We start from the raw sequence: 55681 nt of genomic DNA on the forward strand, positions 1-55681 counted from the left end.
ACGCCGTGCTGCGCGTGGACGATATCAACAACGCGCCGGTGCATGAACTGGGGCCGAAAATCGAAAACCACCCGCGCTTCCCGGCACGGACCAACGTCGGTTTTCTTCAGGTCATTGACCGCCAGCGTGCGCAGTTGCGCGTCTGGGAGCGCGGGACAGGGGAAACCCAGGCCTGCGGGACCGGTGCCTGCGCAGCAGCAGTGGCCGCGATCAGCCAGGGGTGGATGGATTCACCACTGTTGATTGACCTGCCGGGTGGGCGTCTGTCCATTGAGTGGGCCGGCCCCGGCCAACCGGTGATGATGACCGGACCGGCAGTGCGCGTATACGAAGGACAGGTGCGTCTATGAGTGAGCGAAATCCATGACCGATCAGCCTCAGGTTCCAGCCCAACAGCCCGACGAATCACCTTCTGAAAGCCTTGAGGCGGCGGCCATTGCCGCGTACCTGGAGGCTCATCCGGATTTCTTCGCCGAGCACGAAGAACTGCTCCTGGCATTACGCATCCCCCATCAGCGCGGCGATACCATTTCACTGGTCGAGCGCCAGTTGAAGATGTTGCGCGAACGCAATATCGAGATGCGTCATCGCCTCTCACAACTGATGGACGTCGCTCGCGACAATGACCGGCTGTTTGACAAGACCCGCCGACTGACGCTCGCGCTCATGGACGCCAGCAGCCTGGAAGACGTGGTGATCAGCGTTGAAGACAGCCTGCGACAGGACTTTCAGGTGCCTTTTGTCAGTCTGATTCTATTCAGCGACAGCGCCCTGCCCGTCGGCCGCTGGGTCACCAGTGCCGAAGCGCAGCAGACCATCGGCGGCTTGTTGTCGAACGGCAAAACCGTCAGCGGCAGTCTGCGTGAGCACGAACTGGACTTCCTGTTCGGCGAAGAACAGCGCAAGCAAATTGGCTCCACGGCCGTCGTCGCCCTCAGCCACCAAGGCCTGTACGGCGTCCTGGCCATTGCCAGCCGCGATCCGCAGCATTACAAAAGCTCGGTGGGCACGCTGTTCCTGAGCTACATCGCCGAAGTCATGGGCCGCGTACTTCCGCGCATCCACAACTCTCTACGCTCGGTACGCTAACCATGGAACGACAACTGGACGCCTACTGCGCTCACCTGCGCAGTGAGCGCCAAGTGTCACCCCATACGCTGGAAGCCTACCGCCGCGACCTGAACAAAGTGCTGGCGTACTGCGAGAAACAGCAGATTTCAAGCTGGGCCACGCTGGATATTCAACGCCTGCGTAGCCTGATCGCCCGCCTGCATCAGCAGGGCCAGTCCTCCCGCAGCCTGGCGCGCCTGCTTTCGGCGGTTCGCGGGCTCTACCACTACTTGAACCGCGAAGGCCTCTGCGACCACGATCCAGCCAATGGTCTGGCACCGCCCAAAGGCGAACGTCGGCTACCCAAAACCCTGGATACCGACCGCGCGCTGCAACTGCTCGACGGCGCTGTCGAGGACGACTTCCTGGCTCATCGTGATCAGGCGATTCTGGAGCTGTTCTACTCCTCCGGCCTGCGCCTCTCCGAGCTGACCGGGCTCAATCTAGATCAGCTTGATTTAGCGGATGGCCTGGTTCAAGTCCTTGGTAAAGGCAGCAAAACCCGGGTTCTACCCGTCGGCAAGAAGGCTCGGGAGGCATTGCAGCTGTGGTTGCCACTGCGCGCCCTGACCAACCCGGCAGACGACGCAGTATTCGTCAGCCAACAGGGCCGGCGCCTGGGACCGCGAGCCATCCAGCTGCGCGTTAAAGCCGCTGGCGAGCGCGAACTGGGGCAGAACCTGCATCCGCACATGCTTCGGCACTCCTTCGCCAGCCACCTGCTGGAGTCCTCGCAAGACCTGCGCGCCGTGCAGGAGTTGCTCGGTCACTCGGACATCAAGACCACGCAGATTTACACTCATCTGGATTTCCAGCATTTGGCGTCGGTCTACGACAGCGCCCATCCTCGGGCCAAACGCAACAAAGGCGGTGAGTAATGACGATCAAACTGATCACTTTCGACCTCGACGACACCCTGTGGGACACCGCCCCGGTCATCGTCAGCGCGGAAGCGGTACTGCGCCAGTGGCTGGCCGAGCACGCGCCAGACCTCGGCGGTGTAGCTGTCGAACACCTCTGGGCGATCCGTGAGCGTGTCCTGAGCAACGAACCTGGCCTCAAGCACCGGATCAGCGCCTTGCGGCGCAGAGTGTTGTTCCACGCACTGGAGGAAGCCGGTTACGCCCATCAGCAAGCGTCGGAACTGGCCGATCAGGGCTTTGAAGTGTTTCTGCACGCGCGGCATCAGCTCGAGATATTTCCTGAGGTGCAACCGACCCTTGAAGTCCTCGCCAGGCACTACACGCTTGGGGTCGTCACCAACGGCAACGCTGATGTCCGCCGCCTGGGCCTTGCTGACTACTTCAAGTTTGCCCTTTGTGCCGAAGACATCGGCATTGCCAAACCGGATTCGCGCCTGTTTCACGAAGCCTTGCAACGTGGTGAGGCGACAGCGCAAACCGCCGTGCATATCGGCGATCATCCCGGGGATGACATTGCCGGCGCGCAGCAAGCCGGACTGCGGGCGATCTGGTTCAACCCGGCGGGTAAAGTGTGGGAAGCCGAGAAGGCGCCGGATGCCGAGATTCGCAGTTTGACTGAACTGCCTGCGTTGCTGGCACGGTGGAGCGCCCAACACTGAACCTGAATATCACACACCCCCTGTGGGAGCGAGCTTGCTCGCGATAGCGGAGTGTCAGCCGATATCAATTCCGAATGTTACGCCCTCATCGCGAGCAAGCTCGCTCCCACAGGGTATCGCGCCAAGCCCAAGACCATTTCCTTACGCCCATGAAAAAGCCCGCAGCGACGGCGGGCTTTTTCAGCAAGCAAGTAACCGGCGCGCTTAGATAGGACGGCTGCCGTACTTGTTGTCAGGCTTTTTTGGTGGATCGGCCACCACGTTGGCCTCGACTTCCTGCACTTTGCCGCCTTTGGAGAGAAACTCCTCCATAGCGCGCGCCAGAGCATCACGCTCTTTGTTCTTGGCTTCGACACTCGGCAGCTCATCGACTGAAATAGCAGCCTTGGCCTTGCCTTTAGCGGTCGGAACAGGCACATCGCTGCTGTCGTCGTCAGCAACGTCTTCGGCCGCCGTTTCAAGACCTTCTTCGGTCTCGTCTTCGTCACCTACTTCGAGGTCGTCGTTTTCCAGATCATCGTCGCTCATGTTCTACCTCATGACTTGCGAAAAGCAGATTAGTTATAGCCCAGCTACGCCGACTGTCGACGGCTGCCGGAAAAAAATCAATATCCGCTGGTAACCAGCGGTTTATGCCCCATCGCCGTGCAAGGTGACAAGGACTTTACGAGCACCACCATGATCACGATGCTCGCCCAGATAAACACCTTGCCAGCTACCTAACGCCAGTCGACCTGCCGTCACCGGCAAACTCAACTGACAGCCAAGCAAGCTGGCCTTGAAGTGCGCCGGGAGATCATCCGCGCCTTCGTCCTCATGTTCATAGCCGGCCATGCCTTGTGGGATCAGCCGATTGAAAAAACGTTCGAAGTCGCGACGTACCGCCGGGTCGGCGTTCTCGTTGATGGTCAACGACGCCGAGGTATGCTGCAGCCACAAATGCACCAGACCGACCCGACATGCCTTCAATTCAGGCAGGCCGGCGAGTAACTCGTCCGTTACCAGATGAAAGCCCCGGGGCCTTGCCCGCAGGGTAATCAGAGTCTGTTGCCACATACAGTTCTCCGCACATTCGGCGCGCATTCTAGCGCGCTCAGGGAAAAAACAAAGGGTCTAATATTCCTTCAATGCTGTAAGTCATTGGCCCAAAAAAAACAGCTTCGATGAATACGCCTGGGAGCGAAGGAAAAAACCTTTCAGCTGTTCCCTTATCGACAAAAGCCAGACAAAAAAATGCCCGACGGGGTCGGGCATTTTTTTCTCGCGTTTCTTTCTCGAGAACTTACACGTTGTAGGCGCGCTCATTGTGTTGCGCCAGATCGAGGCCGACCGACTCTTCCTCTTCGGTGATACGCAGCCCCATGACGGCGTCCAGCACCTTGAGAATGATGAAGGTCGCGATCGCGGTGTAGATCACCGTGAAGCCAACACCTTTGCACTGAATCCACACCTGCGCCGCTATATCAGTCACGGTGCCGAAACCGCCCAGCGACGGAGCCGCGAACGCACCGGTGAGGATCGCGCCAAGGATACCGCCGATACCGTGCACGCCGAAGGCGTCCAGGGAGTCGTCATAACCCAGTTTGCGTTTCAGGGTGGTCGCGCAGAAGAAGCACACCACACCCGCCGCCAGACCGATAATCAGCGAACCCATCGGGCCGACCGTACCGGCCGCCGGGGTAATCGCCACCAGACCGGCAACCACACCCGAAGCGATACCCAGTGCGCTAGGTTTGCCGTGGGTCAGCCACTCGGCGAACATCCAGCCCAGGGCCGCAGCAGCGGTAGCGATTTGAGTCACCAGCATCGCCATGCCGGCAGTGCCGTTGGCCGCAGCGGCGGAACCGGCGTTAAAGCCGAACCAGCCGACCCACAGCATGGCGGCGCCCATCAGGGTGTAACCAAGGTTGTGCGGCGCCATCGGCGTGGTCGGGAAGCCTTTACGCTTGCCCAGCACCAGACAGGCCACCAGCCCGGCGACACCGGCGTTGATATGCACCACGGTGCCGCCAGCAAAGTCGAGCACGCCCCAGTCACCCAGCAGCGAACCCGGACCACTCCAGACCATGTGCGCAATCGGTGCGTAAATCAGGGTGAACCACAAACCCATGAAGATCAGCATCGCGGAGAACTTCATCCGCTCGGCAAAGGCACCGACAATCAGCGCCGGGGTGATGATCGCGAAGGTCATCTGATAAGTGACGAACACCGCCTCAGGAAACAGCGCCGTAGGACCGGTAATACTGGCGGGCGTGATGCCGGCCAGGAAGGCCTTGGCGAAGCTGCCGACAAACGAGTTGAAGTTGACGACGTTTACTTCCATGCCAGTCGTGTCAAACGCCATGCTGTAGCCATAAAGGAACCACAGGATGGTGACCAGACCGGTAATGGCAAAGCACTGCATCATCACCGAAAGAATGTTTTTGGAGCGAACCATGCCGCCGTAGAACAGCGCGAGGCCGGGAATAGTCATGAACAGCACGAGTGCAGTGGAGGTCAACATCCAGGCGGTATCGCCGGAGTTGAGGACTGGAGCCGCCACCGGATCTGCCGCCATGGCCAGGCTGGGCATTACGAGGGACAACAGGGCTCCTAGCCCTGCGAAATTACGCAGAGTCATATTGTTTTCTCCTGGGGCGTTGGGTTTGGTGGCTTAGATTGCGTCGGTGTCGGTTTCGCCGGTACGGATGCGAATAGCCTGTTCCAGATTGACCACAAAGATCTTGCCGTCACCAATCTTGCCGGTGTTGGCCGCCTTGGTTATCGCCTCGATAACCCGATCAAGATCCTTGTCGTCAATGGCGACATCAATCTTCACCTTGGGCAGAAAATCGACCACGTACTCCGCGCCGCGATACAGCTCGGTGTGACCCTTCTGCCGACCGAAGCCTTTGACCTCAGTAACGGTAATGCCCTGCACGCCGATCTCGGACAACGACTCGCGCACATCGTCCAGTTTGAACGGCTTGATGATGGCAGTGACTAGCTTCATGAAAACTCTCTCCCGAATTGGTGGACTTGCCCCAGGAAAACAAACCCGGCTCAAGTCTAAGCGCAGTGCCTGGCTTTGTAACGCATCGTCGGCCTGACACAGCCATCCCGACGCCAGCTAACCGCTCCTGACGAAACACTTCCCCGTTCCGCCCGGCGCACTGCATTCGTCACAGCGACTGCATCAGTGCATGGGTTACCAACGACTAAGCAGAAAGCTTGCCATCTCGTGAAAACCCATTGATTTCAATCCCTTGGCCGCTGCAGCAGGCGTCTGTTTACAACCAGCGCAACAGATACGCACAACAACAGTGCGCGATCGCCCGCCAACATGCGCGAAAAGCGTGCATCCCTGCCTGCACCATTGACTATAGACACTGCGTGATACACTGCCGACCATCAGTTTTCAGGACACCTCCCATGCTCGCGCCCAAAGATCTCCTCGACGCCCTGAGCGGCCACGCTTCCCGCCTGTTCAGCGGTGACACCCCGCTGCCACGCAACGAAATCGAAAGCCAGTTCAAAGCCCTGCTGCAAAGCGGCTTCAGCAAGCTTGATCTAGTGAGCAGAGAAGAGTTCGACAGCCAGATGGTGGTACTGGCGCGCACGCGCGCTCGGTTGGAAAGCCTGGAAGCGAAGGTGGCCGAACTTGAAGCGAAGCTAAGTCCGCCTGCTGAGTAACGCTCATCCCTGTGGGAGCGAGGCTTGCCCGCGATAAGGTCGGAACGACCTTCCGGCAATCTTGAAGCCCGCCCTACATCCAGGCTGATTCCTACAAAAACCACCACCGATTTCCGATTGCGCCGCTAGACCCGGGTCTCTACGCTCACCCCCAGCTGAACATTCAGCACTGGGTTTGGCGACCCGGAAGCTTAAGGCGCACGACGCCCACCATACGATAGCGGGCGTTTTTCATGTACGTCGACTCATGTCATGGCGGCTGTGCGTGGGAGACTTTCGGGTCTGCCGGGTTCCTTTTGCTCCGGTTCGCCAACCCGCGTACAGCTGCCACCCAATCGTTTGGCGACGATTGCTGGCAGCCCCTTAAGCAGAAGGAGCTGTATCAATGAATAAAAATGAAGCTTATCTAGTCCCCCACGTCTTCACCCGCCACAGACTCCACCTCCACGCACTCCTGCTGGAAAACCAGGCATGGTTCAGCGCCCGCGATCTTGGGCGTTTGCTCCGGCTTTTTCTGGATGAGCGCGCGTTGCGCAAACTTGATTCCGATCAGCGCCAGACCTTGCGGCTGCTTTGCCATGGCAAGGTTGAGCACACGCTACTGATCAGCGAGTCCGGGGTCTATGCGTTACTGGTCTATCACTACTGCCCGGAGTACCGGGGTTTGCGGGAGTGGCTGACTCACGATGTGGTCCCTGCGTTGAGGGATGCCCAGCAAGCGACTTCAAGCGAACGCCCGATTCTGAGCCTGCTGGATTGGCCGCAGATGTCCCTGAGCCTGTTGCACTGGAATAACCAGCCATGGATCCGGTTGCAGGATGTTCCACACATGCTGCCGGAGGGTGAGCGGCCGCGGAGTGTGAGCAATGCACCTTGGTGGAAACGCGCTTCACGGTTGCTTCAATCGTTTTAAGTCCTGTAAAGAACGAACCCCACGCTTTGGCATGGGGTTCGATCAACAGGTCTGTCAGGCGCAGTGTGGAAGACGCTCAACCTGATCCCGGATCGCAGCGCCACGCTCGATTTCAGCTTTGCGCAGGTCGTAAGTCGATTGCAGGTTCAGCCAGAACTCGGGGGTGGTGTCCAGGCAAATGGCAAGCCTGAGCGCGACATCGGCACTCACGCCGCGGCGCTGAAGCACGATGTCATTCACCGTTGGGGTGGATACATTCAGCGCCCTGGCCAAAGCCGCTGCCGTAAGACCCAGAGGCTCAAGGTATTCCTCTTTAAGGATTTCGCCGGGGTGAACCGGGCGCATACCGTTCTTAGTCATTTCTCACCTCAGTGATAATCGACGATTTCGACATTTTCAGGTCCGCTAGGACCCCAGATAAAGCAAATTCGCCATTGAGCGTTGATGCGGATGCTGTGTTGCCCTTTGCGATTTCCCTCCAACGCTTCCAGGCGATTGCCCGGAGGAGACCGAAGGTCCATCAACACGGCAGCAGCATCAAGCATCGCCAGTTTCCGTTCCGCGACACTGAGAATGGCTGACCACAGACGGGTCCTACCGTTGCGAAACAAGTACTCGGTCTCAGAACATTTAAAGCTTACGATCATGATTAAAGCTTAACGTTATTCGTTAACGTGAAGTGTATAGTCAAGATACATAAATGCAACCTGCTCGCTCGTTCACCTCAACTATCCTTCCAAAACCGCAGGACGCGGCTTTCGCACCATCAAGGAATGATCTATGTCTCTGGCCATCGTCCACAGCCGCGCCCAGATCGGCGTGGACGCACCCGCTGTCACCGTTGAGGTCCATCTGGCCAACGGCTTGCCATCCCTGACGCTGGTGGGCCTGCCGGAAACGGCCGTCAAGGAAAGCAAAGACCGGGTGCGCAGTGCGATTCTCAATTCAGGCCTCGATTTTCCGGCGCGGCGCATCACATTGAATCTCGCTCCCGCCGATCTGCCAAAGGACGGCGGGCGCTTTGATCTGGCGATTGCCTTGGGGATTCTCGCGGCCAGCATGCAGGTTCCGACATTGACGCTGGACGATGTGGAGTGTCTTGGGGAGTTGGCGTTGTCCGGTGCCGTACGGGCGGTACGCGGGGTATTGCCGGCCGCACTGGCCGCCCGCAAGGCCGGACGCACCCTGGTGGTGCCGCGCGCCAATGCCGAAGAGGCCTGCCTGGCTTCCGGGTTGAAGGTAATCGCGGTCGATCATCTGCTGGAGATAGTCGCGCACTTCAACGGCCACACACCTGTCGAACCTTTTGTTTCCAACGGTTTGCTACTGGCGAACAAGCCTTATCCCGACTTGAATGAAGTGCAGGGTCAGCTCGCGGCCAAGCGAGCCTTGCTGATCGCCGCAGCGGGCGCTCATAACCTGCTGTTCAGTGGCCCACCAGGCACCGGAAAAACGCTGCTGGCCAGTCGCTTGCCCGGATTGCTTCCACCATTGGACGAGCATGAAGCGCTGGAAGTCGCAGCGATTCAGTCAGTCGCCAGCCATGTGCCGCTGAGCCACTGGCCACAACGGCCGTTTCGCCAACCCCATCATTCGGCATCCGGCCCGGCGCTGGTGGGTGGTGGCTCAAAACCGCAACCGGGGGAAATCACCCTCGCCCACAACGGTGTACTGTTTCTCGATGAACTGCCGGAGTTTGATCGCAAGGTTCTGGAGGTTTTAAGAGAGCCCCTGGAGTCCGGTGAAATCGTCATTGCCCGAGCCCGAGACCGGGTACGTTTCCCGGCACGCTTCCAATTGGTGGCAGCCATGAATCCCTGCCCGTGCGGTTATCTCGGCGAGCCCAGCGGACGTTGTCGCTGCACGCCGGAACAGATTCAGCGCTATCGCAACAAGCTCTCCGGCCCTCTGCTGGATCGCATCGACCTGCACCTGACCGTCGCTCGCGAAGCCACGGCGCTCAACCCTGCGAAACCATCCGGCGATGACACCGCCAGTGCCGCTTTACTGGTCGCCAATGCCCGCGAACGGCAGCAACGGCGTCAGGGTTGTGCCAATGCCTTCCTCGACCTGCCGGGGCTGCGCCAGCATTGCCAGTTATCCACAGTCGATGAGAATTGGCTTGAGACGGCATGCGAGCGGTTGACGTTGTCGCTGCGGGCGGCCCATCGACTGCTCAAGGTAGCGCGCACGTTGGCGGACCTTGAGCAGGTCGACTTGATCAGCCGGGAACATCTGGCTGAGGCGTTGCAGTATCGACCGACGGGTCAGTAAGCCGCGTTTGTAATCATTTTTTTAAGAAAACCCTCATTTCCAATCGTTTTTCTCAACGAATAATCGATTTTTCAGGTTTCCCCTCCCTCACCCCTTGCTCAGATCCACCAACGGCGTCTGCCGCACTTCGGTCTGTCGCCCGTTCTGAATCTCGTTGACTCGCTTCAGTGCCTTATCCACAGCCGGCTTATCCGCCAACAAGCTGTAATTGATCTGGAACTGACGCTGCTGCTTGGCACCGATAGTTGGCACCAGGTTCAGTGGCCGCTGATAGCGACGGTTGTAGGAGAAACTGGTGCCTGGTTCCAGGCCGGTAACGTAACCCTGGCCTTGTGTGTCGGTGTTTTTCCAGAGGGAGAACACAGGCAATTGCTCGGTGTTGAAACCGACCGCCACGCCCAGACTGCCCGCTTTGTTGTGCAGAACGGTGAGCGTGTCGCCCTTGGCGTCGGCGTATGGCACCACGTTGTAGACGGTTTCGTCGTAATCCTTGGTCGGACCTCGATAGGTTTGCCAGTCAGACAAATCCGCTTTGGCCTTGTCGTTGAACGGTGAGACTTGTTTCACCGGCGCGGCGAAACGGGCGCCTTGCTCCAGGAATGGCGTGCTGAAGTTGCTGTGATAAAGCGCCTGATATTCCTTCGGATAGTCGCCGTTGTTGGTCAGCGTGTCGTTGAGCGCAAAGCGCACGCTGCCGGGGTCGGTGACCAGTTCGGTCGCCACCGAAAAGTCGACTTTCTTGAAGGCCTGCTCTTTCAGCTCACCGCGCAGGCTGATGGCATAGGGCGGCTTTTCGTCGATATGCAGGGTGACCTTGTTCGCCGGGATATTGGCGGCGCGGCCATGCAGGGTCAGCAGCTCACCGTTGTCCATGCCCGGATGGCCGACCCATTCGTAGCCACAACGGGTGACCAGTTCGTTGAACCCCTCCAGCCAGCCCAGTCCGCCGCGGCCGTTGAGCTCGATAAACGACGGATTGACCACCTCCTTGACCGGCGAATCCCAGCCCATCCGTACATCGCCCACCGAGGCCTGCAGGACGTTCATCCCGCGAGTCGGCACTACGGACAGTTTCATCACGCCATTATCGATGTCGACAATGCTGACGCCCTCCTGACGACCACCATGCAGCGTGCGCATCGTCACGGAGAATGGCTTGGCGGTTTTCACTCCCAACTTTTCGCTGGTGATCTGAAAGTTTTGCGCGGCTTTGTCGGTATCGAGCAACACATAATCCCAAGCCATGGCTTGAGATGCAGCAGTCAGTGCGCTGAGGGCAACGATCAATTTGAGCGGGGTCATGGGAAAGCCTTTCTTGGAGTTGTGCAATTTTTATAGCGCTGATGAAACGATTCAGCAAGTATAAAAACGCACAGTTGAACGCCAATTGAGCTTTTGGCAGCGGATCGGTCACCTCGGTCATTTCGTGGGATTCGAGTTGCTTGTTCTGATGTCTTCGCGAGCAAGCTCGCTCCAGGGGGAAATCAGGGCGTCATCGTTTCAGCTCAGGCGCTCGACGTCAGGTAACTCCATCGCCTGGACTTCGCTCTGGAGAAAATCGCTGAGCCTGCGCAAACGCTCACCTCCTGGACGGGTTTTCGGCCAGACCAGGTAATAATTCTCACCGCTGGCGACGGCTGTCGGCCACGGCAGACTCAACCGCCCCTGCGCGACATCCTCAGCCACCATGAGCAGGTCGCCCATGGAAACACCGTAGCCACGGGCAGCGGCGATCATGCCCAGCTCCAGTGTGTCGAAGACCTGGCCGCCCTTGAGTGACACTTGTTCGGAGAGACCCATGCGCTCCAGCCAATTGCGCCAATCGCGACGGTCCGGCGTCGGATGCAGCAACTCTGCGCTAGCCAGGCGCGCGGCGTCCCAGGGTTGATCACTCAATAGACTCGGCGCGCCTACCGGGATCAGCAGCTCGGGGAACAGGTAGCTGGCCTCCCAATCCGGGGGAAAGTGCCCGTTGCTGAGCAGTACCGCACAATCGAAGGGTTCCTGGTTGAAGTCCACCGAGTCGACATCCATCCAGGCGCTGGTCAGTTGCACCTCGTTACCCGGTTGCAAATGCCGGAAACGGCTGAGGCGCGCCAGCAGCCAACGCATGGTCAAGGTCGACGGCGCCTTCATTCGCAGGATGTCATCTTCAGCGCGCAGGGTATTGCAGGCACGCTCCAGTGCCGAGAAGCCTTCACGTATCCCTGGCAGCAGCAGACGCGCAGCTTCGGTCAGCTGCAAGTTTCGACCGCTGCGCTGAAACAGACGGCAGGCGAAATGCTCTTCCAGCGTGCGAATGTGTCGGCTGACAGCGCTCTGGGTAATCGACAGCTCTTCGGCCGCACGAGTAAACGAGCTATGCCGCGACGCCGCTTCAAAAGCGCGCAAAGCGTAAAGAGGAGGAAGACGACGGGACATTGGGAGCGTTCCTATAGCGCAATGGCAAAACCCTACCAGAAACCTCGACGCATGAGTTTTAATCATGCGAGCAATCGTTTTTATCCCTTTGTGCACACGCCCGAGAGCGCCGAGAATCAACCCTTCCCTGCCCTTGTGAACAATCGAGACTGATGATAATGCAGCATCCAGCACGTATCGAACTCCGGGCCATCCTGCGGCTGGCCGGGCCGCTGATCGCCTCGCAGTTGGCACACATGCTGATGGTGCTCACTGACACTTTGATGATGGCCAGACTGAGCCCCGAAGCCCTCGCTGGTGGCGGTTTGGGCGCCGCCAGCTATACGTTCGTGTCGATCTTCTGCATCGGTGTGATTGCCGCGGTTGGCACCCTGGTTGCCATTCGCCAGGGCGCAGGCGACATCAAAGGCGCTACCCGCCTGACCCAGGCCGGGCTCTGGCTGGCCTGGCTGATGGCACTGGTGGCCGGTCTGCTGCTGTGGAACCTCAAGCCCGTTCTGCTGATGTTCGGCCAGACCGAAACCAACGTCCACGCCGCCGGCCGGTTCCTGCTGATCCTGCCATTCGCCCTGCCCGGCTACCTGAGTTTCATGGCCTTGCGCGGGTTTACCAGCGCCATCGGCCGCGCGACTCCGGTGATGGTCATCAGCCTGGGCGGTACCGTGGCCAACTTCCTGCTCAACTATGCGTTGATCACCGGCATGTTCGGCCTGCCGAAGCTCGGTCTGACCGGGATCGGCCTGGTCACGGCAATCGTCGCCAATTGCATGGCTCTGGCGCTGGCCTGGCATATCCGTCGGCATCCGGCCTACGACGCTTATCCGCTGCGTCAGGGGCTGTCGCGGCCAAACCGCCAGTACCTGCGCGAACTGTGGCGTCTGGGGCTGCCAATCGGTGGCACCTATGCGGTGGAAGTCGGCCTTTTTGCGTTCGCCGCGCTGTGCATGGGCACCATGGGCAGCACGCAACTGGGCGCACATCAGATCGCGCTGCAAATCGTCTCGGTAGCGTTCATGATTCCAGCGGGTATTTCCTATGCGATTACCATGCGCATCGGTCAGCACTATGGCGCAGGGCAATTGCTGGACGCCCGCTTGGCCGGTCGGGTCGGGATCGCCTTCGGTGGGGCCGCGATGCTCGGTTTCGCGATGGTGTTCTGGCTAGTGCCGAACCAGCTGGTCGGGCTGTTCCTCGATCAAAACGACCCGGCCTTTCGCGATGTGATCAACCTGGCTGTGAGCTTGCTGGCGGTGGCTGCCTGGTTCGAGCTGTTCGACGGCACGCAAACCATCGCCATGGGCGCGATTCGCGGGCTCAAGGACGCCAAGACCACCTTTGTGGTGGGCCTGGGCTGCTATTGGCTGATCGGCGCACCCGCTGCGTGGTTAATGGCCTTTACCCTCGGTTGGGGGCCGACCGGCGTATGGTGGGGTCTGGCGTTGGGGCTGGCCTGCGCGGCAGTGAGCCTGACGCTGGCGTTCGAAGGGAAGATGAAGCGGATGATCAAAGGCAAGCCCTCATCGCAGAGGGCTCTGGAGCAAGGCATCGGCGACCTGTCGGCTTAGCAGAAATCCTGCACGGTTTGCTGGCAGACGCCGAACGTCAAGTACTCGACCAATTCAACCAAGGGTAACGGCTTGCTGATCAGGTAACCCTGAACCTGATCGCAGCCGAAGCCGCGCAGTAACGCAAGCTGCTCCGGCGTTTCGACGCCTTCGGCCACCACTTCCAGGTTGAGGTTGTGCGCCAGATTGATCATCGCGTGGACCAGCTTGCGGTTCTCTTCGCGCAGTTCCATGCCGCCGACAAAGCTCTTGTCGATCTTCAGCAGCGCAATCGGCAGGCTGTTGAGGTGAACGAACGAAGAGAAGCCGGTGCCGAAGTCATCCAGTGAGAAACGCACACCCAAACGACCCAGCGCATCCATGGTCTGCTTGACCAGGTCACTTCGGCGCATCACTGCGGTTTCCGTCAGTTCGAACTCCAGCCATTGCGCCTCGACGCCACGCTCGGCAATCAGGCGACTCAACGTCGAGAGCAGCTGACTGTCCTGGAACTGCCGGAACGACAGGTTGACCGCCATGTGCAACGGCGGCAGGCCGCGTTCGCGCAGAGCCTGCATATCCCGCAGGGCGCGGGAAATCACCCAATAACCGAGCGGCACGATCAAACCGCTTTGCTCGGCCAGCGGAACGAATTCGCTCGGCGGCAACAGGCCACGCTCGCCATGTCGCCAGCGCACCAACGCCTCGAGACCGACAATCTGCCCGTCTTCCAGGTTCAGCCGTGGCTGGTAATGCAGTTCCAGTTCGTCGCGACGCAAGGCACGGCGCAGTTCGCTTTCGAGATCGGCGAGGCTGCGGGCGTTACGATTGATGCGCTCATTGAAAATATGAAAAGTGCAGCCTTGGGTGCTTTTGGCCTGTTGCATGGCGATATGCGCGTGCCACATCAGCGGGTCGGCACCGGCCCGTGTGCGGGCATGGGCAATACCCAGACTGCAGCCGATCAGCAGGCTTTCACCATCGACCCAATAGGGCTCGGACATGGCTTCGATAATGCGTTCAGCCATCCACTCGGCACGCTGCGGCGCCCGGCGGGTGTCGACCAACAAGGCAAATTCATCACTGCCCAGACGCGCCAGTTGATCGCCGGCTTCAAGCTGGCTTTTGAGCCGCGAGACCACCTGCAGGATCAGCCGGTCACCGGCCTGGTGACCGAGGGCATCATTGGCGTGACGAAAGTTGTCGAGGTCCAGATGACCCAGCGCAAGGCCACGCCCTTCATTCTCGGCAAGACGGGCTGCCAGCAAGGTCTGAAACCCCTGGCGATTGGCGATGCCGGTCAGCGGGTCCTGTTCAGCCAGGCGTTGCAAGGTGTTTTCCAGCACACCTCGCTCACGAACATGGCGCAGACAACGGCGCAACGTAGCAATATCCAGAGCATCGCGGACCAACCAGTCGCTGACACCGTCCGGTGCGACTACCGGTTCGTGCTCCAACAGCAATACCGTTGGCAAACTGCAGCGACCCGGAGCGGGTTGCAGGGCTGGAGTCGTCAATAACACCGCAGTGCGGTCGTCATCGAACAAACTACTGACCGACTCCCAGCTCGGCGCACTGATCAGCACAGCCGAGCTCCCCATCGGAGCCAGACACTCGCGCAACAACGCTGCCCACGCTGGCTCTTGGGCCAGAAGCAGCAAACGCAAGGGTTCGACAGGCGTAGACAAGCTAGCTCCCTAGACTCTGCAAAAGATGTTGGCGGCGGGCATTATGACGTGCCGATAAACACTGACCAATGCTATTGATTATCAAAAACCGGCTTGTACCGCTCAAACACGAACATTAGACGCAAATTCATTGCGCATCCTGCGGGAAAGTAACAAAACCGGCAAATTTAGATCGAGTGCTACGTCACAAGTCGCAGAGGAGCGGCAGAATCTTTCCAGCCTGTTAAAATGCCCGCCCATTTCGCAAGCGACCTCCTTTTCCGTCATGTCCCGACTCAATCCCCGGCAGCAAGAAGCCGTGAACTATGTCGGCGGCCCTCTTTTGGTGCTCGCCGGCGCAGGCTCCGGCAAGACCAGCGTGATCACCCGCAAAATCGCCCATCTGATCCAGAGCTGCGGCATCCGTGCGCAGTACATCGTCGCCATGACCTTTACCAACAAGGCCGCGCGGGAGATGAAGGAGCGAGTCGGCAGCCTGCTGCGCGGCGGCGAAGGCCGCGGGTTGACGGTGTGTACGTTCCACAATCTGGGTCTGAACATCATCCGCAAAGAGCATGCACGTCTGGGCTATAAGCCAGGGTTCTCGATTTTCGACGAGACCGACGTCAAAGCCCTGATGACTGACATCATGCAGAAGGAATACTCGGGCGACGACGGCGTCGACGAGATCAAGAACATGATCGGCTCGTGGAAAAACGACCTGATTCTGCCGCCCGAAGCCCTGGAAAATGCCCGCAACCCCAAGGAGCAGACCGCCGCCATCGTCTACACCCACTATCAGCGCACGCTCAAGGCATTCAACGCGGTGGACTTTGACGACCTGATCCTGCTGCCGGTAAAACTGTTCCAGGAGCACGCCGACATCCTGGAAAAATGGCAAAACAAGGTCCGCTACCTGCTAGTGGACGAATACCAGGACACCAACGCCAGCCAGTATTTGCTGGTGAAGCTGCTGATCGGCAAGCGTAACCAGTTCACCGTGGTGGGTGATGATGACCAGTCGATCTACGCCTGGCGCGGCGCACGCCCGGAAAACCTGATGTTGCTCAAGGACGACTATCCGTCCTTGAAAGTGGTAATGCTCGAGCAGAACTACCGCTCCACCAGCCGTATCCTGCGCTGCGCCAACGTGCTGATTTCGAACAATCCCCACGCGTTTGAAAAACAACTGTGGAGCGACATGGGGCACGGCGACGAAATCCGCGTGATCCGCTGCCGCAACGAAGACGCCGAAGCCGAGCGCGTGGCCGTGGAACTCCTCACCCTGCACCTGCGCACCGACCGCCCCTACAGCGACTTCGCCATTCTTTATCGCGGTAATTACCAGGCCAAGCTCATTGAGCTCAAGCTTCAGCATCACCAGATTCCGTATCGCCTCTCCGGCGGCAACAGCTTTTTCGGACGTCAGGAAGTCAAAGACCTGATGGCTTACTTCCGCCTGCTGGTGAACCCGGACGACGACAACGCCTTCCTGCGGGTGATCAACGTCCCACGCCGGGAAATCGGTTCGACCACCCTGGAAAAGCTCGGCAACTACGCCACTGGGCGCAAGATCTCGATGTACGCCGCTACCGAAGAAATTGGCCTTGGCGAGCACCTGGACAGCCGCTTCACCGATCGCCTGACGCGCTTCAAGCGCTTCATGGATCGCGTACGTGAGCAATGTGCGGGAGAGGACCCGATTTCCGCACTGCGCAGCATGGTCATGGACATCGATTACGAGAACTGGCTGCGCACCAACAGTTCCAGCGACAAAGCCGCGGACTACCGCATGGGCAACGTCTGGTTCCTGATCGAGGCGCTGAAGAACACCCTGGAAAAAGACGAAGATGGCGAAATGACCATCGAAGACGCCATCGGCAAGCTGGTCTTGCGCGACATGCTCGAACGTCAGCAGGAAGAGGAAGACGGCGCCGAAGGTGTGCAAATGATGACCTTGCACGCCTCCAAGGGCCTGGAATTCCCCTACGTGTTCATCATGGGCATGGAAGAGGAAATTCTCCCTCACCGCTCCAGCATCGAAGCCGACACCATCGAAGAAGAACGCCGCCTGGCCTACGTCGGAATTACCCGAGCTCGTCAGACTCTGGCCTTCACCTTCGCTGCCAAGCGTAAGCAATACGGCGAGATCATCGACTGTGCGCCGAGCCGCTTCCTCGATGAACTGCCGCCGGACGACTTGGCCTGGGAAGGCACCGACGACATCCCTACCGAAGTCAAAGCCGTTCGTGGCAATACCGCGTTAGCGGATATACGCGCAATGTTAAAGCGCTAAATTGACTACTTTTTAACCGAACACTTTTTATCAGAGCTTAGGCGCACAAAGCGCTAAAAGAGGAAGTTCCGTGGAAGCCCTGCACAAGAAAATTCGCGAAGAAGGCATCGTGCTTTCCGATCAGGTCCTGAAAGTCGACGCCTTTCTGAACCACCAGATCGACCCGCAATTGATGAAGCTGATCGGCGATGAGTTCGCCACCCTGTTCGCAAATTCGGGCATCACCAAGATCGTTACCATCGAAGCCTCGGGTATTGCTCCGGCGATCATGACCGGACTGAATCTCGGTGTGCCGGTGATTTTCGCCCGCAAGCATCAGTCCCTGACCCTGACCGAAAACCTGCTGTCGGCGACTGTGTACTCGTTCACCAAGCAGGTCGAAAGCACTGTGGCGATTTCTCCACGGCACCTGACCAGCAACGACCGCGTGCTGATCATCGATGACTTCCTGGCCAATGGTAAGGCCTCGCAAGCGCTGATCTCGATCATCAAACAAGCCGGCGCCACCGTGGCAGGCCTGGGTATCGTGATCGAGAAGTCATTCCAGGGCGGCCGTGCCGAGCTGGACGCTCAGGGCTATCGCGTTGAATCCCTGGCCCGGGTGAAATCCCTGGCGGGCGGCGTCGTGACCTTTATCGACTAATCCGCCACACCACAAACCCCCTGCGGGAGCGGGCTTGCTCGCGAATGCGGTTTGTCAGTCACATCAATGCTGGATGTGCCGCCGTCTTCGCGAGCAAGCCCGCTCCCACATTTGATCGTCGCTGGTAGTTACTTCGCGGTGGCCTGTAGACCTGCCAACAGCAATCGCTGATACAGATCCTCGCGCAGGCCCTCAGGTTTCGTCAGTTGCATCCGTTCAAGATGAGCCGGGTATTGCGATGGCTGCGGCGCATCCAGCGCGGCCTTGCCCAGCTCGAGAATCTCGGTGAGCTTGAACTTGCTCTTCAACCAGTTGAGCGCCCGCAACAGATCACGCTCCTCGCTGCTGAAGTCGCTGCCCAACGGATACTCCGGAAAAAGCTGGGAATGCCGTGCCTGAATCGCCTGCAGACGCTGCGGGTTGTTGTCGGTGAAACGTGGATCAAGGCGGAAGTCCTTGGGCAACTTGCCGACTTTCTGTGCCTGCTCGATCAAGCCCTGCTGGAAGCGTGAATCGCTGATACTCAGCAAGGCCTCGATCACCGCCGCATCGGTCTTGCCGCGCAGATCGGCGATGCCGTACTCGGTCACCACGATGTCGCGCAGATGCCGCGGGATCGTGCAGTGACCGTAATCCCAGACCATGTTCGAACTCACTTCGCCGCCTGATTCGCGCCAGCTGCGCAAAATCAGGATCGAACGCGCACCCTCCAGCGCATGGCCTTGGGCAACAAAGTTGTATTGCCCGCCGACACCGCTGAGTACCCGCCCATCCTCCAGTTGATCCGCCACCCCGGCACCGAGCAGGGTCATGGTAAAGGCACTGTTGATGAAACGTGCATCCTGGCGCTGCAACCGCTTGAGCTGTTCGTTGCCATACAGCTCATTGATGTAGCTGATGGCGGTCATGTTGAACTCAACCAGCTTGCTCGGCGGCAACTCGCGCAACCGCTGATAGAAACTGCGCGGCCCGAGAAAGAACCCGCCATGCACTGAGATACCGCCCTGCTGCGCGGCCTCATCCAGCGCTCCGGCATTCGCCTGCTCTTGCAGCGCAACCTGCGCATAAACCTTACGCCTTACGATTCCTGCATCGGCCAGAACCAACAGCCCGTTGACGAACATTTCGCTGCAACCGTAAAGCCCTTTGGCGAAGGGCTCGACGCCGCCTTCACGCTCGATCAGACGCTGCCAGTGTGTGACATCGATCTCCGCCAACAGCGCTCGATAACCGTCGTTATCCGCCTGACGTGCAAGCAGTGCAGCAGTCAGCGCATCGCCCATGGAGCCGATGCCGATCTGCAAGGTGCCGCCATCGCGCACCAAAGTACTGGCGTGCAGCCCGATGAAATGGTCCTGCAAGCCCACGGGCATATTCGGCGTGGAAAACAGCGTTGTGTGGTCCTCCTCGTCGATCAGCAAATCGAAGGTGTCACTGCCGATTTCCGCATGGCCCGGCATGTAAGGCAGGTCTCGATGAACCTGGCCGAGCAGCAGAATGGTTTCTCCCGCCGCGCGGCGCTTGGCGATCATCGGCAGCAAGTCGAGTGTGATATCCGGGTTGCAGCTCAAGCTCAGGCGATCCGCCTGTGGATCACGAGCGACCAGTTGCGCGACCAGGTTCAAACCGGCGGCATTGATGTCCCGCGCGGCATGGCTGTAGTTGCTGCTGACGTAGTCCTGTTGAGCGGGCAGGCTGTTGAGCAAACTCCCTGGCTGCATGAAGAACTGTTCGATGCGGATGTTGGCCGGCAGGCTGTCGTGGTGCAGATCAGCGAGAAAATCCAGTTCCGTATAATCGCCGAATACACGTTCGACAAAGGGCTCGAGAAAGCGCCGCTGCAAGCCATCACCCAAGGATGGGCGACCCAGACTCAGGGCTGTGTAGATCGTCAGCCGGCGCCCGGGCAGTTGTGCAATGCGTTGGTACAGCGCGTTAACAAAAGCATTGGGTTTGCCAAGGCCCAGCGGCAAACCCATATGAATATGCACCGGTAAACGTGCGAGCACAGCATCGACCGCATGCTCGATTGAACAGGACTGCACCATCTGACCCTCCGTGGACGCGCCTTGAGCCGGGGTGGGACTGAGCTTGCCGGGTCTTTGCTGCAAAGAACAGCCTTGAGGCCAAATCTCGGGCACAAAAAAGCCGCTCGTAAGCGGCTTTTTCGCGGAAGATGGGACTTATTTCAGGCCGGACATCTTCTGGATTGCGCCTTTGAGATCGCCATCGGAGCAATCGGCGCAAGTGCCTTTGGGCGGCATCGAGTTGATGCCGGTAATGGCTTTGGCCAACAGGCCGTCAAGACCACCTTGCTCTTTGGCGCGCTTGCCCCAGTCGGCAGCGTCGCCGATTTTTGGCGAACCCAGCAGGCCGGTGCCGTGGCAAGCATTGCAATGCTTGGCAATCACGTCGTCAGGGGTTTTCGCACCGCCGCCGCCCGCCGAAGCAGCGACTTCCATCCCCTTGCACTCTTGACCTTGTACACAGACCTGGCCGACTGGTTCAAGGCGTTTAGCGATATCGTCGTTGGTCGCAGCTTGAGCGCTGACTGCCCAAAGGGCCAATACGGTTGCTGGTGCAGCCAGCATTTTCATAATTAGGTTCACGCGTACACCCTCAATGGTGGCTAGTCACGCCCACGGCCACGGTTCGCAGGCGGGCGCAAGTATAGCGGTTAGCCCGCCACACTGAAACAACCCTAAAGTCGAAGGGGTATTAGTCGTGGCGGAAAACTAACCAGAGCGCCTGCACAAACCTTGCTGGACGCCTTCCTCTTAGAAATTCGCTGGCGTGGCTGCGCTGATTAGCCGCGCCGGCGCGTCGAACGGATTACGGAAACGGTGCGGCTTGGTGCTTTCGAAGTAGTAGCTGTCACCGGCCTCAAGCACGAATGTCTCAAGCCCCACCACCAACTCCAGACGACCTTCCAGGAGAATCCCGGTCTCCTCACCTTCGTGGGTGAGCATTTCGCCGCCGGTATCGGCGCCTGGCGGGTAAATCTCGTTGAGAAAAGCGATTGCCCGACTCGGATGAGCCTTACCGACCAGTTTCATGGTGACCGCGCCATCGGAGATATCGATCAGTTCGTGAGCTTTATAGACGATCTGAGTCGGTTTTTCCTGGAGGATTTCTTCGGAAAAGAACTCGACCATGGACATGGGGATACCACCAAGAACCTTCCTCAGCGAACTGATCGAGGGACTGACGCTGTTTTTCTCGATCATCGAAATGGTGCTATTGGTGACCCCCGCACGCTTGGCAAGCTCACGCTGGGAAAGACCTTTCAGTTTACGGATCGATTGCAGTCGTTCACCGACGTCCAATGCATTAGCCTCCCAGGATTCAGGTTGTAGGGGTATTGAGCGTTATCATGGCGACAGCGTTCAGTATTTACAACACTTGGGCCTGAATCCGCTTCAGGAAGGCGACTTCCGGTAAGGCAGAGTGCCCTTTAGCTCCCGGAATAGAGCAGTGGCACTCGGCGCAGGTTGCAGAAAATCTGATAAGGAATGGTGTCGGCAGCCATCGCCACGTCGCTGGCAAGGATGTTCTTGCCCCACAACTCGACCGTCGAACCGAGGCCGGCCTGCGGTACATCGGTCAGATCAATGCACAACATGTCCATCGATACCCGCCCAAGCAGCTGACTGCGTTGACCCGCCACCAACACTGGCGTACCGGTAGGCGCCTGACGCGGATAGCCGTCGGCATAACCCATGGCAACCACGCCAATACGCATTGGTTTGGGCGTGATGAACTTCGCACCGTAACCAACCGGTTCGCCGGCGGGCAGCTCACGCACGCTGATCACTTTCGATTCCAGGGTCATCACTGGCTGCAAACGCGCAGCCACCGCATTGGCCTCCTCGAACGGAGTCGCGCCGTAAAGCATGATGCCCGGGCGCACCCAGTCACTGGGAATGTTCGGCCAACCGAGAACCGCCGGCGAGTTGCGCAAACTGACCTGAGCCGACAACCCCTGGCGAGCGGCTTCGAACACCGCGACCTGCTCGCTACTGCGGGCGCAATGGAGCTCATCGGCGCGGGCGAAGTGGCTCATCAGGACAATCTTTGCCACTTTGCCACTGGCCAGGAGTCGTTGATAGGCCCCTTGATAATCCGCCGGATGCAGTCCGACGCGGTGCATGCCCGAGTCGAGCTTGAGCCAGATGGTCAGCGGCTTGGCCAGTGCGGCTTTCTCGATCGCCTCGAGCTGCCACAACGAATGCACCACACACCAGAAATCATGCTCGACGATCAGCGCCAGCTCATCGGCTTCGAAAAAGCCTTCAAGCAACAGCACCGGCGCACGAATACCGGCTGCACGCAGTTCCAGCGCTTCCTCGATACAGGCCACGGCAAAACCGTCAGCCTCAGCTTCCAGAGCCTGGGCGCAGCGCACCGCGCCATGGCCATAAGCATCGGCCTTGATCACGGCGAGAGCCTTGGCTCCCGACACTTCGCGGGCCAGTTGGTAGTTGTGACGCAGAGCTTGAAGATCGATCAGGGCACGGGCAGGACGCATGGCGGCAGACTTCTAGGCGGTCATGAGGGAAGAAAAAACCGGCGCTGGCTGACAGCGTGAACCACCAACAGCGCCGGGAGAGGGATCGTTGTTACTTAAAGCGTTACTTGAGGCAGAGCGGCCACAACCGACAGCTCGACCAGAATTTCCGGCTCGCAGAGCTTGGCTTCGACGGTTGCGCGGGCAGGTGCCACACCTTTTGGCAGCCACTTGTCCCAGACAGCGTTCATACCGGCGAAGTCAGCGTCGATGTCTTTCAGGTAGATCGTCACCGACAGCAGACTATTCTTGTCGGTCCCGGCCAGATCCAGCAAACGCTCGATGTTGGCAAGGGTTTCACGGGTCTGCTGTTCAATCCCGGCGTTCATATCGTCGCCAACTTGTCCTGCCAGATACACGGTATTGCCGTGTACAACGATCTGGCTCATGCGCTCATTGGTGAGCTGGCGCTGGATTGACATGTTTAGCTGACTCCTTGGGATTATTATCGTAACGAGAAATATCGAGTCCTTCGGCACTGATCTGCGGCGTTTTCTTCGCCATCAGGTCAGCCAGCAAGCGACCAGAACCACACGCCATGGTCCAGCCGAGCGTACCGTGACCGGTGTTCAAAAACAGATTGCGCAACGGTGTGGCACCGACAATCGGTGTGCCATCCGGTGTGGTCGGACGCAGGCCGGTCCAGAAACTGGCCTGGGACAAATCACCGCCCTGAGGATAGAGGTCGTTGACGATCATCTCCAGGGTTTCGCGCCGACGCGGATTGAGCGACAGGTCAAAACCGGCAATTTCAGCCATGCCACCGACACGAATGCGGTTGTCGAAACGGGTGATCGCGACCTTGTAAGTCTCGTCGAGGATAGTCGAAGTCGGGGCCATCTCCGGGTTGGTGATCGGCACGGTCAACGAGTAACCCTTGAGCGGATACACCGGCGCCTTGATGCCCAGCGGCTTGAGCAACTGCGGCGAATAGCTGCCGAGTGCCAGCACGTAGCGGTCAGCGGTTTCCAGCTTGCCGTCGATCCACACACCATTGACCCGATCACCGGCGTAGTCGAGGCGTTGAATGTCCTGGCCGAAGCGGAATTCCACACCCAGTTTCACAGCCATTTCGGCCAGGCGGGTGGTGAACATCTGGCAGTCACCGGTTTGGTCATTCGGCAAGCGCAAGGCACCGGCGAGGATGTCGGTGACGCTGGCCAGTGCGGGTTCAACGCGGGCGATGCCGGCGCGGTCGAGCAGTTCAAAAGGTACGCCGGACTCTTTGAGCACCGAGATGTCTTTCGCCGCGCCATCGAGTTGCGCCTGTGTGCGGAACAGCTGGGTAGTCCCCAGGCTGCGTCCTTCGTAGGCAATACCGGTTTCGGCGCGCAGTTCGTCGAGGCAGTCACGGCTGTATTCGGACAGACGGACCATACGCTCTTTGTTCACCGCATAGCGGCTGGCGGTGCAGTTGCGCAGCATCTGCGCCATCCACAGGTATTGATCAATCTCGGCAGTGGCCTTGATCGCCAGCGGCGCGTGGCGCTGCAACAGCCACTTGATGGCTTTGAGCGGCACACCCGGCGCGGCCCAGGGCGAGGCATAACCCGGCGAGACCTGGCCTGCGTTGGCGAAACTGGTTTCCATGGCAGCGGCCGGCTGGCGGTCGACGACCACCACCTCAAAGCCGGCCCGAGCCAGATAATAGGCACTGGCGGTACCTATGACGCCGCTACCCAAGACCAGAACGCGCATTTTCATATCCCTCATCGCGGCTTACCGCTGACGTTTGTTGTTCAGAGCGAAGATGCGCGCAGTGTAAAAAACATTTGCCAGTGCTTTTCACTATATAAGTGCCTATATTTGGCGAGAATTCTCGGCAAAAACCCTTTTCACGGAGGCGCATCCCCTATGCGTACCAACACCCAGACCAAACGTGAGCTGGACAAGATCGACCGCAACATCTTGCGCATCCTGCAGGTGGACGGGCGCATTTCCTTCACCGAACTGGGGGAAAAGGTCGGCCTGTCGACCACACCCTGTACCGAGCGGGTACGTCGTCTGGAGCGCGAAGGAATCATCATGGGCTACAACGCCCGGCTCAACCCGCAGCACCTCAAGGGCAGCCTGCTGGTATTCGTCGAGATCAGCCTGGACTACAAATCCGGCGACACCTTCGAAGAGTTCCGGCGAGCCGTGCTGAAGCTGCCCCATGTGCTGGAGTGCCATCTGGTGTCGGGCGACTTCGACTATCTGGTGAAAGCACGGATTTCCGAGATGGCGTCGTACCGTAAATTGCTGGGCGACATCCTGCTTAAACTGCCCCATGTGCGGGAGTCCAAGAGCTATATCGTGATGGAAGAGGTGAAAGAGAGTTTGAATCTACCGATTCCGGATTGAGCGCATCACGCTCGTTCCCACGCTCTGCGTGGGAACGATCATTTCAAACCAGAACCTGCCGCGTGCTGGCCATGTACTCATGGATCTGCTTTTCGACTCGCGGATGAATCAACTCCACCGGGCGGCGGCCATTGGGGCATGGCAAGGTCGGCGTAGTGCCGAATAGACGACAGATCAACGGACGCTCGTCGTACACCGTGCAACCGTTGGGGCCCAGGTGAACGCAGTTCAACTCATCCATTGCCGCTTCCTGCTCGGCCGCCGTCTTGCGCGGTAAACGGGACATTTCTTCGGTCGAAGTGGTTACCGGACCACAGCAGTCATGGCAACCGGGGACACACTCGAACGAGGGGATCTGCTGCCGGAGAGTGCGAATTTTCTGGCTGTTGCAGCTCATCGAAGCGGTTACCGGGAAAGTGGATGGATTGGGATTCTGCCTTAAAAGCCACGTTCCAGACAGCGCCAGCCGACCAGTGTTGCCGCACCTGAAAGGTCCGGCTTATGCTCCGTAAAGTTTTCCAAACACAATAATCCGGATTATGCACATGAATGCCCGTGCTCAGAAACCTGTCCCGAGCAACCAGCACACCGCGTCTTACTACGCCGCCAGCAGCCTGCCGCAGCCCGACCATCCGGTGCTCACAGGTGAGTTACAGGCCGACGTCTGCGTGGTCGGCGGTGGTTTCTCGGGGTTGAACACGGCTATCGAACTGGCCGAGCGCGGTTTGAGCGTAGTGCTGCTGGAAGCGCGCAAGATTGGCTGGGGCGCCAGCGGGCGCAACGGCGGGCAGCTGATTCGCGGTGTCGGCCACGGCCTCGATCAGTTCGCCAATGTGGTAGGCACGCAAGGCGTGCGTGAGATGAAGTTGATGGGGCTTGAGGCGGTGGAAATAGTCCGCCAGCGGGTCGAACGTTTCCAGATCGCCTGCGACCTGACCTGGGGTTATTGCGATCTGGCCAACAAACCTCGCGATCTTGAAGGATTCGCCGAGGATGCCGAAGAACTGCGCAGCCTCGGTTATCGTCACCAAACCCGCCTGCTGCAAGCCCATGAAATGCACACTGTGGTCGGCTCCGACCGTTATGTCGGCGGTTTGATCGATATGGGCTCGGGGCATCTGCATCCGTTGAATCTTGCGCTGGGCGAAGCCGTCGCCGCGCAGCAACTGGGCGTCAAGCTGTTCGAGCAATCGGCCGTTACCCGCATCGATTACGGCCCTGAAGTTCGTGTTCACACCGCTCAGGGTTCAGTGCGGGCCAAAACGTTAGTGCTGGGCTGCAACGCCTACCTCAACGGACTCAACCCGCAACTCAGCGGCAAAGTGCTGCCAGCCGGCAGCTATATCATCGCCACCGAACCCTTGAGTGAAGCCCAGGCTCACGCGTTATTGCCACAGAACATGGCGGTCTGCGATCAACGGGTAGCGCTGGATTACTACCGTCTCTCGGCGGACCGGCGCTTGCTGTTTGGCGGTGCTTGTCACTATTCCGGGCGCGACCCGCAGGACATCGCCGCTTATATGCGGCCGAAAATGCTGGACGTATTCCCGCAGCTAGCCGGGGTGAAGATCGACTATCAATGGGGCGGGATGATCGGCATCGGCGCCAATCGCCTGCCACAGATCGGACGGCTCAAGGACCAGCCGAATGTGTATTACGCCCAGGCCTACTCAGGTCATGGCGTAAACGCCACGCACCTGGCCGGCAAGTTGCTGGCCGAGGCCATCAGCGGCCAGCAGAGCGGCGGCTTCGATCTGTTCGCCCAGGTTCCACACATCACCTTCCCCGGCGGCAAATACCTGCGCTCTCCGCTGCTGGCGCTGGGAATGCTCTGGCACAGGCTTAAAGAGCTGACCTGAGGCTCAGGGAACGACACCCTTCCCTGTAGCAGCTGCCGCCAGGCTGCGTTCGGCCGCGAAGCGGTCGTAGAACGGTAGGCCTCGATCTCACAGGAAAACCGAGGTGGCCAGATTACGACTGCTGCGCAGCCGGACGCAGCCTGGCGGCAGCTGCTACATAGGGATGTGTTTCACACCCTAAATCCGCCAGAACGGTTTCAACCCTTCTTGCCGCGCCTGTTCACGGCTCAAGCCGATGTCGCGCAACTCCTCGGTCGTCAAATCGAGCAGGGTTTTGCGGGTGCGCAGGCGATGCCAGAACAGGCCCCAACGGCTCAGACCGGACGGGGCGTTGCGCATAGTCGCCGCACGTGACCCTTTCTCCTGCCCTGCCACTAGTTCCTGACTGTGTAATGTGAGCCGCACATCGCTCAAGCCGTTCATTTTTCTGCTCCTGTTTACTTGGGTAGCCATGAGCAGACATGATGCGCGGGCGTCCAAAACCATTACAGATTCAAAGTAGCTGTATTATTTCCATACAGAATTTCCAATCGCAGCACTGAATCCTGTATTTTTGCTCCATCTGTACTGCTTATCCGAATCGATCCCATCGAGGCCCTGCCATGACCCTTTACGTCAATCTCGCTGAACTGCTCGGCACGCGTATCGAACAGGGCTTCTATCGCCCCGGTGACCGGTTGCCTTCGGTGAGGGCCTTGAGCGTCGAGCACGGGGTCAGCTTGAGCACGGTGCAGCAGGCCTATCGGGTGTTGGAAGACAGCGGATTGGCGACGCCGAAGCCCAAATCCGGCTATTTCGTCCCGGTCGGCCGCGAGTTGCCGGCGCTGCCCGCGGTCGGGCGCCCCGCACAACGGCCGGTGGAAATTTCCCAGTGGGATCAGGTACTCGAATTGATCCGCGCCGTACCGCGCAAGGATGTCGTCCAGTTGGGCCGCGGCATGCCGGACATCACCACGCCGACCATGCAGCCGCTGCTACGTGGCCTGGCGCGGATCAGCCGCCGGCAGGACATGCCCGGTCTGTATTACGACAACATCTACGGCACTCTGGAATTGCGTGAACAGCTTGCCCGGTTGTTGCTCGACTCCGGTTGTCAGCTAGGTGCCAGCGATCTGGTGATCACCACCGGCTGCCATGAAGCGCTGTCCACCAGCATTCGCGCCACCTGCGAGCAAGGCGACATCGTCGCCGTGGACTCGCCGAGCTTTCACGGCGCCATGCAGACCCTCAAGGGCCTGGGCATGAAAGCCCTGGAAATCCCCACCGATCCGCTCACCGGGATCAGCCTCGATGCCCTGGAGCTGGCGTTGGAGCAATGGCCGATCAAGGCCATACAGTTGACCCCCAACTGCAACAACCCGCTGGGCTACATCATGCCGGAGTCGCGCAAACGGGCCTTGCTGACCCTGGCCCAGCGCTTCGACGTGGCGATCATCGAGGACGATGTGTATGGCGAACTGGCCTACACCTACCCGCGCCCACGGACCATCAAATCCTTCGACGAAGACGGTCGCGTCCTGCTCTGTAGTTCGTTCTCGAAAACCCTGGCACCGGGTTTACGCATTGGCTGGGTAGCGCCGGGGCGTTACCTGGAGCGGGTCCTGCACATGAAATACATCAGCACTGGCTCGACTGCACCGCAACCACAGATCGCTATCGCCGAATTCCTCAAGGCCGGACATTTCGAGCCGCATTTGCGGCGCATGCGCACGCAGTACCAACGTAACCGCGACTTGATGATCGACTGGGTCAGCCGTTACTTCCCCGCCGGCACCCGCGCCAGCCGCCCGCAAGGCAGCTTCATGCTGTGGGTCGAGCTGCCCGAGGGTTTCGACACCTTGAAACTGAATCGCGTGCTGCTTGAACAAGGCGTACAGATCGCTGTCGGCAGTATCTTTTCGGCCTCAGGCAAATATCGCAATTGTCTGCGGATGAACTACGCAGCCAAGCCGACGGCACAGATTGAAGAAGCTGTGCGCAAGGTGGGGGCTGCGGCAATCAAGCTGCTGGCCGAAACCGATGGTGCCGTCGACTGACCTTTGACCGCAAGCCAGCGTCCACATGACGACAACCGCCGCCAATCGGGACGATCCGACTTGAGACCCACACGGGCACTGCACTTTCTTCTGCTTTTCGCCCTGACCCTGGGCGGTTGCGCCACGTTCGACGTACCGCGAGAACCTTGCCAGCGGCGGATTCGGCGTTTGGTCCTTCGATCCAGGCCCAGGCAGCGCCTTATAAGGGCCGCTCCGGCTTTCGCTTGCTGTCCAACAGCAGCGAAGCTTTCATGGCCCGCGCCGAGCTGAAATTTCATCGACATCGACATGCTCAGCGTCGGCCCGGAGCGGATGCTGTGAGCTGCCGAAGGTTCGGGCCGCGTTCGCACGAGCTTTCAGGACTACCAACTCCCCGATAAACGTTACACCGGCTGCACAGCGCCAAACGCCCCTTGGCGCGATACAAGAATCACCAACCCTAAAGCCCCGGCCGCCATTAGCAACGGCAATGCATGCCCGCTGATCCACTGACTGCCCGCCCCTGCCGCCAACGGTCCGATCAGGCAGCCAATGCCCCACAACTGTGCGACATGGGCGTTGGCGCGGACCAGCGCATCGTCGCGATAGCGTTCGCCGATCAGAATCAGCGACAAGGTAAACAACCCACCGGCACTGGCTCCGAACAGCACCCATAGCGGCCAGATCAGCAACGTGTCGATCAGCAGCGGAATCGCCAGGCTCGACACCAGCAGAACCATTGCACAACCGGTAAACAGCGTACGGCGCGACAGCCGATCAGCCAGCGCGCCAATCGGCAGTTGCAACAAGGCATCGCCAACCACCACCGTGCTGACCATAGCCAAGGCCATTTCGGTGGTGAAACCCTGGCGCAAACAATAGACCGGCAACAAGGTCAGTATCATCGCCTCGAACGCGGCAAACAGCGCCACCGCCCAGGCAATCGCCGGCAACCCTCGGCAGAAACCCAGCAAGTCGCTCAAGGTTACGCTGAGCGACTCGCTGGTCGGCGCTCCACTGCGCCCCAGCAGCAGCAACGGCGAGACCACCAACAGCCCGACGCCAACCCAGAAACCAAAATCCCTTTCGGTTCCCAGAACACCCAGTAGCAACGGCCCGGACAGTTGGCTCAAGGCATAACTGCTGCCATACAGCGCCACCAACCGTCCACGCCATTGCTCCACCACCAACTGGTTGATCCAGCTCTCGCCGAGGATGAAGACAATGGTCAGAATGACCCCGATCATCAGGCGCAGTACCAGCCAGATCGGGTAGCTGGGCAACAGCGCCAACAGACCGATGGAGATTGCTCCCGCCCACAGACACAAGCGCATCAAGGCCGCTGTGCCGAAACGTGCCGCCAGGCGACTCGAGATCCTGGCGCCCAGAAGCACGCCAATCGCCGGCATCGCCGCCATCACACCAATGGCGAACGAGCCATAGCCCCAACTTTCCAGCCGCAGCGACACCAGAGGCATACTGACACCCAGCGCCAGACCGACACTCAGGACAGACGCCAATACGGCGAAATAAGTCGCCCAACGCATTACCACGCTCCTGTGGATTGTTGTTTTTTACATGCCATACAAAGCAATGTGGGAGCGAGCTTGCTCGCGATGACGGCGCAACATTCAACATTGACGTCGACTGTCATACCGCTATCGCGAGCGAGCTCGCTCCCACAAGGGATCTGCGTTGTATTGAGCCCCGGATGCGACCGGGGCCCGCCACAATTTACAGCTTGATCCAGGTCGCCTTCAGTTCGGTGTACTTGTCGAACGCGTGCAGCGATTTGTCACGACCGTTACCCGATTGCTTGAAGCCACCAAACGGTGCGGTCATGTCGCCGCCGTCGTATTGGTTGACCCAGACGCTACCGGCACGCAAGGCCTTGGCAGTCAGGTGAGCCTTGGAAATATTGGTTGTCCACACCGCTGCGGCCAGGCCATATGGCGTGTCGTTGGCAATCTGAACGGCTTCTTCCACGGTGTCGAAAGCAATAACCGAAAGCACTGGGCCAAAGATTTCTTCCTGAGCGATTTTCATCGCGTTGCTCACGCCGTCGAAAATCGTCGGCTCAACATAAGTGCCACCGGTTTCCTGCAGGATGCGCTTGCCGCCGGCCACCAGTTTGGCGCCATCGGAATGACCAGCCTCGATGTAAGACAGCACGGTGTTCATCTGCTGGGTGTCCACCAGCGCACCAACGTTGGTCGCCGGGTCCAGGGGATTGCCAGGTTTCCAGCCTTTGAGGGCTTCGACCACCAAAGGCAGGAAGGTGTCCTTGATCGAACGCTCGACCAGCAGACGCGAACCGGCGGTGCAAACCTCGCCCTGGTTGAAAGCGATGGCGCCGGCTGCGGCTTCGGCGGCGGCCTGCAAGTCCGGCGCATCGGCGAACACGATGTTCGGGCTCTTGCCACCGGCTTCGAGCCAGACGCGTTTCATGTTCGATTCGCCGGAGTAGATCAGCAATTGCTTGGCAATCTTGGTCGAACCGGTGAATACCAGCGTGTCGACATCCATATGCAAGGCCAGGGCCTTGCCGACGGTGTGACCGAAGCCCGGCAGCACGTTCAGCACGCCAGCCGGGATACCCGCCTCAACGGCCAGCGCAGCGATACGGATGGCAGTCAGCGGCGACTTTTCGGACGGTTTGAGGATCACCGAGTTACCCGTGGACAGCGCCGGGCCGAGTTTCCAGCAGGCCATCATCAACGGGAAGTTCCACGGCACGATGGCAGCGACAACACCCACCGGCTCGCGGGTCACCAGACCCAGCTGATCGTGCGGTGTGGCAGCGACTTCATCATAGATCTTGTCGATGGCTTCGCCGCTCCAGCTCAGCGCTTGCGCTGCGCCCGGAACGTCGATGCCCAGGGAATCGCTGATCGGCTTGCCCATGTCGAGGGTTTCAAGTAGCGCCAGCTCTTCGGCGTGCTTTTTCAGCAGGCCGGCGAAACGAATCATGGTGGATTTGCGCTTGCTCGGTGCCAAACGCGACCAGACACCGGAATTGAATGTGGCGCGGGCATTTTCTACTGCGCGCTGGGCGTCGGCGGCGTCACAGCTGGCGATCTTGCCCAGCAGACGGCCATCGACCGGGCTGATGCACTCGAAGGTCTCGCTGGAGACCGCTTCGGTGTATTCGCCATTGATATAAGCACGGCCTTCGATTTTCAGATCGCTGGCGCGTTGTTCCCAATCGGCACGAGTCAGGGTGGTCATACGAGTGTCCTCCTCTTATTGAATACAAGCGCCACGCGTTCTACGCAGGCACCCTCAAGAATTCTGCCCGGCCAGCCTTCACATCGGCCCAAGGCACCTGCCACCCTAAACCAGCGGCACCACAAGTTTCAATATATTTGACACAATGCCATCAAACGGCCTTGCGATGTTCATTTTAATAAACATAGACTTTGGGCTTTCCAGCCATTCGCGCCGCAATCACGGGGGATAAAAAGAATGAGCATCCAAGACATCGTAGACTTCAACCAGGCCAACACCAAGGTGGAACGCTTTCGCCCAGCGCAGGAAAAAATCCTCAAGGGCGACCCCGAGCAAACCCTCTACAACCACTACAACAGCCCTTGTGGCCAGATGAACGCGGGCGTGTGGGAAGGTGCGGTGGGTCAGTGGCTGGTGAACTACACCGAGCATGAATATTGCGAGATCGTGCAGGGCGTTTCCGTTTTGCGCGACACAGAAGGCAACGCCAAGACCTTGCGCGCCGGCGATCGCTTCGTCATCCCGGCCGGTTTCAAAGGCACTTGGGAGGTGTTGGAACACTGCCGCAAGATCTACGTGGTGTTTGAACAGAAGGCTTGAATCGCAGGCACAAAAAAACCCGCCAAAAGGCGGGTTTTTTTGTCAGAAGCAAAACCAATTACTTGATTTTGGCTTCTTTGTAGATCACGTGCTTGCGAACAACCGGATCGAATTTTTTGATTTCGATTTTGTCCGGAGTGGTGCGCTTGTTCTTATCAGTGGTGTAGAAGTGGCCAGTGTTAGCGCTCGACACCAAACGGATCAATTCACGCATGATTCTCTCCCTTAGACCTTAGCGCCATTGCGGCGAATTTCGACCAGCACGACATCAATGCCACGCTTGTCGATGATACGCATGCCTTTGGCAGATACGCGCAGACGCACAAAACGCTTCTCGGACTCGACCCAGAAGCGGTGATGCTGCAGGTTCGGCAGGAAACGACGACGGGTTTTGTTGTTTGCGTGGGAAATGTTATTCCCAGTCACCGGACCCTTACCGGTAACTTGACATACTCTCGACATGCCTCAGCCCTCTAAAACCACATGCCCAACCCGGCATGGGTTGGCCGCTTAATCTCTCAGTCATTTGGCGCCAGGCGCCGCGTTTCTTTAAGGGTCTTACCGGCTACACCTACAAGCGAAGGAACCGGGCCCCTAGAAAAGAGCGCTGCTTTATACCAGAAAGACCCCATAGCAACAACAGTCGGTGTGATCTGTCTTTCATAAAGTCCCGGTTTTCTTGCTCCGGGCGCCCAAACCAAAGGCTGACAAAGGTAGTTACCGCTCGTCGCTGAGCTTGGGATTTGATGCCCTACCCGCGACCTACCGACAAAGATTAGCCGTAAATTGCTCCGATAAAATGCCCAAAAAGCGGATGCTTTCCCGAAAACAAGGCTCTGGCTTTGTCAGAAAAGCCGGTTATCTGGCAATTTACCACTTAATAAACAACAAACCTGAAAAGCGGCAATCTGAAAAATTGGATAGTCATTTTCAAAAGAGGCCACTAGGGTAAGCCTTTTCCAGACTGCACTCGCAGATGGGCCTTCGATCTGCAAAGGAAACTGAATATGCGTCTCGCTGCCCTAACGCTGCTGCTCGCCCCTCTTCTGAGCCCGCTGGCCCATGCCGCCGCCCTGAGCGTCTGCACAGAGGCCAGCCCGGAAGGATTCGATGTCGTTCAATACAACTCGCTGACGACCACCAATGCGTCCGCTGACGTACTGATGAACCGACTGGTGGACTTCGATACCGCCAGCGGCAAAGTGGTCCCCAGCCTCGCTGACAGCTGGGAAGTCTCCGTCGACGGCCTGACCTATGTCTTCAAACTGCATCCGCAGGTGAAATTTCATCGCACCGATTATTTCAGCCCAAGCCGCGAGCTCACCGCAGAAGACGTGAAGTTCAGCTTCGAGCGGATGCTCGACCCCGCCAACCCATGGCATCAAATCGCCCAGAGCGGCTTCCCGCATGCCCAATCAATGCAATTGCCGGCCCTGATCAAAAAGATCGACGCGCTTGACCCGCTGACTGTGCGCTTCACCCTCGACCATCCGGACTCGACTTTTCTTGCGACCCTGAGCATGGGTTTCGCATCGATCTACTCCGCTGAATATGCCGACCAATTGCTCAAGGCTGGCACCCCGGAAAAGCTCAACAGCCAGCCGATCGGCAGCGGCCCGTTCATTTTCGGGCGTTTCCAGAAGGACGCGTCGATTCGCTACAAGGCCAACCGCGACTACTTCGCCGGTAAACCTCCGGTGGACAGCCTGGTGTTCGCCATCACACCAGACGCGAACGTGCGCCTGCAAAAATTGCGGCGTAACGAATGCCAGATTGCCCTGTCGCCCAAACCGCTGGATGTGCAAGCTGCCAGCCAGGAAACGGCGCTGAGAGTCGAGAAAACACCAGCTTTCATGACCGCCTTCGTCGCCATCAACAGCCAACACCCTCCGCTGGACAAACCTGAAGTCCGCCAGGCAATCAACCTTGCTTTCGATAAGACCAGCTACCTCAAAGCTGTCTTCGAAGACACCGCCCAACCCGCTAACGGCCCTTACTCACCCAACACCTGGAGCTACGCCAAGGAGCTTTCGGGCTACCCCCATGACGTTGCAAAAGCTCGGGATTTGCTGGTAAGGGCCGGACTTAAGGACGGCTTCAAAACCACGATCTGGACCCGCCCGACAGGCAGCCTGCTCAACCCGAATCCAAGCCTTGGCGCCCAGCTGTTGCAAGCAGATCTGGCCGAGATCGGCATTCAGGCCGAAATTCGGGTGATCGAATGGGGTGAGCTGATCCGCCGTGCGAAAGCCGGTGAGCACGATCTGCTGTTCATGGGCTGGGCCGGCGACAACGGCGACCCGGATAACTTCCTCACACCGCAATTCTCATGCGCCGCGGTGCAGTCCGGCACCAACTTCGCCCGCTACTGCGAGCAAGGCCTGGACAAGCTGATCAGCGCCGGCAAGACCACCACCGAGCAAGGTGTGCGCAGCAAGCTGTACCAACAGGCTCAGGTGCAAATCCAGCAACAGGCGCTCTGGCTGCCGCTGGCGCACCCGACCGCCTTCGCCCTGACGCGCAAGGAGGTTCAAGGCTACCAGGTCAGCCCGTTCGGTCGTCAGGACTTCTCAAAGGTCAGCATCAAGCCCTGAGCCTTTGTGCGGCTACATCCAGCCGTACTCGGCCATCGACAAGGGGTCGCCATCACCGATGATGAAATGGTCGAGCACTCGTACATCTATCAGATCCAGCGCCTTCTGCAGGCGCTTGGTCAGTACGCGGTCAGCCTGACTCGGCTCGGCGATGCCCGAAGGGTGGTTATGACACAGAATCAACGCCGCCGCGTTGTGCGCCAAAGCACGCTTGACCACCTGCCGGGGATAGACGCTGGTGGTGTCGATCGTGCCTCTGAACAACGCCTCGAATCCCAGCACGCGATGCTTGGCATCCAGAAACAAACAGCCAAACACTTCGTGCGGCTCATGACGCAACAACGCTTTGAGGTAATCGCGTACGGCTAACGGACTTTCCAGCACGGAGTCCCGCCGCAACGTCTCGGCCAAGTGCCGCCGGGCCATCTCCAATACCGCCTGCAATTGGGCAAACTTCGCCGGACCCAGCCCCAGATGGCGGCTGAACGTCAGCTGATCCGCCTCCAGCAATGTCCGCAGGCTGCCAAATTGAAGTAGCAGGTGTCGCGCAAGATCGACGGCACTTTTGCCCGCAACCCCGGTTCGTAGAAAGATTGCCAGTAACTCGGCATCGGAAAGGCTCGCCGAACCTTGATCAAGAAGCTTCTCCCGCGGGCGCTCTGCCGCAGGCCAATCGCGAATGCTCATAGCACCTCCATGTGTGTGGGCGCCGCTGTTCCATAGCGGTCGCTGTGCTATCTTAGCCCATCTTTTTTGCGTGCGATTTCACCTGGGGAGGGGGCATCGCACCCGCAACGTAGTTATCACTGAACTGAAAGGCAGGCCTATGCAGCGGCTGTATCGGAAACGCATTGTTCTCGGCGTCGGCGGCGGCATCGCCGCCTATAAGAGCGCCGAGCTGGTTCGCCGACTCCTCGACCAGGGCGCAGAAGTGCGCGTGGTCATGACCCGTGGTGGCAGCGAGTTCATCACCCCGCTGACCATGCAGGCCCTGTCGGGGCACCCGGTCCATATGGACTTGCTCGACCCTGCAGCCGAGGCTGCAATGGGCCATATCGAGCTGGCGAAGTGGGCCGACCTGGTGCTGATCGCCCCCGCCACTGCGGACCTTATCGCCCGCCTGGCGCAAGGCATTGCCGATGACCTGTTGACCACCCTGGTACTGGCCACCGACGCCACCGTCGCCATTGCACCGGCCATGAACCAGGCCATGTGGCGCGATCCGGCCACCCAAGCCAACACCCAATTGCTCGAAAGCCGTGGCCTTCGGGTATTCGGCCCGGCCTCTGGCAGCCAGGCCTGCGGCGATGTCGGCATGGGCCGCATGCTCGAAGCCAACGATCTCGCACTTTGTGCCGCCGAATGTTTCCAGCGCCAGTCGCTGACCGGCAAGCACGTGCTGATCACCGCCGGCCCGACTCAGGAAAACATCGATCCGGTGCGCTACATCACCAACCACAGCTCCGGAAAAATGGGCTTCGCGCTGGCGGAAGCAGCTGTTGAAGCCGGTGCCCGTGTGACCTTGATCACCGGCCCCGTGCATTTGCCGACCCCGGACCGCGTGACGCGAATCGACGTAGTCAGCGCCCGGGACATGCTCGCCGCCTGCGAAGCCGCGATCCCCTGCGACCTGTTCATCGCCTCCGCGGCGGTCGCCGATTACCGCCCCGAAGTCGTCGCCCCACAGAAACTCAAGAAAGATCCTACGAACGGCGACGGCTTGCTGCTGCAGATGGTACGCAACCCAGACATTCTGGCCACCATCGCCACCCGCCCCGACCGTCCGTTCAGTGTCGGCTTCGCTGCCGAAACCGAACATCTGCTCGACTACGCTGCACGCAAGTTGAAAGACAAAAACCTCGATCTGATCGTCGCCAACGACGTAGCCAACCCGAGCATTGGCTTCAACAGTGAGGAAAACGCCTGCAGCGTGATTGACCGGGAGTTGCATGCAACTCTCTTTGCCCAGACCAGCAAGGGCAAGATTGCCCGCCAGCTGATCACTTTTATCGCCGAACGTCTGAACCAGGTTTAACTCGCATGCACGCTTTACAAGCCAAGATCCTCGACCCACGCATTGGTAACGAATTCCCGCTGCCGCACTACGCCACGCCTGGCTCTGCCGGGCTCGACCTGCGGGCAATGCTCAAAGAAGACACCCTTCTTGAGCCTGGCCAGACCTTGCTGATCCCCACCGGCCTGTCCATATACATCGGCGATCCGGGTCTTGCCGCACTGATTCTGCCGCGCTCGGGCCTGGGTCATAAGCACGGTATCGTGCTGGGTAACCTGGTCGGCCTGATCGACTCCGACTATCAGGGCGAACTGATGGTTTCTTGCTGGAACCGCGGCCAGACCGCGTTCAACATCGCCGTTGGCGAGCGCCTCGCACAGCTTGTTCTGGTGCCGGTGGTTCAGGCGCATTTCGAGCTGGTCGAAGAGTTCGACGAAAGCCAGCGCGGCGCAGGCGGTTTCGGCCACTCCGGCAGCCACTGATTACTTCAAGGCAGGTCAGACTCTCAACCCGACCTGCGCAATACGCGTTGCATTTCAGGATGAATTCAGCGGAGGCGTTATTTGAAAGGCATCAAGCCCGGCACGAAGGCCCTGGATGGGCCCACGTTGCGTGACGCTCGTCAGACGAGGCGTTTACCTCACGAACTCTATGACGCAAATGCCGTCCAACCCTTCAGCTTGAGCCTGCCGGTACCTGATGTCCCGGCAAATTCCGCATTCGCCCAGACCTTACGACCCGCAGTGCCGCAGCGCCGCGCCAACCCGGCACCCCGGGTGTCGAGCGGACCTGACCGCTGTTCCAGGATACCGACACTCTCGATATCGACCCCCTCAACGAAAACCAGGACTTCCTGAGATTGGAGCACCCCCAGTGATGAGCAGCACCGCCCAAGTTGCACCCAAATTCCCTGACAGCATTTTTCGCGCATACGACATTCGTGGTGTTGTCCCGAAAACCCTGACCGCCGAGACCGCTTATTGGATCGGCCGCGCCATCGGCTCCGAAAGCCTGGCCCAGGACGAACCGAATGTCTCGGTCGGCCGTGATGGTCGCCTGTCCGGCCCAGAGCTGGTCGAACAATTGATTCAGGGCCTGCACGACAGTGGCTGCCATGTCAGCGATGTCGGCCTGGTGCCGACCCCAGCGCTGTATTACGCCGCCAACGTTTTGGCCGGCAAGTCTGGCGTCATGCTCACCGGCAGCCACAACCCGTCGGATTACAACGGTTTCAAGATCGTCATTGCCGGCGATACCCTGGCCAACGAACAGATCCAGGCCCTGCACGAACGCCTCAAGACCAACAACCTGAGCAGCGGCAAGGGCAGCATCACCAAGGTCGATATCCTTGATCGCTACAACACCGAAATCGTCCAGGACATCAAACTGGCTCGCCGCCTGAAAGTGGTGGTCGATTGTGGCAACGGCGCCGCCGGCGTGATCGCCCCGCAGCTGATCGAAGCTCTGGGCTGCGAAGTGATCCCGTTGTTCTGCGAGGTCGACGGCAACTTCCCGAACCACCATCCGGATCCGGGCAAGCTTGAGAACCTGGTGGACCTGATCGCCAAGGTCAAGGAAGTGAACGCCGACCTGGGTCTGGCCTTCGACGGCGATGGCGATCGCGTCGGTATCGTCACCAATACCGGCAGCATCGTCTTCCCCGACCGCCTGCTGATGCTCTTCGCCAAGGACGTGGTTTCACGCAATCCTGACGCGGAAATCATTTTCGACGTCAAATGCACCCGCCGTCTGACTCCACTGATCAAGGAATACGGCGGTCGCCCGCTAATGTGGAAGACCGGGCACTCATTGATCAAAAAGAAAATGAAGCAAACTGGCGCCCTGCTTGCAGGCGAAATGAGCGGGCACATCTTTTTCAAGGAGCGCTGGTTCGGTTTCGACGACGGTATTTACAGCGCCGCACGCCTGCTGGAGATCCTCAGCAAGGAAAAATCCAGCTGCGATGAGCTGTTCGCGACCTTCCCGAACGATATTTCTACGCCGGAAATCAATATCCATGTGACCGAAGAGAGCAAATTCAGCATCATTGATGCACTGCACGATGCCCGTTGGGGCGAAGGCGCCGAACTGACCACCATCGATGGTGTGCGAGTCGACTACGCCAAAGGCTGGGGCCTGGTTCGCGCCTCCAACACCACACCGGTGCTGGTGCTGCGTTTCGAGGCTGATACCGAGGCCGAGTTGCAGCGCATCAAGGACGTGTTCCACGCCCAATTGAAACGTGTTGCCCCTGATCTTCAACTACCGTTCTGATCGACTAGATAGTTTCACCGGAGACCTGAATGACCCTCGAACGCGATGCCGCCGCCAATACCGCCAAGGTTCTATCCGAAGCGCTGCCTTACATTCGCCGCTACATCGGCAAGACGCTGGTGATCAAATACGGCGGCAATGCCATGGAAAGCGAAGAGCTGAAAACCGGCTTCGCCCGCGACATCGTGCTGATGAAGGCCGTAGGGATCAACCCGGTGGTCGTGCACGGTGGCGGTCCGCAAATCGGCGATCTGCTCAATCGCCTGTCGATCGAGAGCCACTTCATCGATGGTATGCGCGTCACGGATGCACAGACCATGGACGTCGTGGAAATGGTCCTCGGCGGCCAGGTGAACAAAGACATCGTCAACCTGATCAACCGTCACGGCGGCAGTGCCATCGGCTTGACCGGCAAGGACGCGGAGCTGATTCGCGCGAAAAAGCTCACCGTCACCCGTCAAACGCCTGAAATGACCACGCCGGAAATCATCGACATCGGCCACGTTGGCGAAGTGGTCGGAATCAACACCGACCTGCTGAACCTGTTGGTCAAAGGTGATTTCATCCCGGTCATCGCGCCTATCGGTGTCGGTGCCAACGGCGAGTCATACAACATCAACGCCGACCTGGTGGCTGGCAAAGTGGCTGAAGCCCTCAAAGCCGAAAAGCTGATGCTGCTGACCAACATTGCCGGCTTGATGGACAAGCAAGGCAAGGTCCTGACGGGCCTGACCACCGAGCAGGTCAATGAGTTGATCGCTGACGGGACCATCTACGGCGGCATGCTGCCGAAGATCCGTTGCGCACTGGAGGCGGTGCAAGGCGGCGTCACGACCTCGCATATCATCGACGGTCGCGTACCTAACGCAGTGTTGCTGGAAATCTTCACCGACACCGGTGTGGGCACATTGATCAGCAATCGCAAGCGCCACTAAGCGATGCAAACAAAAGGCCCCGCTCAGCATGCTGAGGGGGGCCTTTTTTATTGCGGTTCAAACCCTGGCGAAGTTCAGATCCCGAACTGCGCGCGGTAGGCTTCCACCGCTGGCAGGTGCTGCTTGAGCTGCGGATCATCAGCCAGGAACTGCAGAACCTGGGTCAAGGACACAATGCTGACCACCGGAATGCCAAAGTCACGTTCGACTTCCTGAATCGCCGACAACTCACCGTTGCCACGCTCCTGGCGGTTCAGGGCAATCAATACACCGGCAGCCTTGGCGCCCTGGGCCTGAATGATTTGCATGACTTCACGGATGGCCGTGCCTGCAGTGATCACGTCGTCGATGATCAATACATCGCCAGCCAACGGCGCGCCGACCAGACTACCGCCTTCGCCGTGAGCTTTGGCTTCCTTGCGGTTGAAACACCAGGGCAGATCGAGCTGGTGGTGCTCAGCCAACGCCACAGCCGTCGTGGCCGCCAAAGGAATGCCTTTGTAGGCCGGACCGAACAGCACGTCGAAGGAAATGCCGCTTTCGACAATGGCCGCCGCATAGAAACGGCCAAGCTGCGCCAGCGCCGAACCGCTGTTGAACAGGCCTGCATTGAAGAAGTAAGGACTGGTACGCCCGGACTTCAGGGTGAACTCACCGAAGCGCAAAACGCCGCGATCGATGGCAAAACGAATGAAATCGCGCTGATACGCCTGCATGAAAAAAGCCCCAATATCACGGATTTAGCTAATTAGGTAGACCTCGGGTATCATACACGCACGTGATTTTTGGGGCCATTTATGCGGATCATCAGTGTGAACGTCAATGGTATTCAGGCTGCAGTCGAGCGTGGTTTGCTCAGTTGGCTGCAAGCACAGAATGCCGACGTCATCTGCCTGCAGGACACCCGCGCCTCCGCCTTTGAACTGGACGACCCAGCCTTCCAACTGGATGGCTACTTCCTTTATGCCTGCGATGCCGAAGTCCCCGCCCAAGGTGGCGTGGCTTTGTATTCGCGGCTGCAACCGAAGGCTGTCATCAGCGGTCTTGGTTTCGAGACGGCAGACCGCTACGGGCGCTACCTGCAAGCCGATTTCGACAAGGTCAGCATCGCGACCTTGCTGCTTCCATCAGGGCAGAACGGCGATGAAGACTTGAACCAGAAGTTCAAGCTTATGGACGACTTCGCTCGTTACCTGGATAAACAGCGACGCAAACGTCGCGAGTACATTTATTGTGGCTCGCTCTACGTGGCGCAACAGAAGCTGGATATCAAAAACTGGCGCGACAGCCAGCAATCTCCTGGATTCCTGGCGCCTGAGCGGGCCTGGATGGACGAGATTGTCGGCAACATGGGTTATGTCGATGCCCTGCGTGAAGTCAGCCGCGAAGGCGATCAGTACAGCTGGTGGCCGGACAACGAACAGGCCGAGATGCTCAACCTGGGTTGGCGTTTCGACTACCAACTGCTGACTCCTGGCCTGCGTCGCTTCGTACGTAGCGCACGCCTGCCACGCCAGCCGCGCTTCTCGCAGCATGCGCCGCTGATTGTGGATTACGACTGGACGCTGACCATCTAAGCGTCTTTTCGCGGTACAAAAAAGCCGACAGCAATGTCGGCTTTTTTGTGGGCATCAATTTTACTTGATCAGGCGCCAGGTGAAGGGATAGCGATACGGCACCCCGTCATTGGCCTTGATGCCGCCGATGATCGCCAGCACCAAGGCACCAATCGCTACCAGCCCGAACAGGAAAAACCCGATTATCACCGCCATCAACAAGAAGCAGATGGCCGATGCAATGGCGACGGTGATCTGAAAGTTCAGCGCCTCCTTGCCCTGCGCATCGATGAAGGGGTCCATCTCGCGCTTCAACTGCCAGAGAATCAGCGGCCCGATCAGCGTACCGAAAGGAATCCAGATCCCCAGCAAGGCGGAAAAGTGACAAAACATCGCCCATTGGCGAACCTCCCGGCTCGGCGTAGGCAGTGGAAGCTGCTCTTCACTCATGTCGCTCTCCTTGCTGGATGCCAGGGCAATCAGTCAGCCAGTGCAGCCTTTTGCAGTTCAAAAATGTCGTTCATGCCTTTGCTCGCCAAAGCCAGCATCGCGTTCAGCTCTTCAGGCTGGAACGGCGCACCTTCAGCAGTTCCCTGAACTTCAATGAAACCACCGGTGCTGGTCATCACGACGTTGAGATCCGTCTCGGCAGCCGAGTCTTCCAGATAGTCCAGATCGAGCACAGGCTCGCCTTGGTACATACCCACCGAAACTGCAGCGATCATTTGCTTGAGCGGGTCGCCACCTTTCAGGCCGCCACGCTTCTTGATCACTTTCAAGGCATCGATCAGTGCAACCATTGCGCCGGTAATCGACGCGGTGCGAGTGCCGCCATCGGCCTGGATCACATCGCAATCGACGAACAAGGTGACATCGCCCAGCTTGGACATGTCCAGAGCGGCGCGCAGGGAACGGCCGATCAAACGCTGGATCTCGAGCGTACGACCACCTTGTTTGCCACGGCTTGCCTCACGCTGGTTACGCTCACCCGTGGCACGCGGCAGCATGCCGTATTCAGCAGTCAACCAACCCTGACCCTGGCCCTTAAGGAAGCGCGGCACGCCATTTTCGACGCTGACCGTACAAATCACTTTGGTATCACCGAACTCGACCAGTACAGATCCCTCGGCGTGTTTGGTGTAGTTGCGGGTGATGCGGATCGAGCGGAGCTGATCGGCAGCGCGACCACTTGGACGTTTCATAGGGAAATACCTGTACGGGGACGGAAATCTGCCGAGCATTATAGAGCCCGGAGCGCCGAGTGGGCACTTCTAAAAAACCTGCGCCGCGACCGAAGGCTCTGGACAAGGGCCTGGCGCCGGACGGCGACGGCTTGCAGCCCTTTGTCACACGCGCAATTTGGGAGCATTCGCTGCACTGCGTTACAATCCTGCGCCTTTGCAGCCTGTCGGCTTTAATTTATCAATCAGGCCCGCTGAACCCATCGGGGTTTGTAGCAGGCCCGAATCGCGAGGTACCTCCATGGTGCATAGCATGACCGCCTTCGCCCGCGTCGAAAAAGCCGGCATTCAGGGCACGCTGAGCTGGGAGTTGCGCTCGGTCAACAGCCGCTACCTGGAGCCGCACCTGCGGCTGCCGGAGTCTTTTCGCGACCTCGAAGGTGCTGTGCGCGAAGCGCTGCGCCAGGGCTTGTCCCGCGGCAAACTCGAATGCACCCTGCGCTTCACCGAAGAAACCACCGGCAAGCCTTTACAGGTTGATCGTGAGCGCGCCGCACAATTGGTGGCTGCAGCCGAGACCGTGGCCAGCCTGATCAAACACCCCGCGGCCTTGAACCCGCTGGAAGTCCTGGCCTGGCCGGGCGTACTGGTGGCCGACGCGACCGACCCGCAAGCGCTGAACGCGCAAGCCCTGACGCTGTTCAACCAGGGCTTGAAAGAGCTCAAGAGCGGCCGCGAGCGCGAAGGCGCGGAGCTGGCCCGCCTGATCAACGATCGCTTGAGCTCCATAGAAGAAGACGTTGTGACCCTGCGTGAGCTGGTCCCGCAAATGCTCGCGACCCAGCGCCAGAGAGTCCTGGACCGTTTCGCCGACATGAAGGCCGAGCTGGATCCGCAGCGCCTGGAACAGGAGATGGTCATGCTCGCACAAAAGAGCGACGTGGCCGAAGAACTGGACCGGCTGAGCACCCACATCATTGAAGTTCGCCGCGTGCTCAAATCCGGTGGTGCCGCCGGTCGGCGCCTGGACTTCCTGATGCAAGAGCTCAACCGCGAAGCCAATACACTGGGCTCCAAAGCCTTCGACCCGCGCAGCACCCAAGCGGCGGTCAACCTCAAAGTGTTGATCGAGCAGATGCGCGAACAAGTGCAAAATATTGAGTAAGGCTACCCCGACATGACCCACAGCACCGGCACCCTCTACATCATTTCCGCCCCGTCTGGCGCGGGCAAGACCAGCCTGGTCAAGGCCCTGATCGACGCGCAGCCGCAAATTCGCGTTTCGGTTTCCCACACCACCCGCGCCATGCGCCCCGGTGAAGTCGACGGCGTGAACTACAACTTTGTCGACCGGGCCGAGTTCGTGCGGATGATCGAGCATGGTGATTTCCTGGAGCGCGCCGAAGTGTTCGGCAACCTCTACGGCACTTCGCAGAGCCATTTGCAGCAGACCCTGGATGAAGGTCACGACCTGATTCTGGAAATCGACTGGCAAGGTGCCGAGCAAGTGCGCAAGTTGATGCCCCAGGCTCGCTCGATCTTCATTCTGCCGCCGTCCCAGCAGGCCTTGCGCCAACGCCTGACCAATCGCGGCCAGGACAGCGACGAAATTATCGAAGGCCGGATGCGCGAAGCCGTCAGCGAGATGAGCCATTACCTCGATTACGACTTCTTGATCATTAACGATGACTTCGCCACTGCACTGGACGATCTGAAAGCTATCTTCCGCGCCAATCAGCTGCGCCAAAAGCCTCAACAACAGCGTTTCGGTAAATTACTCGCTGAACTGTTGGGCTAAAGACCTCTTCCCAAAAACGCTGCAAGGGCTTTACATTGGCACTTGTAGCGCGTTGGAGAGCTGGGCGAAAAATCAGCGCTTCCCTAAACGCTGGTGATTTTTTAAACTGTTGAGTCCGCTCGCCCATCCGGGCAGCGCGCATATTGCATTTGCTACGAGGAATACCATGGCCCGCGTAACCGTTGAAGACTGCCTAGATCACGTGGCTAACCGCTTTGAGCTGGTCATGCTCTCTACCAAACGTGCTCGTCAATTGGCGACCGGTGGCAAAGAGCCAAAGCTGGCCTGGGAAAACGACAAACCTACCGTAATGGCGTTGCGTGAAATCGCAGCAGGTTTGATGAGCTATGAAGTCATCGCTGAAGCTGAAATCGTTGAAGACGAACCGCTGTTCGCAGCGTTCGAGGACGAGTCCAACGAGGCCGTCTAAGCCTATGCCTGGTCGACGTAGCACGGCGCGGGGTCACAGCCATCGGCAGGAGTCATCATGCCGAGCATAGACGCCCTCGCCGATCGCTTATCGACCTATCTCGGCACGGACCAGGTCAACCTGGTTCGCCGAGCGTACTTTTATGCCGAACAAGCCCACGACGGCCAACGCCGGCGCAGTGGCGAAGCCTACGTCACGCACCCGTTAGCGGTCGCGAATATTCTTGCCGACATGCATATGGACCATCAAAGCCTGATGGCGGCCATGCTGCATGACGTGATCGAAGACACCGGTATTGCCAAGGAAGCGCTCTCGGCGCAGTTCGGTGAAACCGTGGCCGAACTGGTCGACGGGGTCAGCAAACTGACCCAGATGAACTTCGAGACCAAAGCCGAAGCCCAGGCCGAAAACTTCCAGAAAATGGCCATGGCCATGGCCCGCGATATTCGCGTGATCCTGGTCAAGCTGGCCGACCGCCTGCACAACATGCGAACACTGGAAGTGCTGTCCGGCGAAAAACGCCGGCGGATCGCCAAGGAAACCCTGGAAATCTATGCGCCCATCGCCAACCGCCTGGGCATGCACAGCATCCGCATAGAGTTCGAAGACCTTGGCTTCAAGGCCATGCACCCGATGCGTTCCGCGCGGATCTACCAGGCAGTCAAACGCGCCCGGGGCAACCGCAAGGAAATCGTCAACAAGATCGAAGAGTCCCTCAGTCACTGCCTGGCCATCGACGGCATTCAGGGCGAGGTCAGCGGTCGGCAGAAACACCTCTACGGCATCTACACGAAGATGCGCGGCAAGCGTCGGGCCTTCAACGAGATCATGGACGTCTATGCGTTCCGCATCATCGTCGACAAGGTCGATACCTGCTATCGAGTGCTCGGCGCTGTACATAATTTGTACAAGCCGCTGCCGGGGCGTTTCAAGGATTACATCGCGATCCCCAAAGCCAACGGCTATCAGTCGCTGCATACCACCCTGTTCGGCATGCATGGCGTACCGATCGAGATCCAGATCCGCACCCGCGAAATGGAAGAGATGGCCAATAACGGCATTGCTGCCCATTGGCTGTATAAATCCAGCGGCGAGGAGCAACCGAAAGGTACTCACGCCCGTGCTCGCCAATGGGTCAAGGGCGTTCTGGAAATGCAGCAGCGCGCCGGCAACTCTCTCGAATTCATCGAAAGCGTGAAGATCGACCTGTTCCCGGACGAGGTCTATGTCTTCACGCCCAAAGGCCGGATCATGGAGCTGCCCAAAGGCTCCACGGCAGTCGACTTCGCTTACGCGGTACACACCGACGTTGGCAACAGCTGCATTGCCTGTCGGATCAACCGTCGCCTGGCGCCACTGTCCGAACCACTGCAAAGCGGCTCGACCGTGGAAATCGTCAGCGCACCGGGCGCCCGGCCAAACCCGGCCTGGCTCAACTTCGTGGTCACCGGCAAAGCCCGCACACACATTCGTCACGCCCTGAAACTGCAACGCCGCTCCGAGTCCATCAGCCTCGGCGAACGCCTGCTGAACAAGGTGCTCAACGGTTTCGACAGCTCGCTGGAAAAAGTTCCGGCCGAGCGCATCCAGGTGATGCTCAACGAATACCGCCTTGAAGTGATCGAAGACCTGCTGGAAGACATCGGCCTGGGCAATCGCATGGCCTACGTCGTCGCCCGCCGCCTGCTCGGTGAAGGCGAACAGCTGCCGAGCCCGGAAGGCCCGCTGGCGATTCGCGGCACCGAAGGTCTGGTCCTCAGCTACGCCAAGTGCTGCACACCGATCCCTGGCGACCCGATTGTCGGCCATCTGTCCGCAGGCAAAGGGATGGTGGTGCACCTGGACAACTGCCGCAATATCAGCGAGATCCGCCATAACCCGGAAAAATGCATCCAGCTCTCCTGGGCCAAGGATGTCACCGGCGAATTCAACGTCGAACTGCGCGTCGAGCTGGAACACCAGCGCGGCCTGATTGCCCTGCTGGCCAGCAGCGTCAACGCGGCCGATGGCAATATCGAAAAAATCAGCATGGACGAACGCGATGGTCGCATCAGCGTGGTCCAACTGGTGGTCAGCGTGCACGACCGTGTGCATCTGGCCCGCGTGATCAAGAAACTGCGCGCCCTGACCGGGGTCACCCGCATCACCCGCATGCGTGCGTAACCAGCCCATTACAAGGAGTCATACATGACCAAGACTGTTATCACCAGCGACAAGGCACCTGCCGCCATCGGTACATACTCCCAGGCGATCAAGGCTGGCAACACCGTCTACATGTCCGGTCAAATTCCTCTGGACCCGAAAACCATGGAGCTGGTCGAAGGCTTCGAAGCCCAGACCGTTCAGGTTTTCGAGAACCTCAAGGCCGTGGCTGAAGCCGCTGGTGGTTCGTTCAAGGACATCGTCAAACTGAACATCTTCCTCACCGACCTGAGCCACTTCGCCAAGGTCAACGAGATCATGGGCAAATACTTCGACCAACCTTACCCTGCCCGCGCCGCCATCGGTGTCGCCGCACTGCCAAAAGGCTCGCAGGTCGAGATGGATGCCATTCTGGTCATCGAATAACTGCCAGCACATATCCTGGCGCAGCCGCCACGCTGCGCCAATTCCGTTTTGAAAGGATTCCGTCATGCGCAAAGCGCTTGCCCTCTCGCTGCTCGCCATATTCCTCGGCGGCTGTGCCAGCAATCCCGCCGACCGCGACATCAGTGGCACCTGGATCAACCAGGTAGCAATCGATGCTGCTGCCAAAGGCGGTCCCTTGCGTGAAGCCCTCCAGGCCAACGGTCCAAACCTGGAATGGGACATCAATACCAAAGCCGGTCAGGCGAGATTTACCAACGGTTTCGAGAATGTCGAAGGCAAGCTGCTGGGTGAGAAATCCGGCGCCTGGAAGATCGATTTCTATGGCGGCTCCTCCAGCGAACTCAGTCGCGACGGCAAACAGCTGCAGCAAGTGGCAAACGACTCAGAACCGGAACAGGTTTTCAATCGAGCGCAAGACACGGTTCCCGAAGGCGCACCGATTGGCGCCAGCTTCGAGCGAGCCCTGTACTCCGCTTATATGGGCGGCAGCTGGAAAGTCGTCAGCGGCCCGGGCGAAGGCAGCACCGTTCAGTTCCAGGCCGATGGCCGGGTTGAAGGCCTGCCAGGCACTGATCGTTACGCGCTGTGCCTGGCCGGTGATTGTGCGTCCATGAGCGGCGGCCATGACAACATCTGGCTGCAGCAAGGCGGCCAGGGCAACCCATGGATTTTTACTCGCAAAGGCAAACAACTGGAGATCTTCCAGGTGGTCAATGCGTCTCAAGCCGATGAAGTACCATCACTCTCTCCTGGTACCCGGCAGTGGTTACTGGAAAAACAGTGACCCCGCAATAAAGGAGCCCATGGGCTCCTTTTTCTTTGCCTTGAAGGTTGAGTCAACGACTGCCCTCGAGAATCGCCGTATACCCTTCACGAAAGCTTGGATAACGCGGCACCCAACCCAGCGCCCGCGCCCGCGCGTTGCTACACCGCTTGCTGCCGGCCCGACGGACACTGGCGTCGGCCGCCCATTCGGTGACACCCAGATACTCGTGTAACCAGTCGACCACTTCCGCGAGCGGCGCAGGTGCATCGTCGACACCGATGTAGCAGTCCTGCAGCGCCTCACCTCGACGATCCGCCTGTAGCAGGAACGCCAGCAGACCGGCAGCATCGTCGACATGAATCCGGTTGCCATACAGCGGCGGATCGATGACTACACGATAACCCTGGCATACTTGAGTCAACAGCCGCTCACGGCCCGGACCATAGATACCCGTCAGACGCACCAGACTTGCCGGTATGCCACTGTGCAAAGCCACCTGCTCGGCTTCCAGCATCAAACGTCCGGAGTAACCGCCGGCCTCGGTCGGCGAACTTTCGTCGACCCATTCGCCCGCCTGCTGGCCATACACGCTGCTGCTGGAGACAAACAGCAGGCGCTTTGGCTGCTGACCATGCTGCTTCAACCAGCTCAATACATGCTGCAAACCTTCGACATAGGCCGCGCGATAGCCGGCTTCATCGTGTTCGGTGGCCGCGGCGCAATACACCAGGTAATCCAGCTTTTCAGTCGGCCAGGCGGCCGGACACTGCTCACTGAACAGATCACCCGCCACTCCCACGACACCGCTTGGCAGGCGCGAAATGTTCCGTCGCAGCCCATGAACCAACCAGTTCCCGGCCAGTAGCTGAGTGGCCAAACGGCTGCCGACATCACCGCAGCCGGCGATCAAAACAGAAGGGGTGGACATCACAAAACTCCTATCGGAAAGACCCAGCCTAGCGTCGGCAATGGACGAGCGGCTGGTAATCCAAGAAAAAAAGATACTCTATTACTTTTGTTAACGAGAATTAATTGCGATAATTGCCGCCCATTTGTTCTCGGCCCTGCGAGGCCTGGAAGGACATTTACTCTTTTTCCCTCTTAGGTCCGGCCAGCATGACAAGCAATCAACTCCCCGCTTCGCCAACCACGCTTCCTAGCCCATCGCGCGCCTGGCGCATGGTAGCAGCGCTGCTGTTCAGCCTGCTGCTGGCACCAACCGCCGCGTTCGCCGATGAGCCTGTGCCTGCCACCGGACCTGCCGCTCACGGCAGCGCTGACCATGCCGCTGCAGTCGCGACCCCGGTCGTCAGCGACCCGGCTCTGGCTGCTCAAGGCGCACCTCTCCAAAATCAGCCTGAAGTACTCGAGGCCGATAACACCTTGGGCATGGCCCACGACCTGTCGCCTTGGGGCATGTACCAGAACGCCGACATTATCGTGAAAATCGTGATGATCGGTCTCGCCATCGCCTCGATCATCACCTGGACCATCTGGATCGCCAAGGGCTTTGAGCTGCTCGGCGCCAAGCGTCGTCTGCGCGGTGAAATCGCCAGCCTGAAAAAAGCCACCACCCTTAAAGAGGCCAGCTCGACTGCCACCAAGGAAGGTACCCTCGCCAACCTGCTGGTCCACGATGCTCTGGAAGAAATGCGCCTGTCGGCCAACAGCCGTGAAAAAGAAGGCATCAAGGAACGCGTCAGCTTCCGTCTCGAGCGTCTGGTTGCCGCATGCGGCCGCAACATGAGCAGCGGCACCGGCGTACTGGCAACCATCGGTTCCACCGCGCCCTTCGTCGGCCTGTTCGGTACCGTGTGGGGCATCATGAACAGCTTCATCGGCATCGCCAAGACCCAGACCACCAACCTCGCTGTCGTGGCTCCCGGCATTGCCGAAGCCTTGCTGGCGACCGCGCTGGGTCTGGTTGCGGCGATTCCGGCGGTGGTGATCTACAACGTCTTCGCCCGCTCCATCGCCGGTTACAAGGCGCAGGTTTCCGATGCCTCGGCAGAAGTCCTGCTGCTGGTCAGCCGCGACCTCGACCACCTGCCGCCCGAGCGCGTCTCGCAACCGCACATGGTGAAAGTGGGGTAATCAGCCATGGGCCTGCATTTAAAAGAAGGCGCTGACGACGATCTCGCCGAGAATCACGAAATCAACGTCACGCCGTTTATCGACGTAATGCTGGTGCTGCTGATCATCTTCATGGTGGCAGCACCGCTGGCGACTGTAGACATTAAAGTCGACCTGCCCGCCTCGACCGCCAAACCGGCGCCGCGGCCAGAGAAGCCGGTGTTCCTCAGCGTCAAGGCCGATCAACGGCTGTTCCTCGGTGAAGACCAGGTGAAGGCTGAAAGCCTTGGCGCGACCCTTGATGCCAAGACTCACGGCAAGAAGGACACGACGATCTTCTTCCAGGCCGATAAAGGCGTGGACTACGGCGACTTGATGAGTGTGATGGATGCCTTGCGGGCAGCCGGTTACCTGAAAGTCGGCCTGGTCGGACTTGAGACGGCAGCCAAGAAATGATCACGACGCGCCAAAAGCTGACGCGTTACAGCGGTAGCCTGGCAGTGGTGCTGGGCGTCCACGCGGTCGCGATTCTCCTCGCGCTCAACTGGTCGTCGGCACAGCCGGTCGAACTGCCGCCGATGGCAATGATGGTCGAGCTGGCGCCGGTTCCGGCACCGCCTCCACCGGCACCGCCCAAAGTCGTGACGCCGCCGCAACCACCTGCACCGGTGGAAGAACTCCCATTGCCAAAACTCGCGGAGGCGCCGAAGCCGACCATCTCCGTGCCCAAGCAGGTCAAACCCAAGCCAAAGCCGCAACCGCCCAAGCCTGAGAAGACACCGGAGCCGCCAAAGGAAAAGCCTCCCGAGGAAAAACCTGACGACACGCCGCCCACGCCTGCGCAGACGGACAAGTCCGCGCAGCCGGCACCCGGCCCTACTGCGGCGCAGAATGCCGCCAAAGCCAGCTGGCAAAACACGCTGTTGGCGCACTTGCAAAAGTACAAGAAGTACCCGCCCGCAGCTCAAGCGCGCGGCAAGGAAGGGATGAACCGTTTGCGCTTCGTGGTCGACGCCGAAGGTAATGTGCTGTCGTTCGAACTGGCCGGTCTCTCCGGCAACGCCGATCTCGATCGGGCGACACTGGAAATGATTCGCCGCGCCCAGCCGCTGCCTAAACCGCCAGCCGAAATGCTGACCAACGGCTCGATCGAAATCGTTGCGCCATTCGTTTACAACATCGAAAAACGTCGCCGCTGACTTCGGTTGGCGCGAATGCCGGACACAAAACCTGTGGCGAGGGGGCGACGTTCGCCAATGTCCTTCGCTGGCTGGCACTCCCCCAAAAGGCACCGAAGGTGCCTTTCGCGCATCCAGCAACGCCAAACATGCATTGCCCTGTGTCGCTCTCCGCCCTCAGTCTGATAACGTGCGTCTATCGATTGCAGCCGGTATGCTTGGCTCGCAACCTCATGGACGCCCGCTATGACTCTCACAGAATTACGCTACATCGTTACCCTCGCCCAAGAGCAGCACTTCGGCCACGCGGCCGAGCGTTGCCATGTCAGTCAGCCGACCTTGTCGGTAGGCGTGAAGAAGCTTGAAGACGAACTCGGTGTGCTGATTTTCGAGCGCAGCAAAAGCGCGGTGCGCCTGACGCCTGTCGGCGAGGGCATCGTCGCCCAGGCCCAGAAGGTTCTTGAGCAAGCCCAAGGTATTCGTGAGCTGGCCCAGGCCGGTAAAAACCAGCTGACCGCTCCGCTGAAAGTCGGCGCGATCTACACGGTCGGTCCGTACCTGTTCCCGCACCTGATTCCACAACTGCACCGGGTCGCCCCGCAGATGCCGTTGTACATCGAAGAAAACTTCACCCATGTACTGCGCGACAAACTGCGCAACGGCGAGCTGGACGCGATCATCATCGCCCTGCCGTTCAACGAGGCTGACGTACTGACCCTGCAGCTCTACGATGAGCCGTTCTACGTACTGATGCCCAGCGCGCACCCATGGACCCAAAAGAAAACCATCGACGCCAACATGCTCAACGACAAGAGCCTGCTGCTGCTCGGCGAAGGGCACTGCTTCCGCGATCAGGTACTCGAGGCCTGCCCGACTTTGGGCAAGGGCACCGACGGCACCAAGCACACCACGGTTGAATCCAGCTCCCTGGAAACCATTCGGCACATGGTCGCTTCCGGCCTGGGTATCTCGATCCTGCCGCTCTCGGCGGTGAACAGCCATCACTACGCCCCTGGCGTGATCGAAGTACGCCCGATGACGCCACCCGTGCCGTTCCGCACGGTGGCGATTGCCTGGCGCGCCAGCTTCCCACGGCCAAAAGCGATTGAAATCCTCGCTGACTCGATCCGCCTGTGCTCGGTGGCCAAGCCGCCAGCGGCGAGCTAAGACACCGCGATGACTGAGCTGTCGAAGGTGCCGGTCACGGCGCTCAAGGGCGTCGGCGAAGCAATGGCCGAGAAACTGGCCAAGGTCGGCCTGGAGAATCTCCAGGACGTCCTGTTTCACCTGCCGCTGCGTTATCAGGACCGCACCCGCGTAGTACCGATCGGCCAACTGCGACCTGGGCAGGATGCCGTGATCGAAGGTACCGTCAGCGGTGCCGACGTGGTCATGGGCAAGCGCCGCAGCTTGCTGGTGCGCCTTCAGGATGGCACCGGCGGGCTGAGCTTGCGCTTCTACCATTTCAGCAACGCACAAAAAGAAGGCCTCAAACGCGGCACCCGCGTGCGTTGTTATGGCGAGGCCCGGCCCGGCGCGTCGGGGCTGGAGATCTATCACCCGGAATACCGCGCCATCAACGGCGACGAACCACCGCCGGTGGATCAAACCCTGACGCCGATCTACCCGCTCACCGAAGGCCTGACCCAGCAACGTTTACGTCAACTGTGCCAGCAAAGCCTGGCCCTGCTCGGCCCGAGCAGCCTGCCCGACTGGCTGCCGGAAGAACTGGCGCGGGACTATCAGCTGGCCCCGCTGGACGACGCGATTCGCTACCTGCACCACCCACCGGCGGACGCCGACGTCGACGAACTCGCCCTAGGTCATCACTGGGCGCAACACCGGCTGGCGTTCGAGGAGCTGCTGACCCATCAACTGTCTCAGCAACGCCTGCGCGAGAGCCTGCGCTCCCAGCGTGCGCCAGCCTTGCCGAAAGCCAAAGAGTTGCCGGCGAAATACCTGGCCAACCTGGGCTTCTCGCCCACGGGCGCGCAGCAACGGGTCGGCAATGAAATCGCCTACGACCTCAGTCAGCGCGAGCCGATGCTGCGGCTGATTCAAGGTGATGTTGGCGCCGGCAAGACCGTGGTCGCCGCCCTCGCCGCCTTGCAGGCACTGGAGGCGGGCTATCAGGTTGCATTGATGGCACCCACCGAGATTCTTGCCGAACAACATTTCATCAACTTCAAGCGCTGGCTCGACCCCCTGGGAATCGAAACCGCCTGGCTGGCCGGCAAGCTCAAAGGCAAAAACCGCGTAGCGGCGCTGGAGCAGATCGCCAACGGCGCGCCGATGGTGGTTGGTACCCATGCGCTGTTCCAGGACGAAGTACAGTTCAAGAACCTCGCACTGGTGATCATCGACGAACAGCACCGCTTTGGTGTGCAGCAGCGTCTGGCCCTGCGTCAGAAAGGCGTGGGCGGGCGGATGTGTCCACACCAGCTGATCATGACCGCCACGCCGATTCCGCGCACGCTGGCCATGAGTGCCTACGCGGATCTCGACACCTCGATCCTCGACGAACTGCCGCCTGGCCGGACCCCGGTGAACACCGTGCTGATCACGGATACGCGGCGCATCGAAGTCATCGAACGCGTGCGCGCCGCCTGCGCTGAAGGTCGCCAGGCCTATTGGGTATGTACGCTGATCGAAGAGTCCGAAGAGCTCACGTGCCAGGCCGCCGAAACCACCTACGAAGACCTGACCAGTGCCTTGGGCGAACTGCGGGTCGGACTGATTCACGGGCGAATGAAGCCTGCCGAGAAGGCTGCGGTCATGGCCGAGTTCAAGGCCAGCGCCCTGCAACTGCTGGTGGCGACCACGGTGATCGAAGTCGGCGTCGACGTGCCCAATGCCAGCTTGATGATCATCGAAAACCCCGAACGTCTGGGTCTTGCGCAACTGCACCAATTGCGCGGCCGGGTTGGCCGGGGCAGCGCCGCCAGTCACTGTGTGCTGCTCTACCATCCGCCATTGTCACAGATCGGCCGTCAGCGCCTGGGTATCATGCGCGAGACCAACGACGGCTTCATCATCGCCGAAAAAGACCTCGAACTGCGCGGCCCCGGCGAGATGCTCGGCACCCGGCAAACCGGCCTGCTGCAATTCAAGGTCGCCGACCTGATGCGCGACGCCGATCTTCTGCCCGCCGTGCGCGATGCCGCCCAAGCCTTGCTTGAGCGCTGGCCGCAACACGTGAGCCCGCTGCTGGAGCGCTGGCTGCGTCATGGGCAGCAATACGGCCAAGTGTGAGCAGTGTTTGAGTTAATGGGCGATCACCCGAACCAAGCTGGTTATACTGGCGAAATTGTAAAAAAACGGATACAGGCCATGACCGAAGTTGCCCTTGCTACCGAAGCTCCGCACGCGCCGTCCGTTATTCGGCTGCTGCTCGGCAAGCTGGCTATCAGCTATAACGAAGTGCTTGACCACCCCGGCCTTCGCGCCGCGCGCAAGGTTCAGGCCGTCCTGCTGGACGACGCCGTCGGCACACTCATGGTGCTGTTCGCGCAGAGTCAACTTCTGGACCTCAACCGCCTCGCCGAACTGACCGGCCGAC

At 59.4% G+C, this 55681-nt stretch carries 57 protein-coding genes and 2 pseudogenes (2 of these 59 cut by a window edge); 33 read left to right on the forward strand and 26 right to left on the reverse strand.

All coding sequences use genetic code 11. The features are described 5' to 3' along the window. The 4 genes in view from dapF to AC07UI_RS01910 are tightly spaced (at most 13 nt apart) and all read left to right on the forward strand, a layout consistent with a single transcriptional unit that may run on beyond the window. On the forward strand, positions 1-350 hold the 3' portion of the coding sequence (gene dapF, locus AC07UI_RS01895; protein WP_494990862.1) for a diaminopimelate epimerase. Its footprint begins 481 nt before the window's first position; only the last 350 of its 831 coding nucleotides appear in the window; its start codon lies off the left edge, out of view; its stop codon occupies positions 348-350. Positions 351-363: 13 nt separating this feature from the next. Then, entirely contained in the window at positions 364-1089 is a 726-nt protein-coding gene (locus tag AC07UI_RS01900) for a DUF484 family protein (RefSeq protein WP_494990863.1), read from the forward strand. A gap of 2 nt (positions 1090-1091) precedes the next feature. Further along, positions 1092-1988, forward strand: coding sequence for a tyrosine recombinase XerC (gene xerC, locus AC07UI_RS01905; RefSeq protein ID WP_494990864.1), 897 nt, complete (start codon positions 1092-1094; stop codon positions 1986-1988). Continuing rightward, positions 1988-2692 (forward strand): HAD family hydrolase, encoded by a 705-nt coding sequence (locus AC07UI_RS01910; RefSeq protein WP_494990865.1) that lies wholly within the window; start codon positions 1988-1990, stop codon positions 2690-2692. The genes xerC and AC07UI_RS01910 overlap by 1 nt, the downstream gene beginning before the upstream one ends. A 204-nt stretch (positions 2693-2896) precedes the next feature. On the opposite strand, the gene sutA is transcribed toward AC07UI_RS01910, so the two are convergent. From sutA to glnK, 4 genes are all read right to left on the reverse strand, one after another. Next, complete coding sequence (sutA, locus tag AC07UI_RS01915; RefSeq protein WP_494990866.1) at positions 2897-3220, reverse strand: dormancy-specific transcriptional regulator SutA; 324 nt, start codon at positions 3218-3220, stop codon at positions 2897-2899. Positions 3221-3322: 102 nt separating this feature from the next. Continuing rightward, positions 3323-3748 (reverse strand): secondary thiamine-phosphate synthase enzyme YjbQ, encoded by a 426-nt coding sequence (locus AC07UI_RS01920; RefSeq protein WP_494990867.1) that lies wholly within the window; start codon positions 3746-3748, stop codon positions 3323-3325. 226 nt (positions 3749-3974) lie between these two features. Beyond that, entirely contained in the window at positions 3975-5312 is a 1338-nt protein-coding gene (locus AC07UI_RS01925; protein WP_494990868.1) for an ammonium transporter, read from the reverse strand. Between the two features lie 33 nt (positions 5313-5345). Then, the gene (glnK, locus tag AC07UI_RS01930) at positions 5346-5684 is read right to left on the reverse strand and encodes a P-II family nitrogen regulator (RefSeq protein ID WP_002555808.1); all 339 of its coding nucleotides are present in this window, start codon (positions 5682-5684) and stop codon (positions 5346-5348) included. A 419-nt stretch (positions 5685-6103) separates the two neighbouring features. Here glnK and AC07UI_RS01935 point away from each other — a divergent pair, with 419 nt between their 5' ends. Both AC07UI_RS01935 and AC07UI_RS01940 read left to right on the forward strand, forming a co-directional pair. Then, the gene (locus AC07UI_RS01935) at positions 6104-6364 is read left to right on the forward strand and encodes an accessory factor UbiK family protein (protein ID WP_494990869.1); all 261 of its coding nucleotides are present in this window, start codon (positions 6104-6106) and stop codon (positions 6362-6364) included. A gap of 385 nt (positions 6365-6749) precedes the next feature. Then, positions 6750-7277, forward strand: a complete 528-nt coding sequence (locus AC07UI_RS01940; protein WP_494990870.1) for a BRO-N domain-containing protein — start codon at positions 6750-6752, stop codon at positions 7275-7277. A gap of 54 nt (positions 7278-7331) precedes the next feature. Here AC07UI_RS01940 and AC07UI_RS01945 read toward each other — a convergent pair whose 3' ends face one another. Next, on the reverse strand, positions 7332-7637 hold the full coding sequence (locus tag AC07UI_RS01945) for a HigA family addiction module antitoxin (RefSeq protein ID WP_494990871.1): 306 nt from the start codon (positions 7635-7637) through the stop codon (positions 7332-7334). Between the two features lie 8 nt (positions 7638-7645). Beyond that, on the reverse strand, positions 7646-7924 hold the full coding sequence (locus tag AC07UI_RS01950) for a type II toxin-antitoxin system RelE/ParE family toxin (protein WP_494990872.1): 279 nt from the start codon (positions 7922-7924) through the stop codon (positions 7646-7648). A 133-nt stretch (positions 7925-8057) separates the two neighbouring features. Here AC07UI_RS01950 and AC07UI_RS01955 point away from each other — a divergent pair, with 133 nt between their 5' ends. Next, entirely contained in the window at positions 8058-9551 is a 1494-nt protein-coding gene (locus tag AC07UI_RS01955) for a YifB family Mg chelatase-like AAA ATPase (protein WP_494990873.1), read from the forward strand. Between the two features lie 87 nt (positions 9552-9638). Here the strand turns inward: AC07UI_RS01955 and AC07UI_RS01960 are convergent, their stop codons facing one another. Together AC07UI_RS01960 and AC07UI_RS01965 are read right to left on the reverse strand one after the other, a co-directional pair. Then, positions 9639-10853, reverse strand: coding sequence for an aldose 1-epimerase family protein (locus AC07UI_RS01960; protein ID WP_494990874.1), 1215 nt, complete (start codon positions 10851-10853; stop codon positions 9639-9641). 198 nt (positions 10854-11051) lie between these two features. Then, a complete protein-coding gene (locus AC07UI_RS01965; protein ID WP_494990875.1) occupies positions 11052-11972 on the reverse strand; it encodes a LysR substrate-binding domain-containing protein in 921 nt (306 codons plus the stop codon). 152 nt (positions 11973-12124) lie between these two features. Here AC07UI_RS01965 and AC07UI_RS01970 point away from each other — a divergent pair, with 152 nt between their 5' ends. Continuing rightward, positions 12125-13537 (forward strand): NorM family multidrug efflux MATE transporter, encoded by a 1413-nt coding sequence (locus tag AC07UI_RS01970; RefSeq protein WP_494990876.1) that lies wholly within the window; start codon positions 12125-12127, stop codon positions 13535-13537. Here the strand turns inward: AC07UI_RS01970 and AC07UI_RS01975 are convergent. After that, positions 13534-15204, reverse strand: coding sequence for a putative bifunctional diguanylate cyclase/phosphodiesterase (locus AC07UI_RS01975; RefSeq protein WP_494990877.1), 1671 nt, complete (start codon positions 15202-15204; stop codon positions 13534-13536). The genes AC07UI_RS01970 and AC07UI_RS01975 overlap by 4 nt on opposite strands. A gap of 265 nt (positions 15205-15469) precedes the next feature. Here AC07UI_RS01975 and rep point away from each other — a divergent pair, with 265 nt between their 5' ends. After that, positions 15470-17479, forward strand: a complete 2010-nt coding sequence (rep, locus tag AC07UI_RS01980) for a DNA helicase Rep (RefSeq protein ID WP_494990878.1) — start codon at positions 15470-15472, stop codon at positions 17477-17479. A 70-nt stretch (positions 17480-17549) separates the two neighbouring features. Continuing rightward, positions 17550-18122 carry a xanthine phosphoribosyltransferase gene (locus AC07UI_RS01985; protein ID WP_494990879.1) on the forward strand — a complete coding sequence of 191 codons (573 nt, stop codon included), beginning with the start codon at positions 17550-17552 and terminating at the stop codon, positions 18120-18122. Positions 18123-18250: 128 nt separating this feature from the next. Here AC07UI_RS01985 and AC07UI_RS01990 read toward each other — a convergent pair whose 3' ends face one another. The 6 genes from AC07UI_RS01990 to dadA form a co-directional block, all read right to left on the reverse strand. Then, positions 18251-20170: an acetyl-CoA hydrolase/transferase C-terminal domain-containing protein gene (locus AC07UI_RS01990; protein WP_494990880.1), complete on the reverse strand. Its 1920-nt coding sequence runs from the start codon at positions 20168-20170 to the stop codon at positions 18251-18253. 135 nt (positions 20171-20305) lie between these two features. Further along, entirely contained in the window at positions 20306-20731 is a 426-nt protein-coding gene (locus AC07UI_RS01995) for a c-type cytochrome (RefSeq protein WP_494990881.1), read from the reverse strand. A gap of 168 nt (positions 20732-20899) precedes the next feature. Next, complete coding sequence (locus AC07UI_RS02000) at positions 20900-21448, reverse strand: cupin domain-containing protein (RefSeq protein ID WP_489069446.1); 549 nt, start codon at positions 21446-21448, stop codon at positions 20900-20902. 128 nt (positions 21449-21576) lie between these two features. Beyond that, positions 21577-22650: an alanine racemase gene (gene alr, locus AC07UI_RS02005; RefSeq protein WP_494990882.1), complete on the reverse strand. Its 1074-nt coding sequence runs from the start codon at positions 22648-22650 to the stop codon at positions 21577-21579. Positions 22651-22745: 95 nt separating this feature from the next. Further along, a complete protein-coding gene (locus AC07UI_RS02010; RefSeq protein WP_494990883.1) occupies positions 22746-23111 on the reverse strand; it encodes a RidA family protein in 366 nt (121 codons plus the stop codon). After that, positions 23083-24387 carry a D-amino acid dehydrogenase gene (dadA, locus tag AC07UI_RS02015; protein ID WP_494990884.1) on the reverse strand — a complete coding sequence of 435 codons (1305 nt, stop codon included), beginning with the start codon at positions 24385-24387 and terminating at the stop codon, positions 23083-23085. The genes AC07UI_RS02010 and dadA overlap by 29 nt, the downstream gene beginning before the upstream one ends. A gap of 156 nt (positions 24388-24543) precedes the next feature. On the opposite strand from dadA, the gene AC07UI_RS02020 reads away from it, so the two are divergent. After that, positions 24544-25032, forward strand: coding sequence for an Lrp/AsnC ligand binding domain-containing protein (locus AC07UI_RS02020; protein WP_494990885.1), 489 nt, complete (start codon positions 24544-24546; stop codon positions 25030-25032). Positions 25033-25075: 43 nt separating this feature from the next. Here the strand turns inward: AC07UI_RS02020 and AC07UI_RS02025 are convergent, their stop codons facing one another. Continuing rightward, on the reverse strand, positions 25076-25429 hold the full coding sequence (locus tag AC07UI_RS02025; RefSeq protein WP_494990886.1) for a YkgJ family cysteine cluster protein: 354 nt from the start codon (positions 25427-25429) through the stop codon (positions 25076-25078). A 148-nt stretch (positions 25430-25577) separates the two neighbouring features. Here AC07UI_RS02025 and AC07UI_RS02030 point away from each other — a divergent pair, with 148 nt between their 5' ends. Beyond that, a complete protein-coding gene (locus AC07UI_RS02030; RefSeq protein ID WP_494990887.1) occupies positions 25578-26891 on the forward strand; it encodes an NAD(P)/FAD-dependent oxidoreductase in 1314 nt (437 codons plus the stop codon). A gap of 177 nt (positions 26892-27068) precedes the next feature. Here AC07UI_RS02030 and AC07UI_RS02035 read toward each other — a convergent pair whose 3' ends face one another. Beyond that, on the reverse strand, positions 27069-27314 hold the full coding sequence (locus AC07UI_RS02035) for a DUF1127 domain-containing protein (protein ID WP_494990888.1): 246 nt from the start codon (positions 27312-27314) through the stop codon (positions 27069-27071). A 179-nt stretch (positions 27315-27493) separates the two neighbouring features. On the opposite strand from AC07UI_RS02035, the gene AC07UI_RS02040 reads away from it, so the two are divergent. Together AC07UI_RS02040 and AC07UI_RS02045 are read left to right on the forward strand one after the other, a co-directional pair. Beyond that, positions 27494-28927, forward strand: coding sequence for an aminotransferase-like domain-containing protein (locus AC07UI_RS02040; RefSeq protein WP_494990889.1), 1434 nt, complete (start codon positions 27494-27496; stop codon positions 28925-28927). A gap of 60 nt (positions 28928-28987) precedes the next feature. Then, positions 28988-29196 (forward strand): annotated as a pseudogene (locus AC07UI_RS02045) (phospholipase D family protein); the annotation flags it as partial. A 114-nt stretch (positions 29197-29310) separates the two neighbouring features. Here the strand turns inward: AC07UI_RS02045 and AC07UI_RS02050 are convergent. Both AC07UI_RS02050 and AC07UI_RS02055 read right to left on the reverse strand, forming a co-directional pair. Further along, the gene (locus tag AC07UI_RS02050; protein WP_494990890.1) at positions 29311-30453 is read right to left on the reverse strand and encodes an MFS transporter; all 1143 of its coding nucleotides are present in this window, start codon (positions 30451-30453) and stop codon (positions 29311-29313) included. Between the two features lie 187 nt (positions 30454-30640). Next, on the reverse strand, positions 30641-32134 hold the full coding sequence (locus AC07UI_RS02055) for an aldehyde dehydrogenase (protein WP_494990891.1): 1494 nt from the start codon (positions 32132-32134) through the stop codon (positions 30641-30643). Positions 32135-32371: 237 nt separating this feature from the next. Between AC07UI_RS02055 and AC07UI_RS02060 the strand changes: the two genes are divergently transcribed. After that, positions 32372-32734, forward strand: a complete 363-nt coding sequence (locus tag AC07UI_RS02060) for a cupin domain-containing protein (RefSeq protein ID WP_494990892.1) — start codon at positions 32372-32374, stop codon at positions 32732-32734. Between the two features lie 58 nt (positions 32735-32792). Here AC07UI_RS02060 and rpmG read toward each other — a convergent pair whose 3' ends face one another. Both rpmG and rpmB read right to left on the reverse strand, forming a co-directional pair. After that, a complete protein-coding gene (rpmG, locus tag AC07UI_RS02065) occupies positions 32793-32948 on the reverse strand; it encodes a 50S ribosomal protein L33 (protein WP_274106790.1) in 156 nt (51 codons plus the stop codon). 11 nt (positions 32949-32959) lie between these two features. Next, a complete protein-coding gene (gene rpmB / locus AC07UI_RS02070; RefSeq protein WP_150803776.1) occupies positions 32960-33196 on the reverse strand; it encodes a 50S ribosomal protein L28 in 237 nt (78 codons plus the stop codon). Between the two features lie 545 nt (positions 33197-33741). Between rpmB and AC07UI_RS02075 the strand changes: the two genes are divergently transcribed. After that, positions 33742-35328: an ABC transporter substrate-binding protein gene (locus AC07UI_RS02075; protein ID WP_494990893.1), complete on the forward strand. Its 1587-nt coding sequence runs from the start codon at positions 33742-33744 to the stop codon at positions 35326-35328. A 12-nt stretch (positions 35329-35340) separates the two neighbouring features. Here AC07UI_RS02075 and radC read toward each other — a convergent pair whose 3' ends face one another. Further along, entirely contained in the window at positions 35341-36015 is a 675-nt protein-coding gene (gene radC / locus AC07UI_RS02080; RefSeq protein WP_494990894.1) for a RadC family protein, read from the reverse strand. Between the two features lie 139 nt (positions 36016-36154). Between radC and coaBC the strand changes: the two genes are divergently transcribed. The 4 genes and pseudogenes from coaBC to argB all read left to right on the forward strand — a co-directional run bounded on the left by coaBC (position 36155) and on the right by argB (position 40551). Further along, positions 36155-37363, forward strand: a complete 1209-nt coding sequence (gene coaBC, locus AC07UI_RS02085; RefSeq protein WP_494990895.1) for a bifunctional phosphopantothenoylcysteine decarboxylase/phosphopantothenate--cysteine ligase CoaBC — start codon at positions 36155-36157, stop codon at positions 37361-37363. 5 nt (positions 37364-37368) lie between these two features. Next, on the forward strand, positions 37369-37824 hold the full coding sequence (dut, locus tag AC07UI_RS02090; RefSeq protein WP_494990896.1) for a dUTP diphosphatase: 456 nt from the start codon (positions 37369-37371) through the stop codon (positions 37822-37824). Positions 37825-38135: 311 nt separating this feature from the next. Further along, positions 38136-39616: pseudogene (locus tag AC07UI_RS02095) on the forward strand (phosphomannomutase/phosphoglucomutase); the annotation flags it as partial. 29 nt (positions 39617-39645) lie between these two features. Then, entirely contained in the window at positions 39646-40551 is a 906-nt protein-coding gene (gene argB / locus AC07UI_RS02100) for an acetylglutamate kinase (RefSeq protein ID WP_494990897.1), read from the forward strand. 74 nt (positions 40552-40625) lie between these two features. Here argB and pyrE read toward each other — a convergent pair whose 3' ends face one another. Continuing rightward, positions 40626-41267, reverse strand: coding sequence for an orotate phosphoribosyltransferase (gene pyrE, locus AC07UI_RS02105; RefSeq protein WP_494990898.1), 642 nt, complete (start codon positions 41265-41267; stop codon positions 40626-40628). An 81-nt stretch (positions 41268-41348) separates the two neighbouring features. On the opposite strand from pyrE, the gene crc reads away from it, so the two are divergent. Continuing rightward, positions 41349-42128, forward strand: coding sequence for a catabolite repression control protein Crc (crc, locus tag AC07UI_RS02110; protein ID WP_003176915.1), 780 nt, complete (start codon positions 41349-41351; stop codon positions 42126-42128). Positions 42129-42188: 60 nt separating this feature from the next. Here crc and AC07UI_RS02115 read toward each other — a convergent pair whose 3' ends face one another. Both AC07UI_RS02115 and rph read right to left on the reverse strand, forming a co-directional pair. Then, complete coding sequence (locus AC07UI_RS02115) at positions 42189-42557, reverse strand: DUF4870 domain-containing protein (RefSeq protein WP_494990899.1); 369 nt, start codon at positions 42555-42557, stop codon at positions 42189-42191. A gap of 29 nt (positions 42558-42586) precedes the next feature. Next, complete coding sequence (gene rph, locus AC07UI_RS02120) at positions 42587-43309, reverse strand: ribonuclease PH (protein ID WP_494990900.1); 723 nt, start codon at positions 43307-43309, stop codon at positions 42587-42589. 280 nt (positions 43310-43589) lie between these two features. On the opposite strand from rph, the gene AC07UI_RS02125 reads away from it, so the two are divergent. The 6 genes from AC07UI_RS02125 (at position 43590) to AC07UI_RS02150 (ending at position 48889) form a co-directional block, all read left to right on the forward strand. Then, positions 43590-44453, forward strand: a complete 864-nt coding sequence (locus AC07UI_RS02125) for a YicC/YloC family endoribonuclease (RefSeq protein WP_494990901.1) — start codon at positions 43590-43592, stop codon at positions 44451-44453. Positions 44454-44465: 12 nt separating this feature from the next. Continuing rightward, complete coding sequence (gmk, locus tag AC07UI_RS02130; RefSeq protein WP_494990902.1) at positions 44466-45086, forward strand: guanylate kinase; 621 nt, start codon at positions 44466-44468, stop codon at positions 45084-45086. Between the two features lie 166 nt (positions 45087-45252). Continuing rightward, the gene (gene rpoZ / locus AC07UI_RS02135; protein ID WP_150640823.1) at positions 45253-45516 is read left to right on the forward strand and encodes a DNA-directed RNA polymerase subunit omega; all 264 of its coding nucleotides are present in this window, start codon (positions 45253-45255) and stop codon (positions 45514-45516) included. A 57-nt stretch (positions 45517-45573) separates the two neighbouring features. After that, positions 45574-47679, forward strand: a complete 2106-nt coding sequence (gene spoT, locus AC07UI_RS02140) for a bifunctional GTP diphosphokinase/guanosine-3',5'-bis pyrophosphate 3'-pyrophosphohydrolase (RefSeq protein WP_494990903.1) — start codon at positions 45574-45576, stop codon at positions 47677-47679. Positions 47680-47703: 24 nt separating this feature from the next. After that, positions 47704-48084: a RidA family protein gene (locus tag AC07UI_RS02145; protein ID WP_003229509.1), complete on the forward strand. Its 381-nt coding sequence runs from the start codon at positions 47704-47706 to the stop codon at positions 48082-48084. 64 nt (positions 48085-48148) lie between these two features. Further along, the gene (locus AC07UI_RS02150) at positions 48149-48889 is read left to right on the forward strand and encodes a putative periplasmic lipoprotein (RefSeq protein WP_494990904.1); all 741 of its coding nucleotides are present in this window, start codon (positions 48149-48151) and stop codon (positions 48887-48889) included. A gap of 52 nt (positions 48890-48941) precedes the next feature. On the opposite strand, the gene AC07UI_RS02155 is transcribed toward AC07UI_RS02150, so the two are convergent. Continuing rightward, complete coding sequence (locus tag AC07UI_RS02155; protein WP_494990905.1) at positions 48942-49799, reverse strand: SDR family oxidoreductase; 858 nt, start codon at positions 49797-49799, stop codon at positions 48942-48944. A gap of 188 nt (positions 49800-49987) precedes the next feature. Between AC07UI_RS02155 and exbB the strand changes: the two genes are divergently transcribed. The 6 genes from exbB to AC07UI_RS02185 all read left to right on the forward strand — a co-directional run. Next, positions 49988-50965, forward strand: coding sequence for a tonB-system energizer ExbB (exbB, locus tag AC07UI_RS02160; RefSeq protein WP_494990906.1), 978 nt, complete (start codon positions 49988-49990; stop codon positions 50963-50965). 6 nt (positions 50966-50971) lie between these two features. Continuing rightward, positions 50972-51400, forward strand: coding sequence for a TonB system transport protein ExbD (exbD, locus tag AC07UI_RS02165; protein WP_494990907.1), 429 nt, complete (start codon positions 50972-50974; stop codon positions 51398-51400). Next, complete coding sequence (locus AC07UI_RS02170; RefSeq protein WP_494990908.1) at positions 51397-52143, forward strand: TonB family protein; 747 nt, start codon at positions 51397-51399, stop codon at positions 52141-52143. The genes exbD and AC07UI_RS02170 overlap by 4 nt, the downstream gene beginning before the upstream one ends. 225 nt (positions 52144-52368) lie before the next feature. Further along, a complete protein-coding gene (locus tag AC07UI_RS02175) occupies positions 52369-53289 on the forward strand; it encodes a hydrogen peroxide-inducible genes activator (RefSeq protein WP_494990909.1) in 921 nt (306 codons plus the stop codon). Between the two features lie 9 nt (positions 53290-53298). Beyond that, positions 53299-55374: an ATP-dependent DNA helicase RecG gene (gene recG / locus AC07UI_RS02180; protein ID WP_494990910.1), complete on the forward strand. Its 2076-nt coding sequence runs from the start codon at positions 53299-53301 to the stop codon at positions 55372-55374. A gap of 78 nt (positions 55375-55452) precedes the next feature. Further along, on the forward strand, positions 55453-55681 hold the 5' end (the start) of the coding sequence (locus tag AC07UI_RS02185) for an aminoacyl-tRNA deacylase and HDOD domain-containing protein (RefSeq protein ID WP_494990911.1). Its footprint extends 1172 nt past the window's final position; 229 of the gene's 1401 nt are visible here — the first part of the coding sequence; its start codon is at positions 55453-55455; the stop codon falls past the right edge of the window.

The organism is Pseudomonas sp. GW821-FHT04C07 (assembly GCF_059420325.1).

What these genes read in the sequence shown, in the direction of transcription:
- AC07UI_RS02075 (WP_494990893.1), top strand. Translation starts at nt 33,742, where the DNA reads ATGCGTCTCGCTGCCCTAACGCTGCTGCTCGCCCCTCTTCTGAGCCCG.
- AC07UI_RS01990 (WP_494990880.1), bottom strand. Translation starts at nt 20,170, where the DNA reads ATGGTGCAGTCCTGTTCAATCGAGCATGCGGTCGATGCTGTGCTCGCA.
- AC07UI_RS02155 (WP_494990905.1), bottom strand. Translation starts at nt 49,799, where the DNA reads ATGTCCACCCCTTCTGTTTTGATCGCCGGCTGCGGTGATGTCGGCAGC.
- spoT (WP_494990903.1), top strand. Translation starts at nt 45,574, where the DNA reads ATGCCGAGCATAGACGCCCTCGCCGATCGCTTATCGACCTATCTCGGC.
- AC07UI_RS02115 (WP_494990899.1), bottom strand. Translation starts at nt 42,557, where the DNA reads ATGAGTGAAGAGCAGCTTCCACTGCCTACGCCGAGCCGGGAGGTTCGC.
- rph (WP_494990900.1), bottom strand. Translation starts at nt 43,309, where the DNA reads ATGAAACGTCCAAGTGGTCGCGCTGCCGATCAGCTCCGCTCGATCCGC.
- AC07UI_RS02050 (WP_494990890.1), bottom strand. Translation starts at nt 30,453, where the DNA reads ATGCGTTGGGCGACTTATTTCGCCGTATTGGCGTCTGTCCTGAGTGTC.
- AC07UI_RS02175 (WP_494990909.1), top strand. Translation starts at nt 52,369, where the DNA reads ATGACTCTCACAGAATTACGCTACATCGTTACCCTCGCCCAAGAGCAG.
- xerC (WP_494990864.1), top strand. Translation starts at nt 1,092, where the DNA reads ATGGAACGACAACTGGACGCCTACTGCGCTCACCTGCGCAGTGAGCGC.
- AC07UI_RS02035 (WP_494990888.1), bottom strand. Translation starts at nt 27,314, where the DNA reads ATGAACGGCTTGAGCGATGTGCGGCTCACATTACACAGTCAGGAACTA.
- AC07UI_RS02030 (WP_494990887.1), top strand. Translation starts at nt 25,578, where the DNA reads ATGAATGCCCGTGCTCAGAAACCTGTCCCGAGCAACCAGCACACCGCG.
- AC07UI_RS02040 (WP_494990889.1), top strand. Translation starts at nt 27,494, where the DNA reads ATGACCCTTTACGTCAATCTCGCTGAACTGCTCGGCACGCGTATCGAA.
- AC07UI_RS01965 (WP_494990875.1), bottom strand. Translation starts at nt 11,972, where the DNA reads ATGTCCCGTCGTCTTCCTCCTCTTTACGCTTTGCGCGCTTTTGAAGCG.
- exbD (WP_494990907.1), top strand. Translation starts at nt 50,972, where the DNA reads ATGGGCCTGCATTTAAAAGAAGGCGCTGACGACGATCTCGCCGAGAAT.
- AC07UI_RS02150 (WP_494990904.1), top strand. Translation starts at nt 48,149, where the DNA reads ATGCGCAAAGCGCTTGCCCTCTCGCTGCTCGCCATATTCCTCGGCGGC.
- coaBC (WP_494990895.1), top strand. Translation starts at nt 36,155, where the DNA reads ATGCAGCGGCTGTATCGGAAACGCATTGTTCTCGGCGTCGGCGGCGGC.
- glnK (WP_002555808.1), bottom strand. Translation starts at nt 5,684, where the DNA reads ATGAAGCTAGTCACTGCCATCATCAAGCCGTTCAAACTGGACGATGTG.
- AC07UI_RS02010 (WP_494990883.1), bottom strand. Translation starts at nt 23,111, where the DNA reads ATGTCAATCCAGCGCCAGCTCACCAATGAGCGCATGAGCCAGATCGTT.
- AC07UI_RS01910 (WP_494990865.1), top strand. Translation starts at nt 1,988, where the DNA reads ATGACGATCAAACTGATCACTTTCGACCTCGACGACACCCTGTGGGAC.
- AC07UI_RS02055 (WP_494990891.1), bottom strand. Translation starts at nt 32,134, where the DNA reads ATGACCACCCTGACTCGTGCCGATTGGGAACAACGCGCCAGCGATCTG.
- AC07UI_RS01935 (WP_494990869.1), top strand. Translation starts at nt 6,104, where the DNA reads ATGCTCGCGCCCAAAGATCTCCTCGACGCCCTGAGCGGCCACGCTTCC.
- radC (WP_494990894.1), bottom strand. Translation starts at nt 36,015, where the DNA reads ATGAGCATTCGCGATTGGCCTGCGGCAGAGCGCCCGCGGGAGAAGCTT.
- AC07UI_RS01940 (WP_494990870.1), top strand. Translation starts at nt 6,750, where the DNA reads ATGAATAAAAATGAAGCTTATCTAGTCCCCCACGTCTTCACCCGCCAC.
- AC07UI_RS01950 (WP_494990872.1), bottom strand. Translation starts at nt 7,924, where the DNA reads ATGATCGTAAGCTTTAAATGTTCTGAGACCGAGTACTTGTTTCGCAAC.
- rpmB (WP_150803776.1), bottom strand. Translation starts at nt 33,196, where the DNA reads ATGTCGAGAGTATGTCAAGTTACCGGTAAGGGTCCGGTGACTGGGAAT.
- rep (WP_494990878.1), top strand. Translation starts at nt 15,470, where the DNA reads ATGTCCCGACTCAATCCCCGGCAGCAAGAAGCCGTGAACTATGTCGGC.
- crc (WP_003176915.1), top strand. Translation starts at nt 41,349, where the DNA reads ATGCGGATCATCAGTGTGAACGTCAATGGTATTCAGGCTGCAGTCGAG.
- AC07UI_RS02125 (WP_494990901.1), top strand. Translation starts at nt 43,590, where the DNA reads ATGGTGCATAGCATGACCGCCTTCGCCCGCGTCGAAAAAGCCGGCATT.
- AC07UI_RS02020 (WP_494990885.1), top strand. Translation starts at nt 24,544, where the DNA reads ATGCGTACCAACACCCAGACCAAACGTGAGCTGGACAAGATCGACCGC.
- rpmG (WP_274106790.1), bottom strand. Translation starts at nt 32,948, where the DNA reads ATGCGTGAATTGATCCGTTTGGTGTCGAGCGCTAACACTGGCCACTTC.
- argB (WP_494990897.1), top strand. Translation starts at nt 39,646, where the DNA reads ATGACCCTCGAACGCGATGCCGCCGCCAATACCGCCAAGGTTCTATCC.
- alr (WP_494990882.1), bottom strand. Translation starts at nt 22,650, where the DNA reads ATGCGTCCTGCCCGTGCCCTGATCGATCTTCAAGCTCTGCGTCACAAC.
- AC07UI_RS01900 (WP_494990863.1), top strand. Translation starts at nt 364, where the DNA reads ATGACCGATCAGCCTCAGGTTCCAGCCCAACAGCCCGACGAATCACCT.
- exbB (WP_494990906.1), top strand. Translation starts at nt 49,988, where the DNA reads ATGACAAGCAATCAACTCCCCGCTTCGCCAACCACGCTTCCTAGCCCA.
- AC07UI_RS01970 (WP_494990876.1), top strand. Translation starts at nt 12,125, where the DNA reads ATGATAATGCAGCATCCAGCACGTATCGAACTCCGGGCCATCCTGCGG.
- rpoZ (WP_150640823.1), top strand. Translation starts at nt 45,253, where the DNA reads ATGGCCCGCGTAACCGTTGAAGACTGCCTAGATCACGTGGCTAACCGC.
- AC07UI_RS01955 (WP_494990873.1), top strand. Translation starts at nt 8,058, where the DNA reads ATGTCTCTGGCCATCGTCCACAGCCGCGCCCAGATCGGCGTGGACGCA.
- recG (WP_494990910.1), top strand. Translation starts at nt 53,299, where the DNA reads ATGACTGAGCTGTCGAAGGTGCCGGTCACGGCGCTCAAGGGCGTCGGC.
- pyrE (WP_494990898.1), bottom strand. Translation starts at nt 41,267, where the DNA reads ATGCAGGCGTATCAGCGCGATTTCATTCGTTTTGCCATCGATCGCGGC.
- dadA (WP_494990884.1), bottom strand. Translation starts at nt 24,387, where the DNA reads ATGCGCGTTCTGGTCTTGGGTAGCGGCGTCATAGGTACCGCCAGTGCC.
- AC07UI_RS02170 (WP_494990908.1), top strand. Translation starts at nt 51,397, where the DNA reads ATGATCACGACGCGCCAAAAGCTGACGCGTTACAGCGGTAGCCTGGCA.
- dut (WP_494990896.1), top strand. Translation starts at nt 37,369, where the DNA reads ATGCACGCTTTACAAGCCAAGATCCTCGACCCACGCATTGGTAACGAA.
- AC07UI_RS01945 (WP_494990871.1), bottom strand. Translation starts at nt 7,637, where the DNA reads ATGACTAAGAACGGTATGCGCCCGGTTCACCCCGGCGAAATCCTTAAA.
- AC07UI_RS02060 (WP_494990892.1), top strand. Translation starts at nt 32,372, where the DNA reads ATGAGCATCCAAGACATCGTAGACTTCAACCAGGCCAACACCAAGGTG.
- AC07UI_RS02145 (WP_003229509.1), top strand. Translation starts at nt 47,704, where the DNA reads ATGACCAAGACTGTTATCACCAGCGACAAGGCACCTGCCGCCATCGGT.
- gmk (WP_494990902.1), top strand. Translation starts at nt 44,466, where the DNA reads ATGACCCACAGCACCGGCACCCTCTACATCATTTCCGCCCCGTCTGGC.
- AC07UI_RS02025 (WP_494990886.1), bottom strand. Translation starts at nt 25,429, where the DNA reads ATGAGCTGCAACAGCCAGAAAATTCGCACTCTCCGGCAGCAGATCCCC.
- sutA (WP_494990866.1), bottom strand. Translation starts at nt 3,220, where the DNA reads ATGAGCGACGATGATCTGGAAAACGACGACCTCGAAGTAGGTGACGAA.
- AC07UI_RS01960 (WP_494990874.1), bottom strand. Translation starts at nt 10,853, where the DNA reads ATGACCCCGCTCAAATTGATCGTTGCCCTCAGCGCACTGACTGCTGCA.
- AC07UI_RS01920 (WP_494990867.1), bottom strand. Translation starts at nt 3,748, where the DNA reads ATGTGGCAACAGACTCTGATTACCCTGCGGGCAAGGCCCCGGGGCTTT.
- AC07UI_RS01925 (WP_494990868.1), bottom strand. Translation starts at nt 5,312, where the DNA reads ATGACTCTGCGTAATTTCGCAGGGCTAGGAGCCCTGTTGTCCCTCGTA.